At 67.8% G+C, this 57,671-nt stretch carries 49 protein-coding genes and 1 pseudogene (1 of these 50 cut by a window edge); 32 read left to right on the top strand and 18 right to left on the bottom strand.

The genetic code is table 11. The annotated features are described in order from the left end of the window. The 3 genes from BQ9890_RS01965 to BQ9890_RS01955 form a co-directional block, all read right to left on the bottom strand. Positions 1–1,099, bottom strand: the 5' portion of a protein-coding gene (locus BQ9890_RS01965; protein WP_075888932.1) for an LCP family protein. Its footprint begins 251 nt before the window's first position; the window shows 1,099 of its 1,350 coding nt (coding positions 1–1,099); it begins with the start codon at positions 1,097–1,099; its stop codon lies off the left edge, out of view. Between the two features lie 65 nt (positions 1,100–1,164). Next, the gene (locus BQ9890_RS01960) at positions 1,165–1,626 is read right to left on the bottom strand and encodes a DUF2304 domain-containing protein (RefSeq protein ID WP_075888930.1); all 462 of its coding nucleotides are present in this window, start codon (positions 1,624–1,626) and stop codon (positions 1,165–1,167) included. 1 nt (position 1,627) lies between these two features. Next, positions 1,628–2,302 (bottom strand): glycosyltransferase family 2 protein, encoded by a 675-nt coding sequence (locus BQ9890_RS01955; protein WP_078062172.1) that lies wholly within the window; start codon positions 2,300–2,302, stop codon positions 1,628–1,630. A gap of 101 nt (positions 2,303–2,403) precedes the next feature. Here BQ9890_RS01955 and BQ9890_RS01950 point away from each other — a divergent pair, with 101 nt between their 5' ends. The 4 genes from BQ9890_RS01950 (at position 2,404) to BQ9890_RS01935 (ending at position 6,455) form a co-directional block, all read left to right on the top strand. Continuing rightward, the gene (locus tag BQ9890_RS01950) at positions 2,404–3,009 is read left to right on the top strand and encodes an acyltransferase (RefSeq protein WP_075892577.1); all 606 of its coding nucleotides are present in this window, start codon (positions 2,404–2,406) and stop codon (positions 3,007–3,009) included. Continuing rightward, the gene (locus BQ9890_RS01945; RefSeq protein WP_075888926.1) at positions 3,006–4,109 is read left to right on the top strand and encodes a DegT/DnrJ/EryC1/StrS family aminotransferase; all 1,104 of its coding nucleotides are present in this window, start codon (positions 3,006–3,008) and stop codon (positions 4,107–4,109) included. The genes BQ9890_RS01950 and BQ9890_RS01945 overlap by 4 nt, the downstream gene beginning before the upstream one ends. A 1-nt stretch (position 4,110) precedes the next feature. After that, complete coding sequence (locus BQ9890_RS01940) at positions 4,111–5,097, top strand: Gfo/Idh/MocA family protein (RefSeq protein ID WP_230297774.1); 987 nt, start codon at positions 4,111–4,113, stop codon at positions 5,095–5,097. A 152-nt stretch (positions 5,098–5,249) separates the two neighbouring features. Beyond that, positions 5,250–6,455 (top strand): glycosyltransferase family 4 protein, encoded by a 1,206-nt coding sequence (locus BQ9890_RS01935; protein ID WP_075888922.1) that lies wholly within the window; start codon positions 5,250–5,252, stop codon positions 6,453–6,455. A 17-nt stretch (positions 6,456–6,472) separates the two neighbouring features. On the opposite strand, the gene wecB is transcribed toward BQ9890_RS01935, so the two are convergent. Next, positions 6,473–7,543 (bottom strand): non-hydrolyzing UDP-N-acetylglucosamine 2-epimerase, encoded by a 1,071-nt coding sequence (gene wecB / locus BQ9890_RS01930; protein ID WP_075888920.1) that lies wholly within the window; start codon positions 7,541–7,543, stop codon positions 6,473–6,475. A gap of 90 nt (positions 7,544–7,633) precedes the next feature. Here wecB and BQ9890_RS01925 point away from each other — a divergent pair, with 90 nt between their 5' ends. The 17 genes from BQ9890_RS01925 to BQ9890_RS01845 all read left to right on the top strand — a co-directional run bounded on the left by BQ9890_RS01925 (position 7,634) and on the right by BQ9890_RS01845 (position 28,589). Further along, positions 7,634–9,286: a glycosyltransferase gene (locus tag BQ9890_RS01925; protein WP_075888918.1), complete on the top strand. Its 1,653-nt coding sequence runs from the start codon at positions 7,634–7,636 to the stop codon at positions 9,284–9,286. After that, on the top strand, positions 9,283–10,386 hold the full coding sequence (locus BQ9890_RS01920; RefSeq protein ID WP_075888916.1) for a glycosyltransferase family A protein: 1,104 nt from the start codon (positions 9,283–9,285) through the stop codon (positions 10,384–10,386). Before BQ9890_RS01925 ends, BQ9890_RS01920 begins: the two co-directional genes overlap by 4 nt. Before the next feature lie 53 nt (positions 10,387–10,439). Continuing rightward, entirely contained in the window at positions 10,440–12,218 is a 1,779-nt protein-coding gene (locus BQ9890_RS01915) for an ABC transporter ATP-binding protein (RefSeq protein ID WP_075888914.1), read from the top strand. Positions 12,219–12,279: 61 nt separating this feature from the next. After that, positions 12,280–13,434, top strand: coding sequence for a glycosyltransferase family protein (locus tag BQ9890_RS01910; RefSeq protein ID WP_078062170.1), 1,155 nt, complete (start codon positions 12,280–12,282; stop codon positions 13,432–13,434). After that, a complete protein-coding gene (locus tag BQ9890_RS01905) occupies positions 13,431–14,645 on the top strand; it encodes a glycosyltransferase family 4 protein (RefSeq protein WP_075888912.1) in 1,215 nt (404 codons plus the stop codon). The genes BQ9890_RS01910 and BQ9890_RS01905 overlap by 4 nt, the downstream gene beginning before the upstream one ends. 4 nt (positions 14,646–14,649) lie before the next feature. Further along, the gene (locus BQ9890_RS01900) at positions 14,650–15,834 is read left to right on the top strand and encodes a glycosyltransferase (protein ID WP_143226206.1); all 1,185 of its coding nucleotides are present in this window, start codon (positions 14,650–14,652) and stop codon (positions 15,832–15,834) included. Further along, the gene (locus BQ9890_RS01895; RefSeq protein WP_143226205.1) at positions 15,831–16,997 is read left to right on the top strand and encodes a glycosyltransferase family protein; all 1,167 of its coding nucleotides are present in this window, start codon (positions 15,831–15,833) and stop codon (positions 16,995–16,997) included. The genes BQ9890_RS01900 and BQ9890_RS01895 overlap by 4 nt, the downstream gene beginning before the upstream one ends. Positions 16,998–17,069: 72 nt before the next feature. Then, entirely contained in the window at positions 17,070–18,389 is a 1,320-nt protein-coding gene (locus BQ9890_RS01890; protein ID WP_075888908.1) for a nucleotide sugar dehydrogenase, read from the top strand. Positions 18,390–18,794: 405 nt separating this feature from the next. Further along, positions 18,795–20,498, top strand: a complete 1,704-nt coding sequence (locus BQ9890_RS01885) for a phosphotransferase (protein WP_075888906.1) — start codon at positions 18,795–18,797, stop codon at positions 20,496–20,498. Positions 20,499–20,623: 125 nt separating this feature from the next. Next, positions 20,624–21,493 (top strand): glucose-1-phosphate thymidylyltransferase RfbA, encoded by an 870-nt coding sequence (gene rfbA / locus BQ9890_RS01880; RefSeq protein ID WP_075888904.1) that lies wholly within the window; start codon positions 20,624–20,626, stop codon positions 21,491–21,493. Then, positions 21,490–22,290, top strand: coding sequence for a glycosyltransferase family 2 protein (locus tag BQ9890_RS01875; protein WP_078062167.1), 801 nt, complete (start codon positions 21,490–21,492; stop codon positions 22,288–22,290). The genes rfbA and BQ9890_RS01875 overlap by 4 nt, the downstream gene beginning before the upstream one ends. Beyond that, positions 22,287–22,673: a DUF2304 domain-containing protein gene (locus BQ9890_RS01870; RefSeq protein ID WP_075888902.1), complete on the top strand. Its 387-nt coding sequence runs from the start codon at positions 22,287–22,289 to the stop codon at positions 22,671–22,673. The genes BQ9890_RS01875 and BQ9890_RS01870 overlap by 4 nt, the downstream gene beginning before the upstream one ends. A gap of 248 nt (positions 22,674–22,921) precedes the next feature. Beyond that, a complete protein-coding gene (locus tag BQ9890_RS01865) occupies positions 22,922–23,884 on the top strand; it encodes a DMT family transporter (protein WP_075888900.1) in 963 nt (320 codons plus the stop codon). 78 nt (positions 23,885–23,962) lie between these two features. Further along, positions 23,963–24,835, top strand: coding sequence for a LicD family protein (locus BQ9890_RS01860; RefSeq protein ID WP_075892569.1), 873 nt, complete (start codon positions 23,963–23,965; stop codon positions 24,833–24,835). Between the two features lie 90 nt (positions 24,836–24,925). After that, complete coding sequence (locus BQ9890_RS01855; protein ID WP_195907607.1) at positions 24,926–26,443, top strand: DUF2142 domain-containing protein; 1,518 nt, start codon at positions 24,926–24,928, stop codon at positions 26,441–26,443. A 93-nt stretch (positions 26,444–26,536) separates the two neighbouring features. Beyond that, positions 26,537–27,658 carry a glycosyltransferase family 4 protein gene (locus tag BQ9890_RS01850; protein ID WP_075888896.1) on the top strand — a complete coding sequence of 374 codons (1,122 nt, stop codon included), beginning with the start codon at positions 26,537–26,539 and terminating at the stop codon, positions 27,656–27,658. Positions 27,659–27,689: 31 nt separating this feature from the next. Then, a complete protein-coding gene (locus BQ9890_RS01845; RefSeq protein ID WP_230297773.1) occupies positions 27,690–28,589 on the top strand; it encodes a glycosyltransferase family 2 protein in 900 nt (299 codons plus the stop codon). Positions 28,590–28,642: 53 nt separating this feature from the next. On the opposite strand, the gene BQ9890_RS01840 is transcribed toward BQ9890_RS01845, so the two are convergent. The 6 genes from BQ9890_RS01840 to BQ9890_RS15755 form a co-directional block, all read right to left on the bottom strand. Further along, complete coding sequence (locus tag BQ9890_RS01840) at positions 28,643–30,697, bottom strand: glycoside hydrolase family 99-like domain-containing protein (RefSeq protein ID WP_078062165.1); 2,055 nt, start codon at positions 30,695–30,697, stop codon at positions 28,643–28,645. Between the two features lie 8 nt (positions 30,698–30,705). Beyond that, complete coding sequence (locus BQ9890_RS01835) at positions 30,706–31,500, bottom strand: rhamnan synthesis F family protein (RefSeq protein WP_230297772.1); 795 nt, start codon at positions 31,498–31,500, stop codon at positions 30,706–30,708. A 26-nt stretch (positions 31,501–31,526) separates the two neighbouring features. After that, on the bottom strand, positions 31,527–31,757 hold the full coding sequence (locus BQ9890_RS14655) for a methyltransferase (protein WP_230297771.1): 231 nt from the start codon (positions 31,755–31,757) through the stop codon (positions 31,527–31,529). Further along, positions 31,754–33,028 (bottom strand): ABC transporter ATP-binding protein, encoded by a 1,275-nt coding sequence (locus tag BQ9890_RS01830; RefSeq protein WP_075888892.1) that lies wholly within the window; start codon positions 33,026–33,028, stop codon positions 31,754–31,756. Before BQ9890_RS01830 ends, BQ9890_RS14655 begins: the two co-directional genes overlap by 4 nt. A gap of 5 nt (positions 33,029–33,033) precedes the next feature. Continuing rightward, positions 33,034–33,873 (bottom strand): ABC transporter permease, encoded by an 840-nt coding sequence (locus tag BQ9890_RS01825; RefSeq protein WP_075888890.1) that lies wholly within the window; start codon positions 33,871–33,873, stop codon positions 33,034–33,036. Positions 33,874–34,020: 147 nt separating this feature from the next. Continuing rightward, positions 34,021–36,126, bottom strand: coding sequence for an N-acetylmuramoyl-L-alanine amidase (locus tag BQ9890_RS15755; RefSeq protein ID WP_268258654.1), 2,106 nt, complete (start codon positions 36,124–36,126; stop codon positions 34,021–34,023). An 817-nt stretch (positions 36,127–36,943) separates the two neighbouring features. Here BQ9890_RS15755 and rfbB point away from each other — a divergent pair. From rfbB to BQ9890_RS01790, 6 genes are all read left to right on the top strand, one after another. Further along, positions 36,944–37,951: a dTDP-glucose 4,6-dehydratase gene (rfbB, locus tag BQ9890_RS01815; RefSeq protein ID WP_075888886.1), complete on the top strand. Its 1,008-nt coding sequence runs from the start codon at positions 36,944–36,946 to the stop codon at positions 37,949–37,951. Between the two features lie 55 nt (positions 37,952–38,006). Next, entirely contained in the window at positions 38,007–38,909 is a 903-nt protein-coding gene (locus BQ9890_RS01810) for a glycosyltransferase (RefSeq protein WP_230297770.1), read from the top strand. Positions 38,910–38,997: 88 nt separating this feature from the next. After that, entirely contained in the window at positions 38,998–39,867 is an 870-nt protein-coding gene (locus tag BQ9890_RS01805) for a glycosyltransferase family 2 protein (protein WP_075888882.1), read from the top strand. Positions 39,868–39,917: 50 nt separating this feature from the next. Next, positions 39,918–40,700: a LicD family protein gene (locus BQ9890_RS01800; RefSeq protein WP_195907605.1), complete on the top strand. Its 783-nt coding sequence runs from the start codon at positions 39,918–39,920 to the stop codon at positions 40,698–40,700. Beyond that, positions 40,693–41,970, top strand: a complete 1,278-nt coding sequence (locus tag BQ9890_RS01795; protein ID WP_075888878.1) for a lipopolysaccharide biosynthesis protein — start codon at positions 40,693–40,695, stop codon at positions 41,968–41,970. Before BQ9890_RS01800 ends, BQ9890_RS01795 begins: the two co-directional genes overlap by 8 nt. Before the next feature lie 53 nt (positions 41,971–42,023). After that, on the top strand, positions 42,024–44,117 hold the full coding sequence (locus BQ9890_RS01790) for an acyltransferase family protein (RefSeq protein WP_268258638.1): 2,094 nt from the start codon (positions 42,024–42,026) through the stop codon (positions 44,115–44,117). A gap of 54 nt (positions 44,118–44,171) precedes the next feature. Here BQ9890_RS01790 and BQ9890_RS01785 read toward each other — a convergent pair whose 3' ends face one another. Continuing rightward, positions 44,172–44,990, bottom strand: coding sequence for a hypothetical protein (locus BQ9890_RS01785; protein ID WP_143226202.1), 819 nt, complete (start codon positions 44,988–44,990; stop codon positions 44,172–44,174). 306 nt (positions 44,991–45,296) lie between these two features. Between BQ9890_RS01785 and BQ9890_RS01780 the strand changes: the two genes are divergently transcribed. The 3 genes from BQ9890_RS01780 to BQ9890_RS15105 are packed head-to-tail and all read left to right on the top strand — an operon-like array spanning position 45,297 to position 50,169. Next, entirely contained in the window at positions 45,297–45,566 is a 270-nt protein-coding gene (locus BQ9890_RS01780; protein WP_396142410.1) for a WhiB family transcriptional regulator, read from the top strand. After that, entirely contained in the window at positions 45,563–48,706 is a 3,144-nt protein-coding gene (locus BQ9890_RS01775; protein ID WP_075888870.1) for a glycosyltransferase, read from the top strand. The genes BQ9890_RS01780 and BQ9890_RS01775 overlap by 4 nt, the downstream gene beginning before the upstream one ends. Then, on the top strand, positions 48,703–50,169 hold the full coding sequence (locus BQ9890_RS15105; RefSeq protein WP_075888868.1) for a DUF5719 family protein: 1,467 nt from the start codon (positions 48,703–48,705) through the stop codon (positions 50,167–50,169). Before BQ9890_RS01775 ends, BQ9890_RS15105 begins: the two co-directional genes overlap by 4 nt. A gap of 64 nt (positions 50,170–50,233) precedes the next feature. On the opposite strand, the gene BQ9890_RS01765 is transcribed toward BQ9890_RS15105, so the two are convergent. Continuing rightward, positions 50,234–50,653, bottom strand: a complete 420-nt coding sequence (locus BQ9890_RS01765) for a metallopeptidase family protein (protein ID WP_075888866.1) — start codon at positions 50,651–50,653, stop codon at positions 50,234–50,236. A 65-nt stretch (positions 50,654–50,718) separates the two neighbouring features. Next, positions 50,719–51,036, bottom strand: a complete 318-nt coding sequence (locus tag BQ9890_RS01760) for a hypothetical protein (protein ID WP_075888864.1) — start codon at positions 51,034–51,036, stop codon at positions 50,719–50,721. 96 nt (positions 51,037–51,132) lie between these two features. On the opposite strand from BQ9890_RS01760, the gene BQ9890_RS01755 reads away from it, so the two are divergent. Next, a complete protein-coding gene (locus tag BQ9890_RS01755; protein WP_075892565.1) occupies positions 51,133–51,567 on the top strand; it encodes a DUF3499 domain-containing protein in 435 nt (144 codons plus the stop codon). A gap of 136 nt (positions 51,568–51,703) precedes the next feature. Here the strand turns inward: BQ9890_RS01755 and BQ9890_RS15100 are convergent, their stop codons facing one another. Next, positions 51,704–52,537 (bottom strand): RDD family protein, encoded by an 834-nt coding sequence (locus BQ9890_RS15100; protein ID WP_075888862.1) that lies wholly within the window; start codon positions 52,535–52,537, stop codon positions 51,704–51,706. Between BQ9890_RS15100 and BQ9890_RS01745 the strand changes: the two genes are divergently transcribed. Then, a complete protein-coding gene (locus BQ9890_RS01745) occupies positions 52,536–53,549 on the top strand; it encodes a stage II sporulation protein M (RefSeq protein WP_326844905.1) in 1,014 nt (337 codons plus the stop codon). The two genes, BQ9890_RS15100 and BQ9890_RS01745, sit on opposite strands and share 2 nt — an antisense overlap. Before the next feature lie 49 nt (positions 53,550–53,598). On the opposite strand, the gene BQ9890_RS01740 is transcribed toward BQ9890_RS01745, so the two are convergent. The 4 genes and pseudogenes from BQ9890_RS01740 to BQ9890_RS15750 all read right to left on the bottom strand — a co-directional run. Continuing rightward, a complete protein-coding gene (locus BQ9890_RS01740) occupies positions 53,599–54,915 on the bottom strand; it encodes a ClC family H(+)/Cl(-) exchange transporter (RefSeq protein ID WP_075888860.1) in 1,317 nt (438 codons plus the stop codon). A 56-nt stretch (positions 54,916–54,971) separates the two neighbouring features. Beyond that, positions 54,972–56,303, bottom strand: a complete 1,332-nt coding sequence (locus BQ9890_RS01735) for a DUF58 domain-containing protein (RefSeq protein ID WP_456047824.1) — start codon at positions 56,301–56,303, stop codon at positions 54,972–54,974. A gap of 493 nt (positions 56,304–56,796) precedes the next feature. Beyond that, positions 56,797–57,390: pseudogene (locus BQ9890_RS17010) on the bottom strand (DUF4350 domain-containing protein); the annotation flags it as partial. A 65-nt stretch (positions 57,391–57,455) separates the two neighbouring features. Further along, on the bottom strand, positions 57,456–57,671 hold a 216-nt coding region (locus tag BQ9890_RS15750), incomplete at its 5' end, for a hypothetical protein (protein WP_230297769.1).

The raw sequence follows: 57,671 nt of genomic DNA, 5'->3' as shown, positions 1-57,671 counted from the left end.
GGGCCCCGTCCGCTGCCAGGGCCGCCCAGAGGTCGGACGCCATCGGCTCGGTGGCGACCACACGGTTGGGGTCCCATGACGCGGCGCCCACCGGCATGGTGACGAACTGGATGTTCTCCTTGTCGATGTCGGCCACGGAGAGCAACAGGCCCGCATCGTTGTTGAGCCCGGAGAGGTTGGTCGAGGGCTGGACGGACTCCAGGGTCTGCTTGACGAAGCTGAGCAGGGCCGGCAGGTCGGTCACGAAGTTCTTCGAGAGCGCCTCCCGGAAGATCGCGGCCACTAGCTGCTGCTGGCGACCGATCCGGGAGATGTCCGACCCGTCGCCCAGCTCGTAGCGGGCGCGCGCGTAGGCGAGTGCCTGCGTCCCGTCGAGGCGTTGGCAACCGGCGGGAAGGTCGAGCTGCGCATAGGAGTCGGACACCGGCTCGTCCAGGTTGAACCAGACACCACCCAGGGCATTGATCATGCCCTGGAAGCCCTTGAAGTCGACCACGGCGAAGGCGTCGACAGTGAGCCCCGTGAGCTTCTCCGTGGTCGCCTTGGTGCAGGCGATGCCGGAGGCGACGTCGTACCCGTAGTTCGCCCCGATGGTGATCGCGGAGTTGAACTGACCGGTGGTGGCTCCCGAGACGCTGCCATCGGTCCGGGTGCAGGCGGGGATGTCGGTGATGAGGTCACGCGGGATGGACACGATCTGCACCCGTGAGCGGTCGGCGGAGACGTGCATGAGCATCGTGGTGTCGCCACGGATGCCCTCCACGTCACTGGTGGAGCCGTAGGCATCGGAGCCCTGGTCCTCACGCGAGTCGATGCCCACGATGAGGATGTTGAGGGCGTGTCCGGCGAAGGAGTCGGCCGGAGCCTCTTCCTCCTCCGTGGTGTCCTCGGAGCCGCTCTGCGCACCCAGTCCGGTGATGTCGATGGCGTTGCTGGAGATGGAGCCGGCGAGGTCCCGATAGACGAACCAGCCCGTCGAGCCGACGAAGAGCATCACGGAGAGCAGGGCAGCGAGGACGCCCCGCGCCGCGCCGAACCGGTAGGGATTCGTCGCTGCGTGGAGGACCGGGGCGAATGTGCCCCCGTTGTGTTCACTCATTGGGCTTGATCCTAGCGCCCGGTGCGGCATGTCTCCTGTCCGGTCACCCACAGCGCGCCTGTGGCTCAGCTGTGCGGGGCTCCCGGCGCGGTGGTGTCGCCCTCGTCCCCGGTGTCGAGGGGGCCGCGGGTGTCGTCCACGCCCGGGGTCCCCTCGCCCCCGAGGGACGGCGACGGCCGAGGTGGACCGGGCAGGCGCACCGTCTCCAGGGCGATGGCCCGGGCCAGGCCCGTCAGGCGTGCCTCATTGGCGGAGTCCCGCCTGTAGGCGGTCGCCACCTGTGCGAAGAAGGCCAGCACCAGGACATAGACCAACAGGTTGATCCCGCGGTCCACACCGAGCTGCCATGCGACGCGGTTGAGCAGACCCGGGAAGAGCACGGCGAACATGGCGAAGACGATCATGAGGATCATGCCGAGGCGCCGTAGCGCCAGGTGCCCCTGGGAGCGCACGGGGCGCATGAGGAACCACGCCACCACCAGCAGGCCCGCCAGGAGGACGATCTTGATCAGCCAGTAGCTGTCCATGTCAGCGCAGCACCAGCTCGACGAGGATGTTCACGGAGTTCAGGAGGGACTGCCCCTTCGATCGCGAGTAGTCGGTGTAGCGGATGTGGACGGGCATCTCCCTCCAGGTCATTCCCGTGGCCGCGAGCTGGTGGACGATCTGGGTGGCGTGCGCCATGCGGTTCTGGTCCAGGTGGATCCCGGACAGGGCATCGCGCCGGATGAGGCGCAACCCGTTGTGGGCATCCGTCAGTTTCATCCCGGTGCGCATCCGCGTCACCAGTGCCGCTGTGCGCAGGATGACGCGTCGGAGTCGGCCGACCTCGGTGGGGCCCTCGAGGAATCGCGATCCGAAGACGATGGCCAGGTCGTCGGCGCGCGCAGCGGCCACCATGGCCTCGGCATCCGTGGTGCGGTGCTGGCCGTCGGCGTCGAAGGTGAGGACGTAGCGGGCGTCGGTGTGGCGCAGGACGTAGTCGAAACCGGTCTGGAGCGCCGCGCCCTGCCCGAGGTTGAGGGGGTGGGTGGCCACGGCCGCGCCTGCGGCGAGCGCCAGGTCCCCGGACCCGTCCGCAGACCCGTCGTCCACACACAGGACGTGGGGGAAGGACCCGAGCAACTCGGTGAGGACGTCGGCGATGACGGTGGCCTCATTGTGCAGGGGCACCACCACCCACACGTCGTCACTGCTCGACATGGGCACCATTGTGGCATCACGCGCGCCGCGCACACGACCGAGACGGTGTGGGGCGGTGCCGGGATCGTAGGATTGCGGGAGCCGTGTGGATCGGAGGGCACATGCCACGGATTTCTGACTCGGCCGATGTCGCCGCCGGTGCGACCATCGGCGAGGGATCACAGGTCTGGCACCTCGCCCAGGTCCGCGAGGACGCGGTGCTGGGCCGGGGATGCGTCATCGGGCGGGGTGCCTACATCGGCACCGGGGTGAGGATGGGTGACCACTGCAAGGTGCAGAACTACGCCCTGGTCTACGAACCCGCCCGCCTGGGCGACGGCGTCTTCATCGGCCCCGCGGTGGTCCTCACCAATGACCACTCGCCCCGCGCCGTCAACCCCGACGGATCGCTCAAGTCCACCCAGGACTGGGAGCCCGTCGGTGTCACCATCGACGAGGGCGCCGCGATCGGAGCCAGGTCCGTGTGCGTGGCCCCGGTCCACGTCGGAGCTTGGGCCAGCGTCGCCGCAGGTGCCGTCGTCACCCGCGACGTCCCCGCATTCGCCCTCGTCGCCGGGGTCCCTGCGCGCCGCATCGGGTGGGTGGGGCGCGCAGGTGTCCGCCTGGAACCCGTCGAGGGGGAGCCCGACCTGCTGCGCTGTCCGCGCACCGGCGCCCTGTACCGCCTGAGCACACCCGACCACCTTGAGGAAGTCGATCCCGCATGACCCGTGAACTGATCCCCGCCGCCCACCCACTCATCGGAGAGGAGGAGGTGGCCGCGGTCTCCGCCGTTCTGCGCTCGGGCATGGTGGCCCAGGGCCCGCAGGTGGCAGCCTTCGAGGAGGAGTTCTCCGCGGCACTGGTCGACGGGGCCGAGGCAGTCGCCGTCAACTCCGGGACCTCCGCGCTGCACCTCGGGTTGCTGGCTTCGGGCATCGGGGTGGGGGACGAGGTGATCGTCCCCTCCTTCACCTTCGCCGCCACCGCGAACTCGGTGGCCATCACCGGGGCCAGCCCCGTCTTCGCCGACATCGATCCTGAGACCTTCTGCCTGGACCCGGACGCCGTCGAGGCGGCCATCACCCCGCGCACCCGCGCCGTCATGCCGGTGCACCTCTACGGGCACCCAGCTGCCATGGACCGGATCCTGGCAGTGGCCGAGCGCCACGGCCTGGCCGTCTTCGAGGACGCCGCCCAGGCACACGGCGCCGCCCTGGGGGGGACCAGGGTCGGCACCTTCGGCACCTTCGGGGCCTTCAGCCTCTACCCGACGAAGAACATGACCTCGGGTGAGGGCGGCATGGTCACCACCCGCATCCCGGAGGTGGCACGTCGGGTGCGGCTGCTGCGCAACCAGGGGATGGAGCGTCGCTACGCGAATGAACTGGTGGGACTGAACAACCGGATGACCGACATCCACGCCGCCATCGGACGGGTGCAGCTGGGCAAGGTTGCGGGGTGGACCGAGCAGCGCCGTGCCAATGCCGCCTTCCTGGACGCGCACCTGCAGGGTGTCGTGGTGCCGCCGGTGGCCGCGGGCGCCGAGCACGTCTACCACCAGTACACGATCCGCGTGCAGGGAGGCGAGCGGGACCGCTTCCAGCAGGCCCTGCGGGAGGAGTGGCAGATCGGGTCGGGCGTGTACTACCCCATCCCCAACCACCGCCTGCCCTCCCTGGAGCACTTCGCCCCCGGCCTGGACCTGCCCGAGACCGAGCGCGCCGCCCGCGAGGTCCTCTCCCTGCCCGTCCACCCTGCGCTCAGCAGCGCGGATCTGGAGCGCATCGTCGAGGGCGTCAATGCGTGTGCGAAGGCGGGTGCCTGAGATGGCGGACATCCGGGTGGGGGTCCTGGGCATCGGATCCATGGGACGCCACCACGTGCGCAACGTCCGTGCCACCGAGGGACTGGAACTGGCGGCGGTGGCGGATCCCGGGGGTGACCACTTCGGGGTGGCCGGTGACCTGGAGGTCCTGGCCGACGTGGAGGCGCTCATCGCTGCCGGGATCGATGCGGCCATCGTCGCGGTGCCCACCTCGTTCCACGAGGAGGCCGCCCTGGCGCTCGCGGGAGCGGGTGTGCACACCCTGGTGGAGAAGCCCCTGGCCATCGACGTGGCCACGGGGGAGCGCGTGGCTGCGGCCTTCGAACGGGCCGGCCTCGTGGGTGCCGTGGGATACGTGGAGCGCTGCAACCCGGCCCTGCTGGACATGCGCAGGCGGATCGCGGCCGGACAGCTCGGCGCCATCCACCAGATCGTCACCCGCCGTCAGTCACCCTTCCCGGCCCGCATCTCCGACGTGGGCGTGGTCAAGGACCTGGCGACCCACGACATCGACCTGACGGCGTGGGTGTCAGGATCCACCTACGCCTCGGTCTACGCCCAGACCGCGTACCGGTCGGGCCGCGCGCACGAGGACATGCTGGTCGCATCGGGACGCCTGGCCAACGGGGTCCTGGTCAACCACCTCGTCAACTGGCTGACCCCCTTCAAGGACCGCACGACCATCGTCACCGGTGAGCACGGCGCCCTGGTCGCGGACACCGCGATGGGGGACCTCACCTTCTTCGAGAACGGTCGCCTGCCCGTCCAGTGGGACCAGATCGCGGCATTCCGCGGAGTGTCGGAGGGGACGATGACCCGCTACGCCCTGGTCAAGCGTGAGCCGATCGCCGTGGAGCTGGAGCACTTCAGGGACGCGATCCTGGGGGTCGGGGCGGACCACGTGACCATGGCCGAGGCCGTGTCGACCCTGCGCGTGGTGGAGGCGGTGCTCGAATCGGCCCGGACGGGTGAGGTCATGCGGATGTGAGTCCCCACCCCCGCGCACGTCCGGCACGGTGCGGCGGTGCGACCGACTCCGGGAGGCCTGACAGCACAGGGGTTGGGCATCCGAGAGCTCCGGTGTTCCCGGTGCCGTCGTGGTGCACACTTGGACCACAGTCCAGCAGAACGGGAGGCAGAGTGTCCCAGCGCCCTCGTGTCGTCATCGCCACGCGGATCTACGCCCCCGAGGTCGCGGCCGCCGCCTTCCGGCTCACGGCAGTGGCGAGGTCGCTGGGGAGGGCCGGTGCCCAGGTCCGCGTGCTCACGTCACGACCTGCCGGCACCCGATCCGTCGAGGAGGAGTCAGGGCTGCGGGTCCTGCGGGCACGCACCCTGCGCGGCAGGGACGGCTACCTGCGCGGGTACGCGCAGTACCTGTCCTTCGACCTCCCCCTCTTCTTCCGGCTCCTGGAGATGCACCCGCGGCCCGATGTCATCGTCGCCGAGCCGCCGCCCACCACCGGGGCCGTGGTGCGCGTCGTCGCCGCGCTGCGGCACGTGCCCTATGTCCACTACGCCGCCGACGTCTGGTCGGACGCCGCGGTGTCCATGGATGTGCCCCGTCCGGTCGTGGCCGGTCTGCGCATGGTCGAGCGCTTCGTCCTGCGAGGTGCCTCCCGCGTCATCGCCGTCAGTGACGGGGTCGCCCAGCGGGTCCGGGAGCTCGGTGCGCGCGATGTGCGGGTGGTGCCCAACGGCATCGACACGGAGGTCTTCGCACCGCAGGGGGGCACCCACCGGGAGGACCCCGCGACCTCCCCCGACACCCCACCGCCCCCGGGATCCTCGGAGCAGATGCCCGAGCACTTCCTCGTCTACGCCGGCACCGCCTCGGAGTGGCAGGGAGCGGGGGTCTTCGTCGACGCATTCCGCGAACTTGGGGCCACCCACCCGCACCTGCACCTGGTGTTCATGGGCCAGGGGACAGCTCTTCCCTCGATCTGGGACCGTGCCGGGGGCGACCCCCGGATCCACTTCATCGGTCAGCGGCCGGCGGTGGAAGCCGCGCGGTGGCAGGCGGCGGCCGAGGTCGCCCTCGTGTCCGTCGTCCCGGGCAAGGGGTACGACTTCGCCTACCCCACCAAGGTGCTGGCCGCGCTGGCCTGCGGGACACCGGTGGTCTTCGCCGGGGTCGGACCTGTCGTGGAGGACATCACCGGTGCCGACCTCGGTGCCGTGGCCGACCATGAGCCGGGCGCGGTGGCCGAGGCGATCCGGGACGTGCTGGATCGTCCCCGGGACCGCGGGCACCTGCGCGCCTGGGTCCTGGAGCACCGCTCGTTGGACACCACCGGGCGCAGGGCGGCCGAGATCGTGCTGGGTGCCCTCACGGGGTCACGCTGACACGTGCCCCGGGGCGCTCAGAGGTCCTGCCGGAGTGCCTGCACGACGCGGTCGGCGGCGTGTCCGTCCCCGTAGGGGGTGGCCTCCGTGTCCTGTGGCCGCGGTCGTGAGGCGGCAGCGACGAGGGCGGGGCCGGGTTCCGCCAGGACGTTCCATCCCAGCCCAACGGTCTCCACCCACTCGGTGGAGGGTCGTACCGTGGTCGTGGGGATCCGCAGCAGGAAGGCCTCCTTCTGCAGTCCACCCGAGTCGGTGATGACGCCACGGGAACGCATGACGGAGGCCACCAGCTCGCGGTAGCCCACCGGGGGATGGGAGAGGACCGCCCCTCCTCCCAGTTCGAGGCCGAACTCGGAGCAGCGGGCCACCAGACGTGGATGGGCCAGGAGCACCACGGGATGGCCCACCCGGCGCAGGGACTCCAGCACGGCCGCCAGACGCCGGGGGTCGTCCGTGTTCTCCGCCCGGTGGATGGTGGCAACGGTGTAGGAGCCGTCCTCCAGGCCGAGTTCCGCAGCGATCGGGGAGGGGGTGCCCAGCTCCAGGATCCGGTCACGCACCGCCATGAGCACGTCCGTCATGACGTCGCCCACCACGACGGTCCTGCCCGACAGGCCCTCGTCGGCCAGGTGTGCGGCCGCGACCGAGGTGGGTGCCAGCAGCAGGTCGGCCGCGTGGTCGGTGAGGACACGGTTCACCTCCTCGGGCATGCGTCGCTCGAAGGAACGCAGCCCCGCCTCCAGGTGCGCGAGCGGCAGGTGGAGCTTGGCGGCACACACAGCCGCCGCCAGCGTGGAGTTGGTGTCCCCGTAGACCAGTACCCAGTCGGGTTCCAGCCCCGGAAGGACATCGTCCAGGGCCGCCATCATGGCGCCCGTCTGGTGCCCGTGGGAGCCCGAACCGACTCCCAGGTGGATGTCGGGGGAGGGGATGTCGAGTTCGTCGAAGAAGACGTCGGAGAGCATGGGGTCGTAGTGCTGTCCCGTGTGGATGATGACGTGGTCGAGGTCGGCACGGGCGAAGGCGTGGGAGATGGGGGCGAGCTTGACGAACTGCGGGCGGGCACCCACGACCGAGACGATGCGCATGACGGTAGTCTACGGACAGGCGAACGAGGCCCGGAGCGGGCGCGACGAGGGGGAACTGTGTCCTCACACGGTGTTGCGCGCAGGGTCCCCGTGACCATCCCGCTCGGTGGGAGGGCGCTGGCCCTCGTCCACGTCCTGGCCAACCGTGGGCACACGCGGGCCGCTCGTACCCTGGCGCAGATCCTCACCGGGGGCACCCGCGGGCTCACCGCGGCCCGGGCCGCCGTGCTGCGCGAGACCCTCGACCTGGGGCACCGGGGGCTCCCCCGGACGTCGACGGTTGCGGGAGGTGGCTGGGCCGCTGCGCTGGGGGCGCTCCTGTCCGAACTGGACAACGGACTCGCGGCGTCGGGTGGCGCTGCCTCCGCGCCGGACCTGGTGGGTGCGACGGTGGAGGCCCTCACCCTCGCCTTCCACCCCCGCCTCCAGCAGGGGAGACGGACCTCGCCCCTCGTCGCCGATCCGCAGGGGTTCGGAGCGCTCCTGGAGGGGCATGCGGTCCTGGACCTCCTGCGGGCACGCACCACGCCCCAGGGGACGGGCACCGACACCGACATCGACACCGACGCTGTCCGTGGGCCGTCCCGGCCCGCGGAGGTCACCACGGACGGTGTCCCGGGCCGTTCACACGCCCACTCCCGCACGCCCACCGCGGACGCACCCCTGCGCCTCCTGGTGCTCACCGACACCAACCTCACGTTCATGCCGGGGCTCCTGCGGCACTGGGAGGCCCGGGAGGACGTCGACCTGCGGGTGCGTGACCTGCGGGCGGAGGGCGCCGACGCGAGGTGGTGGTCCCTGCGGGCCACGGTCGGGGACCGGCTGACAGGCACCGTGCCCGCAGCGCCGCAGTCCCTGGGCGACGACCTCCGCCGGGCGGAGGTCGTGTGGGTCGAGTGGGGCGGGGCGCTGGCCGCACGGCTCTCCGCCGCAGACCTTCCCGACACGCGAGTCATCGTGCGACTGCACCGCTACGAGGCCTTCACCATGTACCCGCAGGTGACCCACTGGGAGGGCGTCGACGACCTGGTGGTCGTCTCGGGAGCCATCGGGCGGCTGCTCGAGTCCTCCGTGCCGGACATCGGGCGCCGCACCAGGGTCCATGTCATCGGCAATGTCGTCGACCTGCACCGCAACGTCCTCCCCAAGCGTCCCGCGGCCGCCCGCACCCTGGCCCTCATCGGCTGGGACCGGCCCATGAAGGACCCCGACTGGGCGTTGGACGTGCTGGAGTGCCTGCTGGCCCAGGACCCCTCCTGGCGGCTGCTGCTGGTGGGTGCGGCCCCCACGGGTGGGGACGGTGCCGCGGAACGCACCTGGGTGCAGGCCCTGACCATGCGGGTGGCGGGGTTCGGGGACTCAGTGGTCTCCCTGGGGCAACGTGGCGACATCCCCGAGGTCCTGCGCGACGTCTCGGTGGTCCTCTCCTCCTCGCTGGTGGAGAGCGCCCACCTGGCCCTGCAGGAGGGGGTGGCCTCCGGCTGCCTGCCGGTGGTGCGCGACTGGCCGGGGATCGCGGCCTTCGGTGGGCCCTCGGACATCTATCCCCGGGACTGGGTGGTCACGACCCCCGAGCAGGCGGCCCGGCGCATCCTCGAGGCCGCACACGCCCCGGAGGTCGGCCGGTTCGGACCGGCCGACAGCACGTGGGCACGGACCGCCTCACGGTGGGTCCTGGAGCACCTGGACGCCTCCACCACGCTGCCCCTGGTCGACGACCTCATCGGAGGTGGAGGGTCGTGACCGGTCCCCGGGCCCCCCGCTCCGGCGCAGCCGCCCCGCAGGTCGAGGTCGTCATCCCCGTCCACCGTGTGGAACGTCCCATCGAGCGCGCCGTCGCCTCCGTGCTGGATCCGGCACGCGGGGTGCATCCCATCGTCGTGTGCCACAACATGCCCGCAGCCGCCCTGGGTGAGCGACTGACCCGGTTCGGGGAGGCGGTGCGGGTCCTGGAACTCCACGACGGTGTCCCCTCCCCGGCAGGCCCGTTGAACATGGGACTCGACGCCGCCCGTGCGCCCTGGGTGACGTGCATGGGGTCCGACGACCACGAGGAGCCGGGCGCCACGGGCGCCTGGACCGAGCACCTGCGCGCCCGCCCCGTCGATGCGCTCATCCTGCCCGTGCGCCGCGCGGCAACCGGGCGCGTCGACATCCCCCCGGTGCGACCCGGGAGGCTGCGTGACCTGGACCCGGTGCGCGACCGCCTCTGTCACCGCACCGGCCCACTGGCCCTGGTGCGCACCCAGCTGCTGCGCTCCCGCGGGATCCGCATGACCGAGGGCCTGCGCACGGGGGAGGACCTGGCCTGGTCCACCCACGTGTGGATGGCTGCCCGCCGCATCGACCTGCTGGAGCCGGGCTCCCCGTGCTACGTCGAGGACCAGTCGGGTCCCCGCGTCACCGCCACACCCTTCCCCCTCGTCGAGCTCCTGGAACCCGCACGCAGGCTGGCAGGTGAGGCCTGGGTGCACGACCTCACCCCCGCCCGGCGCCACGCCCTGGCGGTGAGGGTGGTGCGCGAGTCGCTCCTGCGTGCACTCCGCACCCGTGCCACCGACATCGACGAGGGCGGGGCGCAGCGCGCCCACGAGGTCGCCACGGCCTGGCGGGCGTTGGATCCCGGTGTGGCCAGGCCCCTGTCCCTGAGCGAGACCCGCGCCCTGGGGGTGCTGCTGCGCACACCCGACGTGGTCGCCGTCTCCCGTGCCGCACAGGCCCTGGACTCCGGGAACCGCCTGGCCAGGATCCTCCCGCCCTCGCCCATGGGACTGTGTGACCCGGAGGCCCGGCTCCGGCACCTCGCCTCCCGACTGCTGCGACCGGGCCCCTGGCGTGGGTGACGGTAGATTGGTGCGGTGCGGGAGCGGACCCGCCGTGTGGGGGAGGGGACGACGTGCGCAGACTCACTGAGGCACTCAGGCGCCTGATCCCCCTCCTTCCCGAGGGCGCGTCGGGGTTCCTGCGCCTCTACATGGTCCTCACCTCCGCGCTGGCCCTCCTCGACATCGCCGCCCTGGGGCTGCTGGCCGCCATCCTCACCCCGATGATGCGCGCCGAGCCCACGAACCTGCCGGTGGTCGGCACCGTCACACCTGACACGTATCCGTGGGTGCTGGGAGCGGTGTGCCTGCTCATGGTGCTCAAGGCCGTCCTCGCGCTGGTCATCCAGTGGGTGGCCACCCGCCGCTTCGCGGCATACGAGCTGGGCGTCGGGGATGCCCTCTTCGACGCCTACATCCGCGCGCCCTGGACCGACCGGCTCTCCCGGTCCACAGCCGAGATCGTGCGCCTGGCCGACGTGGGCATCGCGAACACGGTCTCGGGTGTCCTGCTGCCGGCCATCACCCTGCCCCAACTGGCGGTGACCTTCCTGGCGGTGCTGCTGGTCCTGGTCGTCGCCCAACCCGTCACCGCGCTGATCACGCTGGTCTACCTGGGGCTGGTGGCGGCCTTCATGTACTTCGGGATCTCCCGCCAGGCCGTCGTGGCCGGGCGGGTGAACCTGCGCTACTCCCTGCGCATCACCGCACTGATGACGGAGATGGTCGCCGCCCTCAAGGAGATCACGCTGCGCGACCGCTTCGACGACGTCGCACGCGTGGTCCACGCGACGCGCGAGCGTTCCACCCGCGCCCGCGCCAACACCCAGTTCCTGGGGGCCGTGCCCCAGCGCGTGGTCGAGGCGGCGCTGATCGGTGGGTTCGTCCTGGTGGGTGGGGTCGCCTACCTGCAGGACGGGGCCGCGGCCGCCTCCGCCTCGATCGCCCTCTTCGCGGTCGCCGGGTTCCGGATGGTGCCCTCCATCGTCTCCTTCCAGGGCGTGATGACCACCACCGCCAACTCACTGCCCCACCTGGAGGCGGTGCTGCGCGACATTGCCTCGGCCCGCGGCTATGAGGAGCACGCAGAGGTCGTCGGGCACTCCCCGCTGCCCGAGGACCCCCGTGCGCTGCGCCTGGAGGGCGTCACCTTCACCTATCCGGGGGCACCCGCCCCCGCCGTCCGGGCCGTGGACCTGGAGGTCACCATGGGCAGCTCCCTGGGGATCGTGGGGGCCTCCGGATCGGGGAAGTCCACGTTGGTGGACCTGGTGCTGGGACTGTTGGTGCCCCAGTCCGGCCGGATCTCCATCGACGACCATCCCCTGACCGATGTGCTGGCCGCGTGGCGCTCGCGGGTGGGCTACGTGCCCCAGGAGGCCTCCCTCTTCGATGCGACCATCGCCCAGAACATCGCCCTGACCTGGGGCGATGACCTGGACGAGGAACGTGTGTGGCAGGCCGTGGAACAGGCGCAGTTGGCGGACCTGGTGCGGGAGCGCCCCGGGGGGATCCACGCGAGGATCGGGGAGCGGGGCATCGCCCTGTCCGGTGGGGAGCGTCAACGCCTGGGCATCGCGCGAGCCCTGTACGCCGACCCCCTGGTCCTGGTGCTCGACGAGGCGACGAGCGCCCTGGACACTGCCACGGAGGACGCCGTCACCCGGGCTATCCATGCACTCCACGGGCGCGTCACCGTCGTCTCGGTGGCCCACCGCCTGTCCACCATCCGCACCGCCGACACCGTGTGCTTCATGCGCGCCGGGCGGATGACCGCGCGAGGCTCCTTCGAGGAACTCGTGGCCAGCGAGCCCGAGTTCGCCCTCCAGGCCCACCTGGCGGGACTGGTCTGAGGCGTGCCCGCTCCGGGCTCCCGGTCCGGGGGCCTGCACCTGCACCGATAGGATGTGATCCATGGCGCGGCGCCCACGACTGCTCATCCTGTCGTTCTCACCCATCGCTCAGGACGCACGTGTCCTCAAGCAGGTCGCACTCTTCGCCGGGCACACGGAACTCACCACCTGTGGGTTCGGTCCGGCCCCGGCGGGGGCCGACCACCACCTGGAGATCACCCACCGTTCCCTGCCGGGACGCAGCTGGGATGCCCTGCTGCAGCTGCGTGCCTACCGCGCGGGCTACTGGTTGCTGCCCGACGTGCGCGCAGCACACCGCGCCCTGCGCGGGCGGGCCTTCGACGCGGTCCTGGCCGACGACATCGACACACTGCCCCTGGCCCTCTCCCTGGGGGCGGGTGGCGGTGTCCATTCCGACCTGCACGAGTACTTCCCCCGACTCCAGGAGGAGCACGGGCCCTGGAGGCGTCGGATCGGCCCCTGGTACACGTGGCTGTGCCGCACCCACCTGCCCCGAGCGGCCTCGGTGACCACCGTCGGGCGGGCGATCGCCGCGGAGTACACCCGACAGTTCGGCGTGGAGGTCGGGGTGGTCACCAATGCGACGCCCCTGGCGGACCTCCACCCCACCCCGGTGCACGACCCCGTGCGCGTGGTCCACTCCGGGACCAGTCACCGTGAACGCAACCTCATGGCCCTGGTCGAGGGGGTGCTGGCGGTTCCCGGGTACACCCTGGACCTCTTCCTCACCCCGACCGACCCCGTGCACCTGGCGGAGCTGCGAGCGCGGGCGGAGGGTGAGCCCCGACTGACGGTCCACGATCCTGTCGCCTACGAGGACCTGGTGCGCACCCTCAACCAGTTCGATCTGGGGGTGCACCTGTTGCCTCCCCGCAACTTCAACTTCGCCAACGCCCTGCCCAACAAGATCTTCGACTTCGCCCAGGCCCGCATCGGTGCAATCGTCGGCCCGAGCCCCGAGATGGCGGCCGTGGTGCGTGACAACGACTTCGGGGAGGTCGCTCCCGGCTACGGGTCACAGGACCTGGCGGAAGTCCTCGCCCGTCTCACCCCCGGACGCATCCGGGAGATGAAGCACCACGCGGACGAACACACGGTGGAGCTCTCCGCGGGCGCGCAGGTGGTCGGATGGGACCGGGCGGTCGGGGAACTCCTGGAGCGGGCACGAGGCCTGGACGGGGCGGGCCGGGCATGAGCGGCCCCCCGCGCCCCCGCGTCGTGGTGGTCACGACGTGGCTGCCGACCCGGCGCAATCCTGTCTCCGGCATCTTCGTCCAGCGTGACATCCGCGCACTGGCCACGGTGGCCGATGTCCGGGTCGTCCACCTGGTGCCGCCGGCCACCCTGGAGGGTCCGGGACGGGACCGTATCGGGGACGTGCCGGTACTGCGCATCCCCCTGGCTCCCTCACACCCACTCTCGGTGCTCAGGGCTCTGGGCCCACTGCGCGCCGCCCTGCGGGGTGCCGATCTGGTCCACTCCGTGGCCGTGTCCTCCCTGGTCCCGTTGGCGCTCCTGCGGGTGCGTGTCCCCTGGGTGCACACCGAGCACTGGTCGGCCTTCGCGCAGCGGACCGGCGGGGCCCGTGCCCTGGTCCTGCGGGGAATCGCCCGGGCCGAGCGTCTCCCGGACGTCGTCGCGACCGTCTCCCCGGACCTGGCGGGGAGGCTGGGGGAACTCGCAGGGCGCCGGGTGGAGGTGGTGCCCAACATCGTGGAGGCCCCACCTCCCACCCCGCGTCGCACACGTGCTGCGGGTGAGGAACTCCGACTGGTCGGAGTCGGAGGGTTGATCGAACGCAAACGTCCGCTGCTGGCCGTGCGCACGGCGGCGGCGCTGGCCACCCGCGGGACACCCGTGCACCTGACCTGGGTCGGTGAGGGGCCACTGGAGGACCAGGTGCGCCGGGAGGCCCGCTCCCTCGGTGTCCCCCTGACCCTGACGGGTGCGGTGGCGCCCGAACTCGTCCCGCAGTCCCTGGCCAGCGCCGACGTCTTCCTGGTGCCCAGCCGTGCGGAGACCTTCTTCCTGGGAGCGGCCGAGGCACTGGCAGCAGGGCGCCCCGTGGTCGTCGGGGACAGCGCGGGCCCGCGTTCCTTCGTCGCCCGACCCTGGGGACGGCTGGTCGACTCCGAGGACCCCCAGGACTGGGCGCGCGCGGTGGAACAGGTCTGGGAGGACACGGCAGGCATTGACGCCCGGCAGATCGCCCACTCGGTCCAGCACTTCAGCGCGCACGCCCTGGCAGGGGCCTACCTCGAGCTGTACTCCCTGGCGCGCGCCGAGCACCGCGGCGCACGGGGGGACCACCCCGGATCCTCGGATCCGGCGCGCGCGGACCACCGCGGCCGTGGCGGGACCCGCACGTGCGGGCCCCGGGCGCTCGGCACCCGGATGGAAGGATGAGTCCGTGCACGTGCTCATGCTCCCCTCGTGGTACCCCCGCTCCGCCGGGGACCTCAGTGGCTCCTTCTTCCGGGAGCAGGCGGAGGTGCTGGCGACCAGCGGGCACCGTGTGGGCGTCCTGGCCCCCCGTGTCACCTCCCTCACCGATCTGCGCCAGCGACCCCCACACCCCGGCGTGCGCTGGAGTGCCGAGGGTGGGGTCCGGGTGGGGAGACTGGACCTGGTCCAGGTGGCGCCCCGTGCGCGCACCCTGGAGGCGTGGCTGGTCGCCGGCCGGTGGGGGGCCGTCCAGCAGGCCATGTCCGACTACGTCCGCCACCGGGGACGCCCCGACGTGCTGCACGCCCACTCCCTCTACCCCGGCGGGTACGTGGCGGAGGCACTGTCACGCCGGTGGGGGATCCCCTGGGTCCTCACCGAGCACCGCAGCCTCGACCACCTGCGTGTACTCACCCCGTGGGGGGCGAGCCGTGAGGCCCGCGTCGTCTCCCACGCGGCCGTTCGCTGCGGCGTCTCCGCGGGCCACGCCCGCCACCTGGCGCGGCGCTTCGGACCTGGAGGTGGCACCTGGGAGGTCCTGCACAACCTGGTGCCGGAGACCCCGCTCGCTGCGCGGGACCGGCTTCCCGGTGACGGTCCGCGCATCGGGCACCTCTCGTCCCTGGTGCCCGTCAAGCGCCCGGACCTGGTGGTGGAGGTCTTCACCGCGCTGAGCCGCGCCGTCCCCGGCGCCCGACTGACGCTGGCCGGCCCCCTGGAGGGTGTGGACGGGGAACGCACACGCACCCTGGTCGGGGAGAGCCCGGCACGCGGCTCCATCGACCTCGTGGGAGCCCTGGCCCGCGATCGCGTGCCGAGCTTCCTGGCCGGACTGGACGCGCTGCTGGTGCCCTCCGACTCCGAGACATTCGGTGTGGTCATGGCCGAGGCGCTGGTCCAGGGGACCCCTGTGGTGGCCACACCCACCTGGGGCGCCCTGGACGTGGTGGGCGAGGGCGACGGGAAGGTCGTGGGTGGAGGGACAGCATCCCCGGTCCAGGCGCTCGCGGGCGCCCTGGTCGAGGTCCTGGGGGAGGGGGGAGACCTCCCGATGTCGCGCGGAGCCCGCCGGGAGCGCTGCCTGCGCCGCTTCGGACCCCCGGCATTCGTCGCACGCTGTGAGCAGGTCTGGGAGGAGGCGCTGCGATGACCACTCCGGGACGGAGCAGTGGGGGCGGGGAGGACGACATCGAAGCCGGTGGGGGAGGGACGAACACGGGGGGTCCCGACGTCGTCTACCACGTGCCCTACCCGCTGGACCCGACCGCGACCTCAGCCTCGGGCATCCGACCCGTGCGCATGCGCGAGGCCTTCACCCGCATCGGGTGCCGCGTGTGGGAGGTGTCGGGGGATGCACAGTCACGGCGACGCGGGGTGCGCGCGGTGCGCGACCACCTGCGTCGCGGAGGTGGGATCGACCTGGCGTACTCGGAGTCCGCAACTCTGCCGACCCTGCTGACCGGGGTCCGCCACCTGCCCACCCACCCCTTCCTGGACCTGGGGTTCCTGCACGGGCTGGGGCGCCGGGGTGTGCCTGTGGGGCTGTTCTACCGCGACGTGTACTGGCGCTTCCCCGAGTACCGGCAGCGGGTCGGGGCCCTCGTGGCGGCCGGGACCGTCCCCCTGTACGAGGTCGACCTGTGGGCCTACCGCCACAGCCTCACCCGCCTCTACCTGCCCTCGGCGCAGATGGCGGCACACGTCCCGGGCATCCCCGTCCCCCTCACCCGGGCGCTGCCACCCGGGTGCGAGATCGTCGCCAGGGATCACCATGCACGCCCCGGGGCCCTCTCACTCTTCTACGTCGGGGGCCTCAACGACCACTACCGGATGCACCGCTGCGTGGAGGCAGTGGCACGCACGGAGGGGGCGTCGATGGTGTTGTGCACGCGCAAGGACGGCTGGGAGGCCCTGAGCGGGGAGTACCAGCCGCTCCTGGGTGGGCACACTCAGGTGGCGCACCTCTCCGGGGCGGAGCTCGAGCCCCTCTACGCGGGTGCGGACGTGGCGGTGCTGGCGGTGGAACCACAGCCCTACCGGGAGTTCGCCGTCCCCTTCAAGCTCTTCGAGTACATCGGCCACGGGATCCCCGTCATCGCCAGCCTCGGCACGCTGGCCGGGGACATGGTCCAGGAACACGGGATCGGGTGGACCGTCCCCTACGAGGTCGACGCCCTCTCGGCGTTGCTGGGACGGCTGCGCGACCATCCCGAGGAGGTGGCCGACGTCGCGGCCCACGTGCGAGGCGTGGCGCCCCAGCACACCTGGGAGGCGCGGGCCCGCCAGGTGGTCTCCGACCTCATGGGCGCCTGAGCAACAGGGGTGGGGGATACTGGGAGACGCCCACCGGGGACCCGGTGGTGGAGGAACAGGGAGAGACCGGGCATGCGCATCGCCGTCGTGGCACTGGGGAAGATCGGACTGCCACTGGCCGTCCAGTACGCGCGCAGCGGACACGAGGTGATCGGCGTCGACACGAACGCCACCACGGTCGCCCTCGTCAATGAGGCGAAGGAGCCCTTCCCCGGCGAGGCCCACCTGCAGGAGTACCTGGAGGAGTTGGTCCCCACCGGGCGCCTGCGTGCGACCACGGACTACGCGGAGGCCGTTCCCGGTGCCGACGCGGTCGTGCTGGTGGTGCCGCTGTTCGTGGATGCCGAGTCCAGGCCCGACTTCGGGTGGATGGATGCGGCGACCACCTCCCTGGCCCACAACCTCACGCCCGGAACCCTCGTCTCCTACGAGACGACCCTGCCGGTGGGCACCACTCGGGGGCGTTGGAAGCCGATGATCGAGGAGATCTCCGGCCTGCGGGAAGGGGAGGACTTCCACCTGGTGTTCTCCCCGGAGAGGGTGCTCACCGGCCGCGTGTTCTCCGACCTGCAGCGTTACCCGAAGCTCGTCGGAGGACTGGACGAGGAGGGGACCCGGGCCGGCATCGACTTCTACCGAAGCGTGCTCCAGTTCGACGAGCGCCCGGACCTGGACCGGCCCAACGGTGTCTGGGACATGGGTTCAGCGGAGGCGGCCGAGATGGCGAAGCTGGCCGAGACCACCTACCGGGACGTGAACATCGGGTTGGCGAACCAGTTCGCGGTGTACGCGGACCGGGCGGGTATCGACGTGGAGCGCGTCATCCGGGCCTGCAACTCCCAGCCCTACAGCCACATCCACCAGCCCGGGATCGCCGTGGGTGGGCACTGCATCCCGGTCTACCCGAGGCTGTACCTGTCCACCGACCCTGATGCCTCCATCGTGCGCACTGCGCGCACCTTCAATGCGGGTATGCCCGCGTACGTCGTGGCCCGGGTGGCGGAGGTGCTCGGCGACCTGGGTGGGTTGCGGGTCGTCGTGCTGGGTGCGTCCTACCGCAGGGGGGTGAAGGAGACCGCGTTCTCCGGGGTCTTCGCCACGGTCGACGCGCTGCGGGAGCGGGGAGCACATGTGCTGGTGCACGACCCCATGTACACCGACGAGGAGCTGGAGGGCTTCGGTTGGGCGCCGTACCACCTGGGGGAGCCCGTGGATGCGGCGGTGGTGCAGGCGGACCACGCGCAGTACCGGGAGCTGACCCCGGGTGACCTGCCGGGTGTGCGCCTGCTCTTCGACGGACGGCGTGTGACGGATCCGGCGCTGTGGTGTGGGACTCCTCGCATGGTCGTGGGGAGTGTGCGGAACACCACGCCGATGCTCAAGGTGAACTGAGTCAACTTTCTGGGTTGACGGAGGTCTGACCAGCCGCGATGGGGAGTGGCGACCGTTCCTCGCGGCTCATCGCGCGGCTGGATCCCCGCCGCCGGGGACCGAGGGCTGGGCACCCACGTGCCGGACACCGTAGAGTCACCTGCCGTTCACCTGTGGGTGTGCTGTTATTCTCACACGTGGCTTCCGTCGAGGAAGCTGTTCCGTTTCCTCCCGAGGGGGGATGGAAGCCAACATGTGTCAACCAGTGACTTGCCTGATGTGCTCGGTCGCATTCCCGCGACCTCATCGACAGGGTGGGAGGGGTAGTTCAGGATGGTTCTCACCGCAACTCAGTTTGAGGTCCTCGCGTCAACGACTGGCCCCCACGGGGGTGCGCCATGCCTGTCGGCGGATGTGGACCGGGCGATGGCAGACCTGGAGACGATGGGCCTTCTGGCGGACGACGTGCCCACCCCGGAGGGCTGGAAGCTCCTGGAACCTCATCGGGTGCACAACGCGGTGATCATGGCTGCAGGAGTGTCCTCCCGGTTCGTCCCGTTCTCCTACGAGCTTCCCAAGGGCCTGCTCCCCGTCAGGGGCGAGGTCCAGATTGAGCGCCAGATCCGCCAGCTGCGCGAGGCCGGGATCATGGACATCACGGTGGTGGTTGGATACCTGGCAGACAGGTTCCGTTACTTGGCTGACGAGTTCGGGGTTCGGATCGTCGAGAACCCCGACTACAAGGTCCGGAACAACAACTCGACGTTGTGGCACGTGCGTGAGCTACTCGGCAACACCTACATCTGTTCGTCGGACAACTACTTCACGGACAATCCCTTCACGACCTTCGTGCGAGGCGCCTACTATGCCTCGCAGTACGTCGAGGGGCCCACCGACGAATGGTGTCTCACCATCTCGTCGGACGACATGATCGAGGGGGTGAGGGTCGGGGGATCCGACTCATGGATCATGCTCGGGCACGTTTTCTTCGACGAGGCATTCTCCGAGCACTTCAGAAGCATCCTGGAGCAGGAGTACTTCCGACCCGAGACGGCCGGGAAGCTGTGGGAGGCGATCTTTGCGGAGCATCTCCCAGAGTTGAGGATGTCGGTGCGTCGCTTCCCCTCCGGTGTCATCCACGAGTTCGACTCCGTGGATGAGGTGGAGGCCTTCGATCCCGCCTTCCTCGACACCGTCCCCTCGACGATCATCGACAACATCGTCGGTGTCCTCGGATGTGCGCGTCGAGAGGTCCATGACTTCTCGGCCCTGTCCGAGGGGTTGACGAACCTTTCCTTCCACTTCTCCGTCGGCGATCACGAGTACGTGTACCGTCATCCCGGCCTGGGAACGGACAAGATGATCGACCGGGCAAATGAGACCAAGGCCCTGCTCCTGGCTCGCGAGTTGGGCCTTGACCACACGTTCATCCACGAGGACGAGAAGACCGGATGGAAGCTCTCGCACTTCATCCCCAATGCCCACAGCGTCGACCCGTCGGATCCCTCGGAACTCCAAGGGGCCATGGAGCTGGCACGGCGCCTCCACGAGAGCGGGGCCGTCCTTGAACGTTCCTTCGACTTCTACGTCGAGGGGCAGAAGTACGAGGCACTGATGGGGCCGGGTGACTTGGAGGCTGTTCCCGGCTACACGGAGTTGAGGGAGAAGGTCCGCACCATCAAGGAATACGCGGTGGCGGATGCCTTCCCGGTCTGCCTCAACCACAATGACTTCTTCCCCTTGAACATCCTCGTGGACGAGGACGGGGGGCTGACACTCATCGACTGGGAGTACGCAGGGATGTCTGACATCACCAGTGACCTGGCCACGTTCACCGTGTGCGCACAACTGGGGGACGACACAGCTGAGGAGGCGCTGGGGCACTACTTGGGACGCACACCGTGTTCCGCGGACGTTCGGCATTTCTGGGCCTATGTCGCTCTGGCGGGGTGGTGCTGGTATGTGTGGGCACTGGCCAAGGAGGCCGAGGGCGATGACATCGGTGAGTGGAGGGAGATCTATCACCGGTACGCTGCCTCGAACGTCGACAGGGTCCTCGCTTGGTACCGGGCCACGTCCGATTCGGGGGATGACACGGCTCAACGTTCCGTGGAGCTTCGGAGCGCGTGAAGGACGCCTTCGTCCACCGTGGGGGTGGCGGCCGGGCCGGCGCCCCTGCGCGCGAACGCTTGGCATAATGGTGGGAGGCCGACGATCGTCGTCGGCGTGGTTGGTCGCTCGGAGGGTGTGTGGCAATGAAGGGGATCATTCTGGCGGGTGGATCCGGGAGTCGTCTGAACCCGATCACGCTGGGCACCTCCAAGCAGTTGGTGCCGGTCTACGACAAGCCGATGATCTACTACCCGCTGACCACCCTCATGCTGGCGGGAATTCGCGATGTCCTGGTCATCACCACACCGCAGGACGCTCCGTCCTTCCACCGGCTGCTCGGCGACGGTTCCCAGCTGGGTGTCAACATCTCTTACGCCGTCCAGCACGTACCCAACGGGTTGGCGCAGGCGTTCGTGCTGGGTGCCGATCACATCGGTGGCGACTCGGTGGGGCTGGTCCTGGGCGACAACATCTTCTATGGGCACGGCATGGGTACCAAGCTGCGCCGACACGTGGACCCGGAAGGCGGCGCGGTCTTCGCCTATCACGTGTCCAACCCCCGCGAGTACGGGGTCGTGGAGTTCGACGAGGACTTCCGCGCGCTCTCCATCGAGGAGAAGCCGACCAAGCCGAAGTCGAACTATGCGGTCCCAGGCCTCTACTTCTATGACAATGACGTCGTGGCGATCGCCAAGGATCTCAAGCCGTCGGCGCGCGGGGAGTACGAGATCACGGATGTCAATCGCGTCTATCTCAGGGCGGGTCTGTTGAACGTCGAGGTCTTGCCCCGTGGAACGGCGTGGCTGGACACAGGGACCTTCGACTCGCTGGCCGATGCCACGAGCTTCGTCCGCACGGTCGAGTCGCGTCAGGCCATGAAGATCGGGTGCCCGGAAGAAGTTGCGTGGAGGATGGGGTTCATCGACGATGACGGACTGCGCGAGCGGGCCACGCCATTGTTGAAGTCGGGCTACGGACGTTACCTGCTGGATCTCCTCGACGGGGAGAAATGAGCGGGGGTGCGGAGACCACCCGCGGGTCCCGAGCGGGGCGCGGGTATCCGGCGTGTGGGTCCCCACGCCTCCTGATCATCATCCCCGCCTGGAACGAGGCCGAGGTGCTGGGGGGCGTCCTTGTCGATGTGCTCGAGCGAAGGCCGCCGAATGCTGACGTCCTCGTGGTCTCGGACGGTTCGACGGATGCCACGGCGGACATCGCCCGGCGCGCAGGGGTCAGGGTCCTCGACCTACCGATCAACTTGGGGGTCGGTGGCGCGATGCGGGCCGGTTACCTCTACGCGCTCCGACACGGATACCGGTTTGCGGTCCAGTTGGATGCCGACGGCCAGCACGATCCCGGAGAAATCCCCTCACTGCTTGAGACCCAACGCAAGAACGGTGCCGATGTCGTCATAGGTGCCCGTTTCGCGGGGAAGGGCGATTACAGGGTCCGGGGGCCCCGACGGTGGGCGATGTCGTTGTTGTCCCACACGCTGTCGCGGGTGTGTCACACGAAGCTCACCGACACGACGTCGGGATTCAAGCTGAGTGGCCCCCGCGCTGTCGCCCTGTTCGCCCGAGACTACCCTGCGGAGTATCTGGGTGACACCGTCGAGGCGCTCGTCATCGCAGCCCGGGCCGACCTCAAGGTCGCACAGGTGGGAGTCGTCATGCGACCCCGGGCCGGGGGCACCCCCTCGCACAACCCACTGTCCTCTGGGTTCTTTCTCCTGCGCGCGTTCCTGGCTTTGGCGGTGTCCCTCAGTCGTCCGAGGCCCGCTCCCGCGAACGCTCGTGAGGTGGTCGCATGAACGCCTACAGTCTCGGACTGGTCTTCTCCCTGTTGGTCCTCGTTGTGATATTCCTTCGCCTGCGCAACTCGAGGATGCAGGAGAGGTACGCCACGTGGTGGCTCGTGATCGCTTTCTTCCTCATTCTCATCAGTGCCTTCCCCGGTGTGCTCAAGTGGCTGTCGGATCTTATCGGGATCGTCGTGCCCTTGAACCTGGCATTCTTCCTGGCAGGGGTTGTCATCCTCCTGATGTCACTGCAGTTCAGTGTCGACCTGTCCCACGCGGCCGAGAATCGGCGACGTCTCGCGGAGGAGGTGGCGATCCTGCGGGCCGATGTCGAGGAGCTCCAGGGACGCCTCCGGGCCGAGGATCCCGACGACAATGCGGGGACCGGGGACTGAAGGGGGCAGCGCTGGGGAATGGTCCGATGCCCCCGGGCGCCCCGAGCCGTCGTGGCGTCGGGGGCACGTTCCTGTCCGCTCTGTGGTCGCGCCTTGTCGGGCCCGTGGAGTGCGGCCCAACATGTGGTTGCGCGTCTGCGCCGCTACGCCCAGACCATCGCTGTACAGTTCCATGAGCAGGCGTATGGAGTCGTAGAGAGTCACGTCCCGACAGGGGTCGACGCAGACACTACCGAGGAGTTGGTCCGATGAAGTTCGGAGTTCTGAGTGGTCTCCTGTGGGGCCTCGACACGGTGGTGCTCGGCATCGCGCTGGGTATGGGCCTCTTCGCGGATTCCCCCGACTCCGCGCTGGTTGGGGCTTTGCTCCACGATGCAGCCTGCATGATCATCCTGTTCGTCTACATGGCGGCACGGGGACGGCTTCGTGACACCGCCACCGCACTGCGCACGCGCAGCGGCAAGGTGGTGATGGTCGGTGCTCTCCTCGGTGGTCCCATCGGCATGACGGGCTACCTCGTGGCCATCGACAACATTGGTCCCGGATACACGGCGATTCTCTCCTCCTTCTACCCTGCGGTGGGCACCGTGCTTGCGGTGGTCTTCCTCAAGGAACGGATGCGAATGCGTCAAGTGATCGCGCTCGCCGTTGCACTCGTTGCGATCATGGTCATGGGGTGGAGTTCCACCGGGGTTGCTGACGGTGGAAATGCGCTGGTCGGTGTTGTTGCCGCCGTCGTCTGCATGGTCGGGTGGGGATCCGAGGCCGTACTGCTCGCATGGGGAATGCGGGATGACGCAGTCGACAATGAAACCGCCCTTCAGATCCGTGAGACGACTTCGGCGTTGGTCTATGGCCTCCTCGTCGTTCCCGTGGCGGGTGCCCTGGGAACGGCGTGGGACTTCACTTTCACGGCTCCCACGGCGGTCATCGCCCTGGCTGCAGTAGCAGGCACCCTGTCCTACCTCTTCTACTACAAGGCGATCGACCAGATCGGTGCCGCACGGGGAATGGCGGTCAACATCTCGTACTCTGCTTGGGCTGTCGTGTTCGGGATCGTGTTCCTGGGAGAGATTCCGGGTGTCCTCCAGGTCGTCTGCTGCGTCGCGATCATCTGTGGGACTGTCCTCTCCGCGTCAGCCGACTGGAAGGAACTCCGGTTCTGGGGTGGACGGGCCCGAGCGGCCGACCAGGACTCCATACCTGCGTGAACGGGTCGGTGGTCTGCAGGAGCGGCAAGGTGCGGGCGGCGATTTGAGATGTACTGGGCGCAACGGAAAGAGGATGAAGTGGGCACGAGTGGAAGCGGCGACACGGACACTCTTCGGCAGGTTCAGCGGGCGCTCACTCACCTTCTGGCCGAGTTCGACAGGGTGTGTAACGAACTCGACCTCGCCTACGTCGCTTATGGGGGCACCGCGATCGGAGCCGTGCGTCATCACGGGTTCATCCCATGGGACGACGATGCAGACGTGTGCATGCCAAGGGCGGACTACGAGCGATTCCTCGCAGAGGCACCTGCAATACTGTCGGACGGCATTTCGGTGATCAATTCCAGGAACACATCTGGCTATCCGAACATGTTCTCAAAGCTCGCCCTTCCGGGAACGTTGTTCATCTCGGTCCCTATGAGGGACAACCCATTCAGGATGCCGATCGCGCTTGACATCTTCCCTCTCGACACGATGCCACAGGACCCGCGACAGTATCGACGGCAGGTCCGCGCCACATGGTTCTGGGGACGCCTGTTGTATCTCCAGGGAACGGGGCGTCCCTACCTTGAGATCGACGGAGCCAAGAAGCATGCAGTGCTCGCCGCGACCCAACTCGTCCACTTAGCCCTAGCTCTTCTCAGGGTTCGCCCCGAGATGATCCAAGGTAGGTGGGAACGCGCTGCGCGCCGTTTTGAGGGTTCCCATGGTTCTCGGATGACCGATTACACCGATCGAGACCCGATGGCTTGGGCCGTGACGCCTGACGACCTCTTTCCCCCTCTCGAGGTACCGTTCGAGGACATCACCGTGAAGATTCCCCGTGAGTACGACGCGGTGTTGACCCGTGGCTACGGTGACTACATGGAACTCCCGCCGGTTGACAAGCGCAAGACCCATGAACCTGTTCGTGTTGATCTGGGCGACTTCGGCTCCAGATCTGCCTCCTGATGTCGAACCCCCGCATCCTGCACTTCAGACCGCCCTTGGCGGCGTGCTGACGGCGTCGGAGTGGCATGCGGGTCGGCTAACATGAAGGTCATGATTTCTCACAAGGGGCGGCTCGAGACGCGCCGACTCGGTCGCTCCGGGACGATCCTTCTGACGGTCCTCGGAGCCGTGGCGGTACTCATCGGCTTCGCATCTTGGGCGGTCTCCTCGCCCGTCGCGGGTTCCCCCGACGATGACTACCACTTGGGGAGCATCTGGTGCCCCCGACCGATCGAGGACTCAGGATGTGAGTTCCGGGAGACGAACGGGACGATCACCGCGGTCAAGGTGCCTGATTCCATCCTGAACGCGCAGGACTGTTTCGCCTTCAAGCCCGAGCAGAATGCATCCTGCGCCTTGTCACGGTCGGATGACCGTTCCGGCTTCACGGAGCGATTCGATGCAGGTGCCTATCCGTGGGGCTACTACCAGTTGCACCACCTCTTCGTTGGTCCCGACGTGCACCGGTCGGTCGTCACCATGAGATTGGTCAACATCGTCCTTGGGATTGGGGGACTCATCGGAGTCGCGCTCGTGGCCCCACGAGGGATGAAGGACAAGGTCATCATGGCGGCGATGGTTGCATGGGTTCCGATGGGCGTCTACTTCATCGCATCCAACAACCCGAGTTCGTGGGCGATCAGCGGATGCCTCATCTACGCAACGGGGATGCTCTCGGCACTCGAAGCAGAAGGCCCCCGGCGGTGGGGGCTCCTCGCGTTGTCGGCGTACGGGGCCGTGCTTGCCGCCACGAGCCGGGCAGACTCCGCGTTCTTCCTGGCGGTGATCACACTGGCAGTATGGTTCTTCACTAGGTTCACGCGCGCCAGGATCCCCGCACTGGTCATCTCCCTATGCGCCGCCGCCGTCGGACTTCTGATCATGGTGAACAGCGGTCAGGCAGGCAACCTCAAGGGCGACGGCGGTTGGCCCGTCACCGAGGGATCCGTGCGATTCATCCTCTCCAAGAACTTGCAACAGGTGCCGGAGTTCATCGCCAGTATGTGGGGGCTGACCTGGGGTCCCGGCTGGTTCGATGTCCCGTTGCGCGGGTGGTCGACCCTCACGATGGTCTTCCTTGCGGGCGGACTCGTCATGGCCGGCGCCGCACACGTGGACCTGCGGAAGTTCCTCGCCAGTGGTGTGATCCTGGGCGCCCTTGTGGGGGTCCCCGTTGTGAGCCTCACATTGCGGCACGTGCAGCCCGTCATCTACTACCAGGGCCGGTATATGCTGCCCCTCCTCGCCGTTCTCTTCTTCTTCTGGCTCCAGCGCGGTCGCTGGGCCCCGATGCGCACACCCGGGCAGATGGCACTGCTGGTCGTGGTCGTCGCGGTGGCGAATGGATCAGCATTGCGCCGCATCCTGCTGCGCTACACGGTCGGACTGGATAGCTCGTTCTCCGTTGAGGGGTTGGAGGACCCGCAGTGGTGGCCCTGGTCCGTCGGGCCTTCGGTCGTGTGGATCACCGGTGCGTTTGCAATGGCAGTGGGACTGGCACTGCTGTTGTTCGTGGCGACCCGGCAGGAGGAGGACATCAGTCACGGTCGGAGCCTTGTCGACAGGTGATGGATCGTCGCCTCGCCTCTCGCCACGGATTCCTGTTGACGGTCGGGGAGCAACCCCGCGAGGGCGTCGGCGCCCGGTAGGAAGGTTTGACCCATGAAAATCGCTTTTGTCGTCAACAGCTATCCTCCCCGTCTGGGAGGACTTGAACAGCACTTGGAGAACCTCGCGCACGGGCTTGCGCAGGACGGGCACGAGGTCCTGGTGCTCACCATCTCCGAGCACACAGGTGTTCGCAGCGATGGGAAGGTCCGAGTTCTCACCGGCAGGTCCAACTTCCCCATTGCGGGTGTGATCAGTTTCCCGAGGCTGGGGAGCCGCCGACGCATCGCTCGCTTCCTCAGTGATGAACACGTGGACGTGGTGTCGACCCACACGCGGTTCTTCCCGATGAGCTTCGTCGGTCTTCAGGCGGCGCACTCCGTCGGCGTCCCTGTTGTCCACACGGAGCACGGAAGCGGTTTTGTGGCCTCGCCCTCCCCCGTGATCTCGCTGGGCAGTCGCTTCGTCGACCTGACACTCGGGCGCTACGTGCTGAGCCATGCGGACACGGTGCTGGCAGTCTCGGACGAGGCTGCCGCCTTTGCCTCCCGTCTGGGGCATGTCCCCGCGTCGGTGTTCCACAATGCGATCACTCCCGCCACTCACGCCGGGCCGGTCCGTGACCGGCCGCAGCACTTGGTCTTCGTAGGACGGCTGGTCCCTGGCAAGGGATGGGAGACCTTCCTGGACGCGGTGGCGCGTTTGCACCAAGCGGATTCCCGGGTCGACGCCGAGATCCTCGGAACGGGTGCAGACATCTCCCGGGTTCGTGAGCGCGTGTCCGAACTCGGGTTGACGGGCGTGGTCCAGGTCCGCGGCAGGGTCAGTCCTCCCAAGGTACGTGAAGCGCTGGCCGGGGCCACCCTGCTCAACCCCACGGTGCTGTCGGAGGGTTTCCAGACGACTTTGCTGGAGGCATTGGCCGAACGGGGGCGCGTCGTCACCTATCCCGTGCCAGGTGCCGATCTGCTGCGCAAGCAGGGGCAGCCTGTGTCGGTGACGTCTGAGCGCAAGGAAAGTGAACTTCAGTCGCTCCTGCAGGCGAGTCTCCGTGCTCCACTCCCGCTCGCGCCCGAAGCTTTGATCCAGCAGTGGACGTGGCCCGAACGGGTCAAGGAGTACGAGACGATCATCCAGGAGACGATCAACAACTGTGGGACCAATGGGATGGCATGACATGAACGTTCATGCACAGCAGGTCCCCCACGTGGCGGCAGTCGTCGTCACCTACCATCCGGCAGCCGCCTGCAGGGACTTGCTCATGACGCTGGCACAGCAGTGCGGACATGTCATCGTGGTGGACAACGGATCGACGCCGCAAGAGACCGCGCTCCTGAGGAACTGGTGCAGGGACTTGGGTGCCCTTCTCATTGAGCTCCGCCACAACACCGGAATCGCGGCCGCCCAGAATGCCGGAATCGAAAGGGCGCGGGAGTTGGGTGCGCGCCGGGTCCTTCTTTCGGATGACGACTCCCGGCCTTCTGAACTGATGGTGAGACAACTGGAGGATGTCCTTGCCACCTGGAAGGGGAGAGAGCCTCTGGCAGCGGTGGGTCCTTTGGTGGGGGAGGAGAAGCCTGGAGGCGATCAACTCGTCTACGTGTCGCGTACTTGGGGTCCCAGACGCGCCACCAGTGCCGAGCTGGGACACGGACCGTTGCCTGTCGCCTTCCTGATCGCCTCGGGCTGCCTGATCGACATCGAAGCCCTGGACTCCATCGGTTCCATGGATGAGCGGCTCTTCATCGACCATGTGGACCTCGAATGGGGCCTGCGGGCGCGGAGGCAAGGATTCGTGTTGCTGGTCGTGCCCGAGGCACGTATGCGACACAGCCTCGGCGATGAGACGGCGCACGTGATGGGCAGGAGACAGCCAGTCCATGTCCATCAGCCGGTTCGCAACTACTACTTGGTACGCAACACGATCCTCCTGATCGGGTCGGGAGTTCTGGGACCCAAATGGTCGATCGGCTATGTCGTCTGGTTGATCAAGTACGTGGCGTTCAACGCGCTCCTGGCAAATCAACGTTGGCGTCGGACGCGGATGATCCTCCGGGGCTTCCGGGATGGGCTGCGCGGGCGCAGTGGCCCGATTCCCCACCAGTGAGAGCCGCTTGATCGGCCCCGCCACAGCCGGGCCGATCAGACTTGGTGAACGGCTCAGGAGACAACTGCATCCCGGATGGCTTGGAGGTAGGTCCGACCGAATCGAGTGGTCGGCTCCAGGACTGCGCCTTCCGCCCACTCGTTCCAGGCGTTGACGAACAGCAACCTGGACTCAGGGGGACGGACCATCAGAGAATCGACTTGGGACCCGATCCATCGGCGGAAGGTGTACGGGTTCGCGCCGTACCAAACATCGGGTTTCCACTGGCGCCGAGCGGTGTTGTCGAAGTTGACCATGACACCCGGATAGGTCTTGTCGTCCATCTCGCGAGCTTTGGTCACAGAGGCACGCACAGTCGCTTCGTAGCTCATGAAGTTTCCCCGCCAACGGCGGTCGAAACCGGCCTTCTTCACCGGTCCGGTGATCCAGGGGAGGTTGTGTGGGGGGAACTCCAAGGTACCGTCGACTGCAGTGGCGGCAGAGGGATCGATGGCATCGAAGTCCTGTGACACTGACACCGAGAGAAGGATGAGCTCTCCCACACCCGCGGCACGTGCACGCTTGCGCCACTCCCGGGAGACAGCGGCGAAATCGTGCATCTGTCCCGGACGGTAGACGGCGAGGACCGCGCGACCACCGATCCGGATGTACCGGGGGTCGAGGAGGAATTCCATGACGTCGTCGATGAAGTCCTCGGCCGGCACCTTGTCGTAGTCCTGGCCAATGAGGACGTCCTCCGAACGCCCGTCCCAGCGGCGCGTCCAGTTCTCGTTGGCCCACATCAAGCAGAACGGCGCATCCATCTCAGACTTGTGGAGCTTCTCAACAGGGAGACTCAGGACGCGTTCTCCCGAGAACCAATAGTAGTAGTACATGAACCCGGCAATACCGTGCGCGCGCGCCAGATCCATCTGGCGTTCACGCACATCATCCAGGCGCAGGTCATAGAAACCCAACTCGGTGGGAATCTTGGGTTGGTAGTGACCGCGGTACATGGGAACTGCCGCTGCGACGTTTGTCCACTCGGTGAAACCAGTCCCCCACCACACGTCATTGTGAGCAGAGGGGTGGAATTGTGGGAGATAAAAGGGGAGAACCGTTGCGCGGGCAGTTCGCTCCCCCCCGACGTCGTAGCGCTGCAAGGAGAAAGGGGCCCGTGACGACAGCCCGACCTCGATGCGATCGCTGGTCTCGATGTTCAGGCCAGCTTCGCGGGTGAGTATTCCGATGATGCGCTCGACCGCATGTGCAGTGGTCCCGTCGATCTGTCCTGCCTCCTCGTCGAAGTCCTCGGAGAGGAGGTTCAGTGCGCGCAGGCCTTGGAGGACGAACCCCCTGCACCAGTACATCGATCCCGCAGGGAACTCCAATGCTGAAGTCTCGACGTCGAGCTCCAGTCTGCGCAACAGTTCATTCACGATCCTGCGGTCACCGCCCCAGAACTGCGGACCAGCGACATTGCCCGGAGCTGTGACGACACCGAGATGCGCGTCATTTGCAAACGACGTCAGGATGTCCGCAATGGCCTCCGGCGAGGGCAGGAGCGCCCCCAGCAGTTCAGAGCGCCACTGAGCGCCAGTCCCTGACAGCTCGGCGTGCTCTTCACGCCAAGGACTCTTCTTGGTGTGAACCTTGAGGATGAGGTCGTAGGGGTTCAGGAGGCCCGCATTGACCAGGTGGATCATCGGAAGGATGTCCCGACCATGGTTCTCGCAATCGAGGACGACGCCGTGGTGCATCTGCCCAAGTTCGGCGGGGAGGTCGATTGGGGTCCCGGACACGTTGGTGACGAAGAGATCGAAGGGGACCGGGATCAGCTTGAGATGCTCGAGGATCTCGTCGAGGAGGTCAGGATAGAAGCAGTTCAGCACGACCCCGACGCGCGCCGGGTCATCGAAGTGGAGACGCGGATCGATCCTCCACCGGTCGGGGAATCCGGAGCCCTGCCTCCCGCCCTGCCGCTCGACGAAGTTCAGGAAGTCCGCCGGGTGCTGGGCGCGGGCGCCATGGAGCGAGCCCGTGGTCAGCAGGTTTACCCCGGCCTGACGGGCACGGAACCCCAGGTGGTTGAGGCGGCGAACCGCACCTGCCTTGGTGAACTGACGCATTGCTCTTCCTACCATTCCTCAACATCTGTGTGGTACGTGGTCTTGATGAAGGAGCGCACCTCCGGTGCGGCCTCTGCCGTCGACGGATCCGTGAGCATCGTTCGCTTGACGAATGGCACGCCAGCCTCGACCAACTCCTTCCAGCCGGCGATCGTCGGATTGTCATCCGGAACACCGATGTCGGGCCCACTGATGTACTCCTGCACGGAGTAGGCCTCCTGGAAGGCGAATCGCGAGAGGCCGAGCTCGTACTTCAGCACCACCGAGGACTTGTCGGGCTGCACACGCACCGAGTTGAAGAAGTGCCTCCAGGCGTCATCGTCCAAGATTCCGCCCCGGAAGGCCAAGAAGTAACTCTGCATGTGTCTGACGAACTGGAAGGAAGAGGTCAGGGCCCTGATGTTGGGACCGGGATGCGTGGCCCAGTCGAGGATCGGACGGATGTCGGAGAAGGGCCCGACGAGTGAGTCATTGGTCAGAAGGACCACCTCACTGCGTCGGATCTGGGGGATCATGCCCAGGGCGGTAGCCCATGAACCGAAGTCGTACCCGACATTCGGACGGCGGATGATGATGGTGGACTCGGGCAAACCGTGGGGGAAGCGGAGGTGCTCACTGCTCTCACAGGCGGAGACAATCACGGGTGTGAACTCGTTGTCAGCCAGCTGGCGGGTGTACTCGGAGATGGAACGAGGCTGTGTGGGACCGGCGGAGTACTGCGCGATGAGCGCGACCTTCGTGGGGGTGTCCTGCGGAACAACACCGCGCTCGAGACGCACGCGACCCCGGCTCGCATCAGCCACCAGTGGACCGCGCTTCGGTCGACGAGTCATCGAATGGGAGCCTTGATGAGCCTGATGGGGGCCGTGATGCGCCATGAGGTCGAGTGCCTGAGTACATCCAGCTGTGCCCATGCCCCTTCCAGGACGGCGGACTTCCTCTCAAGTTCGTCCTCGAGCTCCGTCACACGATGCCCAAGGACGGAGAGCTCACGTTGGGACTGGCGCAGGGCAGCGCGCAGACGAAGGACTTCTTCTTCAGGGTCGCTCAACTTGATCACTCCTGTTCCATCTGGATGGGCGTGGGTGAGTCACTCCACTCGCCGAGAGGGAGTTGCACCAGACCGGGCTCGTCGACCACCTTGTCCCCGCGAACCAGGAGGTCAGTCCTCCTGTCCGAGTAATCGAAGGTTCTCCCCTGGGAATCGAGGAGAGCAGTCGTGAGGAGGAAATGGGCTGGGAGGAGGCGCACCGGGCGCATCGTGTAGTCGACGTAGCTGCTCCCCATCGGGAGAGAGTACAGACGATCCGCGTGGCGGGAGTTCGGCCCCGCGACGGTGGTCCCGTCATCGGTCGTGAATGCCAGTCCGAGCTCCACGTTCTCAAGAGGTCGTCGGGCAAGAATGTGGACCCTGATCGTTCCGTCCTGCCCGCTGGTGAGGAAGGGAACCGCGCGTCTCTGCTCATCGAGATACTCGACCTGTGTCATGCGGCACTCCCCGGTCCCCCGGTTCTCGGAAGAGTCGCCTTCCTCAGGAAGGTCGGCAGAACCGAGCTCGGCTGAACGTTTCGAACGCTCGAGCGCATTGACATGGGCGAGGTAGGCGGAGACGACCTCGTCAGCATCCCCGACGCTGCGGACACGCCCGTGATCGAGCCAGACGACCTCATCACACATGTCCTGGGCCAGACTCAGGGAGTGGGTGACCAGGACGATCGTAGTGCCCGACCTTCGGAGGTCTCGCATCAGGTCGAAGCACTTGCGTTGGAACTCCTCGTCTCCCACGGCGATGATCTCGTCGACGATGAGAATCTTGGGGTGGATCGCCACCGCGACGGCGAACCCGAGACGAACCGTCATGCCCGAGGAGTAGACCTTGACCGGTTCGTCGATGAAGTTGCCGATGTCGGCATAGTCGATGATCCAGTCGAGAGACTCTTCGATCTCCTTGTGGCTGCGACCGAGGATCGCTCCATTTAGGTAGATGTTCTCGCGACCGGTCAGCTCGCCGTGGAATCCGGCTCCTAGCTCGAGGAGCGCATCCACCTTCCCGGAGACGCTCACCTCCCCGGAGGTGGGGCGGTAGACCCCCGCCAGGATCTTGAGCATCGTGGACTTGCCGGAGCCGTTGTGGCCGATCAGCCCGAAGGTCGTGCCCTTGCGCACGTCGAATGAGACGTGGTCCAGAGCGCGGAAGGTGTTCTTGTGACGGGAGCGGCCCCGGACAAACCGCTCCTTCAGCGTGCTCCGCTGGTCGTTGTGGACCGTGAACGACTTGGAGACGTCTCTGACTCGGATGGCGAACTCCGTGGAGTCCTCGCTGTCTCGCACGCCGATCAGATCCTCTCTCCCAGATCGGAACCCCACCTGCGGAAGACCCATACCGCACCGAGCAAGGCGACGACGGTCCAAGCGACAGAGGCACCCCACACCTGGGGTGTTCCGGGAGTCAGGTCATAGACCAGTGAACGGAAGAGAGTGATGAACTCTGCCATCGGCATCGCCTCGATGAGTGCTCGCGCCGGTAGCCCGAAGAGCTGCTCTGGGACCAAGTTCGCCTGGTAGATGATTGGGGTCGCGTAGAACATCAGCTGGAGGAACACCCCGATCAGGTGGGCGAGATCGCGTACGTAGACATTCCAGACGGCGAGCATCACGGACATCGCACCCGTGAACACGGTCAGCAGCAAGAGGAAGAAGGGGAGGAGCAGCCAGGTCCACGAGATGTTTGTGAGGAGAGCCATGACCATCAGGAGGAGGCCGACCTCGATCAAGGACTGAACACCCACGGCGAGGCTGGCGCCGAGTATTGGTGCATACGCGGGGAAGTAGACCTTCTGGAGAATCCCGCCTGAACTCAACAGGCCGTTGATGCCGGCGTTGATCGAGTTCTGGAAGAAACCCCAGACGGTGAGTCCAGCGAACAGCCAGACGGCGAAAATCCCGATGCCTTGGTGCCGGGAGGCGATGCCGGGAGGCGCCATCGAGAAAAGACCACCGAAGATGAGTGTGTAGATTCCCAGCGTGGCCAAAGGGACGACCAAGGACCACAACCATCCCAACGCCGTGCCGTTGAACTTGGCTTTGAGGTCTCGCTGCCCGAAGGCATTGATCAAATTCCACTCCTGCCAGAAAGCCCTGACAGGGCGGACACCGCTGTTGGCGGGTCCGGTCATGAAACCACTTACCTCTCGTTGCGGTGACGCGGTGGCTGTTCGATGTCGTGCGGGGCTGGCGAGGGTCCGCACGTCGAGGTTCAGTTCCTCGTCTTCATTGTGGGTGGCTGCACGCCATGCTAACGCATCGGGGACTGGGGCCCGGGCTCAGCCTGCGGACGGGAACCAGTCCTTGAAGTACCGCCAGAAGTTGCGGTTTCCGTAGGTCGAGCAGGTGTCACCCTCCCCATACATGTTCGCCAGTGCGGCGGCGTTGGGTTGGTAGGGCGTGTAGTTGTACAGAGCTGCAGTGGCGCGGTTCTGGATCGTCACCTCTGAGGAACCGCATGAGGCAGTGGTGAAGTACGGGATGTTCGTCGTCTGCCCGGCCCTGTACCGGAATGACGCTGGTTCCTCACCGTACTGTCGAAGACGCGCCGCTGCCTGGTAGACCTGTGCGGGGAAGCTCGCGTAGGACGCGTTCGCAAGTTGGAAGCCCATGGCCTGGGCATATCGCTTCGATGTCAGTGACGAACCGGTCGCAGTGACGAGACCCTGTTCCTTCTGGAGCATGACGAGCAGGGTTTGGGGGTTCACGTCGCACAGCGTTGCCGATCTCCAGATCACGGACGCCCCCGACTCCTGGGAGGCAGCCTCGTAGGGGCTGCAGTACTTGGCGGTCATCCGGGTCGTCGACACCGTGAAGTCCTTGAGGCAACGGATCCCGGAAGGCGCAGAAGCGCAATGCGGGTTCTTCATGTCGAGGAAGGCCTGGACCTCAGCCTGGGTCATGGAGCTCGAGTCGAACATCACCTCGTCCGAGATGATGTTGCCAGGGTCAAAGGACGCGGGAGTCGTGGTGTTGGTCTTGAGGGTGGTGGTGGTGCACCCCATGGAAGTGTCGGTCCCACCCTTCTGGTTCAGTGCTGTGGCGCAGATGGTGTGGGTGCCGGGGGTGGTGGTGAGTTTGGTGCTGAATCCGGCCTTGTCGTGGGAGAGGTTGAAGGCGGCCTTGACGTCGGGTCGGGCGAGGTCGGTGGTGATGGTGGTGGGTGTGCCGTCAAGGGTGATGCGGACCTTGATGGGGGAGGTGACGTCGGTGTCGTAGGCCCATCCGGAGACGTAGATGGCCTGTTCACCCGTATCGGGTGTGGAGGCTTCGATACGCCCCACCGGGTTGGCTTTGGTCGTGGTGTTGGTCTTGAGGGTGGTGGTGGTGCACCCCATGGAAGTGTCGGTCCCACCCTTCTGGTTCAGTGCTGTGGCGCAGATGGTGTGGGTGCCGGGGGTGGTGGTGAGTTTGGTGCTGAATCCGGCCTTGTCGTGGGAGAGGTTGAAGGCGGCCTTGACGTCGGGTCGGGCGAGGTCGGTGGTGATGGTGGTGGGTGTGCCGTCAAGGGTGATGCGGACCTTGATGGGGGAGGTGACGTCGGTGTCGTAGGCCCATCCGGAGACGTAGATGGCCTGTTCACCCGTATCGGGTGTGGAGGCTTCGATACGCCCCACCGGGTTGGCTCCTGCCGGAGCGGCCGTCGCGGTGGCGATTCCTCTGATCGTAGGCAGCTGTGCATAGCCCGAGTTGCCCGGGCAGGATGTCGGGAATGTGTCACGGTGGCCTGAGATCCGATTGACCGTGACGGTTCGCCCGGCTACGAGGGTGCCGTTGGAGAGGGTCGGTGTGAAGCGGCCAGTTCCGTCGGGTGAGACGCCCGCTCTGCCCAGGAACCAACCTGCGAGCTTCCCGACGGTGTCGATCGTTGCACTCGAAGGAGTGACGGAGGAGTAGTCGCCCATCATGGAGATGCCCATGGTGCCGGTGTTGAAGCCCCGGTCGTGTGCGCCGATCACCATCTGCGCCGCTGGTGCGGACAAGGAGCCGGAACGGCCTTCGAAGGCTCGTCCCCACTTGTCGACCAAGAAGTTGTAGCCGATGTCGCCCCAGCCGTTCGTGACAGCGTGGTAGTAGTAGATTCCGCGTACCACAGATGCGGACTGGTCCATCGAGTAGTTGTTGGTTCCGGCTGTGTGGTGCACCACGACGAATGACGCCGAAGCGAGTTCAGGATCCCAGTTCCTCAGTGACTCATTGGCCCCCCAGTCGGACCGGGACGAAACAGAGACTGGGAGTCCATTGCCGGTCGTCGAGGAGGGGAAGACAGAACTCAGTGGAGTGGTGCCAAGGGAGCTCCCTGCCTCACCGCCTGTCCCGGAGGCAGGAACGCCCCCTGATTGCGGCGTCACAGCAGCCCCTGATTGGGGCGTCACAGTAGACATGTCCACCGTGGGAGTCGTGGAATCAGGTTCGTTGTCACTGAGGGCGCTGGCGGGGGCTGGCACCTCGCTGATGGTCGACGGGTCGAGGTCCTCGGTCCTGTCCGGGGAATCCGGGATCATCGTGACGGCGAGGTTCGAAGGCAGGTCCGAGACCTCTCCGGTCACTCTCACCTGAATGCCGTCCGAACCGCCGGTGACGAAGGGTTCAGTTCCCACCACTCCCTTCCCGTCGTCCCGGGCAGACGCCTCGGCCTCGGCTTCGAACCACTCGGACCACTCCCCATCCTCACGCACGCGGAGGAAGATGGACGTGCCCTCGGGCAGGTCCTCAGGGGAGTCCCAGGTGAAGCCTGTGACGAAGAATGCTGGTACCTCAAGTGGCTCTGTGAGCACGGCTGCGTCCGCCGAGGGATCGAGCGCCTCCGGGGATGCCCCCAACATGGAAACGGCAGCCCTGGTCGTCCTCCGTACGGAGCTTCCTCCGTCGCCGACCGTTGTCCCTGTCAGTGCTGAGGTCGCCACGGGGGTCGGTTCTTGTTCCTCCGTGGTCAGCTGGAGCACTTGGGCCGGTGCATGGCCTGCGGGCTCCGGCGAGGCGACATCGGTGTCCAGGGATGCGAGACCGGACAGAACCAGCGTCAGGACGGTTCCGGCTGCGATTGGAGAGAATGCGGACATGTGTTGCTCCAGTGATGTGCGGGGAGATTGGGGTGCGATCGGAAGGACTTGCACGGACTGAGATGGTCGCTTCGGCTTCGACGATACAGGAATGCGGCATAATGGCACAGACCGACAACGAGATGATTGGGGTTCAGTGATGAAGGTTGCCGTCACGGGAGGTGCCGGTTTCATTGGTGCGAACTTTGTCCACATGCTGCTCGAAGAGCACCCCGATGTGAGCGTCGTCGTCCTCGACAAGTTCACATACGCTGGCAACCGTGGCTCCTTGTCGGACTTGCCCCAGGACCGGGCTGAACGACTGGAGATCGTTGAGGGAGATGTGGCTGACGGGGACATCGTGGACGCCGTCGTTGCTTCTGTCGATGCTGTGGTGCACTTCGCAGCCGAGTCGCACAATGACAACTCGCTGACCAATCCCTTCCCCTTCATCCACTCGAACCTCGTCGGTACCTTCACCCTGCTCGAAGCCGTGAGGCGTCATCACACCCGGTACCACCACATCTCCACCGATGAGGTCTACGGCGATCTCGCCTTGGATGATCCCTCGAAGTTCGAACCTGAGACGCCATACAACCCGTCCTCGCCCTACTCGGCCTCGAAGGCGGGATCGGACCTCCTCGTGCGCGCATGGGTGCGTTCCTTCGGCATTGAAGCGACCATCTCGAACTGCTCGAACAACTACGGTCCCTACCAGCACATCGAGAAGTTCATCCCGCGGATGATCACCAATCGTTTCCGGGGGATCCGGCCGCGGCTCTACGGTGACGGGCTCAATGTCCGCGACTGGATCCATGTGCGTGACCACAACTCGGCGGTGTGGGACATCCTCACGAAGGGGAGAATCGGGGAGACTTACCTGATCGGTGCTGACGGTGAGACCTCCAACCTTGCGGTCGTGGAGGCACTCAACGAACTGATGGGATACCCCGCGGACGACTTCGATCACGTCACCGACCGTGCGGGCCATGATCGGCGCTATGCCATCGATGCCTCGAAGCTCCGTGCGGAGCTCGGATGGGAGCCTCACTTCACTGACTTCCGTTCCGGTCTGCAACACACCATTGACTGGTACCGGGACCACGAATCATGGTGGGCCCCGTTGAAGGCGCAGGTCGAGGCCAAGTATGCAGCGAAGGGGCAGTAGCGGGACTCCACCTGTCGGCGCGTTGGTGAGTGCTCCTCCCAAGGTGGACGTCCTCATGGCCACCTACAACGGAAGGCGCTGGATCGAGCAGCAGGTGGATTCGATCCTGTGTCAGCAGGGCATCGACGTGACTCTTGTCGTCTCCGACGATGGTTCCCACGACGGTACACGCGAATACCTGGAGCGACGTTCGGCAGTGGAGCCCCGACTCGTGGTGTTACCCCCTCGAGCAGGAGCATCGGGCGTCACTGCCAACTTCATGTACCTGCTGATGTCACATCCCCAGACCGATGACCGCTTCGTCGCACTCAGCGACCAGGACGATGTCTGGTTCCCCGGCAAGCTGCGGACCCAGCTTGAGTTGATGCGCTCAACCGGCGCAGTGGCCACCTCCTCCGATGTGGTCAGCTTCGCTGCATCGGGTGCTCGACGCCTGATCGTCAAGAGCGGACCGCAACGCCGTTGGGACTACATCTTTGAGGCTGCCGGCCCAGGTTCCACATACGTCTTTTCACCGGAGATGCACGCCAGGTTGCTCCCAGCCCTGTCGATGTTGGATCTGAGCGAGATCGGTGTCCATGACTGGTTCCTCTATGCGTTGGTTCGCGCCCTGGGCGGTCAGTGGACCATCGGGAGTGAGCCCACAGTCGCCTACCGCCAACACCAGGGCAACGTTCAGGGCGAGAATCACGGGCTCCATGCCCTCACTTCTCGACTGAAGCGTCTACGGTCCGGCTTCTACCGCAATCAGTTCATCCTGGTTGCGCAGGCGTGCCTGCTGGTGGGAAGTGGTTCACACGATCACTCCTGGACAGTTGATCTCGAAGATCTGATTAGTGACCTGGAGCACAAGAACATGTGGTCCCGGATTCGAATTGCCAAGCGGTACCGGGAGATCAGGCGGAATCGGCGGGAGGGGCTTGAGCTCGCCCTGGCCTGCCTCCTGCACCTGTGGTGAGTGTCCTCCCGTTTCTGCAGAGGAGTTTGCCATCACATCGGAGCGGGAGGTCGACTTCCTCAGAAGCGGTGCGAGTAACATTCCATCGATGGAACAACTGTGCGTCTTCACGCCGACCTACAACCGCGCACACACGCTTAGGGCTCTCTTCGAGAGTCTGAAGGCTCAGTCCTCTGGTGACTTCTACTGGTTGGTCGTGGATGACGGATCAACGGACGCAACCGCCGACTTGGTACGGACCATGCAGTCCGAGAGCCCGTTCCGCATCGAGTATGCGAAGCAGCCGAATGGTGGCAAGCAGCGCGCTCACAACAGGGGAGTCGAGCTTTGCGAGTCCGAGCTCTTTGTCTGCGTTGACTCGGACGACACCTTGGTGCCTGATGCCGTCGCCCAGATCCTCTCCACCTGGTTGGACTGTCGGGACGATGCGCGCGTGGCGGGAGTCGTGGGCCTGTGCGGGAGAACTGCCGAGACCCCACTGGGAAGCGTCATGCCGCCTCACGTCTCTTACTCCACCTTGTGGGACCTCTACTATGTCCACGGTCACAAGGGGGACACCGTTTGTGCACACCGCGTTGACGTCCTGAGGCGATTCCCCTTCAAGGTGGCATCGGGGGAGAAGTTCATGGCCGAGCCGTACGTCTACCACCAGATCGATCAGGAGTACGTGCTCCGTCTGATCAATCGTGTGCTGTTGGTCCGTGAGTATCTTCCTGACGGGTACACCCAGAACGTCCGCAAGGTGACGAAGGCCAATCCATTGGGGTACATGATGCTCAAGCGCATGTACATCGGGTACTCCAAGACGTTCCGATTGAAGTTCGTGAACTCGGTGCTCTACCTCGTGGGGTGTCGGCTGAGTGGTACTCCTCATGGCGTCCGGTCCGCTCCGTGTCCACTCATTGCGGCACTGGCTTTGCTGCCCGCGTTCGTCCTGACGAAGACCGTCTACCGCTGAGGCGGGACAAGGAATAGGAGCACGACATGCAACGTATACAACTCGCAGAGATGAAGGCTCTGGAACTCGACATCCTCAGGGAAATCGATTCATTCTGTCGCGACAGGGGACTGACTTACTACCTGACGGCCGGGACCCTCTTGGGAGCTGTGCGGCACAAGGGTTTCATCCCGTGGGACGATGACATCGACCTCACGATGCCACGTGCGGACTACGAAGAGCTGTTCCGCACCTTCAATGCCTCGCACGAAGACTCGAACTTCAGGCTCGTGTCCTACCGGGACCGCTCCTCGATCTATCCGTTCTTCAAGATCGTCGACAGCCGCACCCTCGTCGTTGAGAAGTACGTCGATCCCCGCTTCAGCAGTGGGGTCTGGGTCGACATCTTCCCTCTGGAGGGGCTCCCCGACACCGATGAGGTCTTCCGGAAGGCCGAAAGGGTCAAGCGAATGTATGACGTGATCGTCGCCAATCCTGACGTCGCGACATCGCCTACCAGAAAGGCGATCAAGAAGGTGGTCACGCCGATCGCCCGTCGTCGCGACATCTTCGCGGTGGCAGCGAAGCTCGACCGGCGCGCTTCAGCCCTACCCATCCGGCCAGGCCGGGACGTGGGGTACATCATCTGGAGTTATGGACCGTGCGAGCGAATGCCATACTCCTTCCTTGAGTCGACAGAGCTGGAGTTTGAAGGATCGACGTTCACGGCGCCGCGAGACTACGACGCATATCTGACGTCGATCTACGGCGACTACATGACTCCGCCTCCGGAGAGGGACAGGCTTCCCCACTACTGTGAGGCCTATTGGAGGGACGGGGTGATGCATGGCTGACGCGTTGCCGGACCCCGCAGATTCCGGGAAGCCGGTGCCCGAAGGCCTGTCGATTCGGGCGAACATGCTCTGGAACTCCGCCGGTTCCATGACCTACCTGGTGTTCCAGTGGCTGATGACCGTTCTGGTGGTCAAGCTCTCCGATGACTATGAGGCAGCGGGCGTTCTGGCTCTTGCAATGGCTGTTTTCAACATCTTCCAGCCCTTGGCCATCTACCGGATGTATACCTACCAGGTCTCCGACATTCGAAGGGAGAACTCGGTCGGGGAGTACGTGGCTTTTCGGTTGGCAACTGCTGGTGCCGCACTGGTGGGATGTGTGGTCTATGCCGCAATCACTGCCCCACAGGCCATCTTGGCGATCACGCTTTATGCGATCGTCAAGATACTCTCGCTCGTGATCGACGTGCTCCACGGTTGCGACCAGCTGAACGGTCGAATGGACTACATCGGTCAGTCGCTGATGATCCAGGGTGTCTTCACTTTCGCTGCCTTCGTGGGGATCTTCGGTACGACATCGAGTCTGGAACTTGCATTCGTGGGGATGGCCGTGGTCACAGTTGCGATCGGGTTCCTCTTCGACCTGCCGAGGACGCGTCAGTTCGGTCCGATCAGAGTGCGCATCACGAGGGTGAAGATGCTGCACCTTCTCGCGTACTGCTTGCCCATCGTCATTGCGGCGATTGCAGTCGCGACGGCCCCCTCGGTCCCACGCCAGTATCTGGCCCACCTCGAGGGCGCGAGCGCTCTCGGGATCTACGCTTCTGTCGCGGCTCCGATCGCTGTCATCCAGATGGGCGCCAGCTACATCTACAACCCCCTCCTGAGCGTGTTCTCCGCAGCTTTTCTTGAGCGCCGGATCTCTGATCTGGTGCGAGCCTTCAGGAAGGTCGTTCTCGGAATAATGGCAATCGGGGTGCTCGCGGCAGCGTTCTTCCAGCTTGCCGGTCCAACCCTCCTCCCCCTCATCTTCGACGAGAGCATTCGGGAGTACACGTACCTCCTCCTCCCCATCATCGTGAACACCGTGGTGTCCGCCTACGTATGGTTCTTCAGCGATCTTCTGGTCGCACTGCGCGAGTTCAAGGCAAGTTTCATTGGGAACGTTGTGTCGGTCCTCGTCGCGTTGCCGGCCAGCTACTTCTTTGTCCGTGAGTGGACGATGAACGGGGTCAGTTTCACTGGCATCCTTGCTTCCGGGGTTGGCGCTGCGATCATGCTTGGGCACCTGATGATCTTGTTCAGGAGGCTCGGCACCGAGCAAGAGTGAGGAGCGGAGCTCACGAGGACAGGTCCGGCCCACTGAGGTAGCATCTTTCACCGATGCCTGCCTCAGACATCTCCACGACTTCAGTCGTGCACTCTTCTCCGGCTCTGCCCCGCCCCAAGGCTGGGGTGCGGGGTGCTGGTTCGAACCACAGGGCAGACATTCAGGGACTACGAGCCCTGTGCATGGTGCAGGTCCTCCTGTTCCATGCGTGGAACGTCGGTTCGCCCATCGGGGTGGACGCCTTCATCATGATCTCCGCTTTCCTGATGACCTCGTCCTTCGTCCGACGCTCGGAGGCCGGGGCCATGCCCTTCTTCGTTGAGCGGTGGGCCACGACGTTCAAGCGACTCCTTCCGCCTCTTGCGATCGTCGTACTGTCGACGGTGGGGGCGAGTCTCGTGGTCCTTCCGGCCTCACGGTGGCGGGAGATTCTGGTTCAGGCGTTCGCGTCGATGACCTACTGGCAGAATTGGCGGCTCGTCACGGTGTCCGCCGACTACTTTGCAGGTGACCACGCGGCAGCTAGTCCCCTCCAACATCTGTGGTGGTCGATGTCGATGCAGGGGCAGGTGTTCCTGGTGTGGCCAGTTCTCCTGACCCTGTGCGTGATGGGGGCTCGTGCACTTCACACGAAGGTTCGACCGGTCGCGTTCTTCGCGTTCACTAGCCTCACTGTTGCCTCGCTCCTGTGGTTGCTGGGGGCGGCCCCCACTGATGGATCTGCCTATTTCGACACCCGGGCGCGGATTTGGGAGTTCTCCCTCGGATCGGCCCTTGCAGTCGCAGCACCCTGGATCCGGGTGGCGCCGAGGTACGCGCGTCTGCTGAGCTGGACGGGACTGGCTGTTCTCCTCCTCTTCGGCCTGGTGTCGATCGGGACCTATCCCGGTCCGATGGCCGCGATACCGATCCTGGCGACGAGCGCGATCCTCCTTTTCCCATCCGAACAGAGTGAGACGGGAGTGGGGCGCATCCTCTCCCTCCGCCCATTGACGGGGCTGGGAGGCATTTCATATGCGGTGTACCTCAGCCACTGGCCGCTGTTCGTCATCTATCTGGGAGCAACCGGTCAGTCACGGTTGGGGGTGTGGGAAGGGGCGCTTCTGATCGTGGCGTCGGTCGGGGCAGCTTGGCTCTTCACAAGACTGGTCGAGGACCCAATCCGCACCTCGCCCCGGATCAATGCGACCATCTGGACAAAGGGTGTGACAGTCCTCGTGAGTCTGGCGCTCGGCACGGCACCAGTAGGCGTGGGGTTGGTCCTGCTGGACCGGGCGTCCGCACAGCAGTCAGAGGACCAGCTTGCCGTGGAAGACGCAGAACATCCCGGAGCGTCCGTACTCCTCGGAGAGGCTCGGGCTGACTTCACTGAGCCTGCTGTCCCCGGTCCCTTGGCGCTGGATGCGGAATGGGCTGGCTTCACCGAGCGCTGTGAGGGGACGGGTGGCGACCGCTTTGATGACGTCGACCACAACTACTACTGCCGTCAGTTCGGAGACGATGCAGATGCTGCAGCCCGTGTACTCATCGGAGGAGACTCTCACACCTTTCAGCTGATTGTCGGCCAGATCGAGCCGTTGCTCGAAGATCAGAACTGGATGGCGCAGTCTGTGTTCGGAGCCGCCTGCTCATGGGGTCTTCCTGAGGCCTACGAGGGGCGGTGCGCAGAACGCAACGAGTCTCTCCTTGGCTATGTGGACGAGTTTGATCCCGACTATGTCGCGCTGATGGTCACCTCCGCGGCGGCAGACTCCCCCGATGAGACACTTCGGCCTGGAGTTCGTGGTCTGATCGAGGAACTCACCTCCAGGGGGATCACGGTCCTCGGCGTCCGTGACAATCCTCGCTCACAGGAGGATCTCTATGAATGCTCGTCGGAGAGGCCCAGTGATTCGCCCTATGGCGGTTGTCTGTTGCTGCAGTCGCAGTACCTCCCCAGCTCGGGGCCAGCTGCGGAGTTGGAGGGCATCGAGGGGTTCAAGCTCATCGACATGAGTGACGCCTACTGCGTCGACGGAGTGTGTCCGACCATCATCGGCAACGTCCATGTCTACCTCGACAACAGCCACGTTGGGGCGACCTATTCGGCGACTGTCGCACCGTACTTCTCTTCGAGGGTCTTGGCAGCCCTGGAACTGCCGCAATAGCCTTCGAAGGCTCCGCCGCGCCGCTCGGATCGCTTCTCGATCGGAAGGCGCGCGTCACACGCGCATAGCCCTTTCGCGCGCTGCGATCCTGTTGAGGTCCCTAGCTGTGGCACTGCCGCCGTCCACCAGCACCACGGAGTGACCCGCTGCCCAATGGGCGAGGACGGTGAGAGTGTCCTCGATGGGGTCGAGCGAGGTCAGCAGGACCCGCCGGGGGCCACGATCGACGTTGCCCGCGATGAGTTGGGCGACACGGCGGTCGAGGTCCCGCCGGAGGAGCGGTGTCTCGGACCCCCTGGTTGCCGCCCGCTCGCACACGACGGTCCGGGGGGAGACCATCGGGGAGACCTCCAATGCATCGGACTGTGCCGCCAACTCCGCCAGTGCGTCCAGGGCCCCCTCCGGCAACGTCCCCGTCCAGGACACGGCCAGGGGTCCCATCGCCTGGACCAGCACCCACGGGGTTCCCTGTGCCAGCGCATCGCCAGCTTCCTCGGCAGAGTCCACCACCCACACGTCGGGGTCGACCTGGTCGGTGCCGGGGAGGGCAGGGCCCAGGGTGCGCCAACCCGACAGCCATGCCGCGCAGGTCCAGATGACCCCCTGCCAACTGGATCCCAGGTCCATGCGCAGCAGACCGACAGGTTCCTCGACTGGCTCAGCCCGCTCGCCGCCCGCAACGGGTGGGGCGGAGGGGGCAGCGGGGACGCCCCCGAAGAGGTCACCCGCCAGGTCCCCGGCCAAGAGGTTGGCGGTCTTGGCCAGCCAACGTGCGGCCACCCCGCCCCCCAACTCCGTGCGGGACTCCCCGTACCAGGTGAGGACGGGACCCGGTCGGGCAGCGAGCGAGGCGATCAACTCCGGTAGTTCCATGACGTCACGCTAGACCACGTGCGCCCGTCCGAGAACCCGCGCAGGTGATGCGAATCACCAGTGTCACCGACCCGTGTCCGGGCCCAACGTCCCACGTTGCAGCCGGTTCCCCATGCCATCGGGGGGCAACCTGATTGGAACAGGTTTCCGGGCGTGGCGTGCGGGGGTGTCCTCGCAGGGGCCCTGCACGGGCGTCCAATTACATCCATCCGGCTTGACTCAGGCGTATGACACGCGTGTAATTCACATACCGTGTTGTAGAGGCGAGGAGACGGCACCGTGTGGAACATCTTGGGCGACGGGCCCTTGACGTGGTCCGAGGCGTCGGACGCCGACAGCTTCGCCCGAACCGACGGTCCGCTGGCCTGGCAGCAGCACGCCCTGTGCGCCCAGACCGACCCGGAGGCGTTCTTCCCGGAGAAGGGCGGGTCCACCCGCGAGGCCAAGGCCGTGTGCGAGTCCTGCACCGTGCGTGCCGAATGTCTGGAGTACGCCCTCGCCAATGACGAGCGTTTCGGCATCTGGGGTGGGCTGTCGGAGCGTGAGCGTCGACGTTACAAGCGCCTGGCGGTGTGAGCACGGCACGCAGCGGGGTCGTCGCGCTGGTCGTCACCCGCGGGGACACCCAGTTCCTCGGCACCACCCTGGGCGCGCTGTCCTCCCAGACCCTGGCCCCGGATCGTGTTCTCGTCATCGACGTGGGTGGGACCACACCCGTGCGTGCGGTGCTCCCGGAGTCCGCTCCCCCCACGGCACTGGTCGTGCGTGCTCCGGGTGCCCGGACCCTGGGCGAGGCCGTGCGTCGCGCCGCGAGGACCCCTGACTCGGGTCCGGCCCTGGAGGCGGCGCGCTGGTGGTGGATCCTCCATGACGACTCGGCTCCCGAGCCCACCTGCCTGCGGGAGCTCTGGGAGGTCGCGGACGAGGGACGCACCACTGCCGTCATCGGCCCCAAACAGGTCTCCTGGGACGGCGACCAGGTCCTTGAGGTCGGCATCGACGCCACGCGCGCGGGGCGCCGCTTGGAGGCCATCGCCCCGGGTGAGATCGACCAGGGGCAGTACGACGACCGCTCCGACGTCCTGGCGGTGGGGACGGCAGGGATGCTGGTCGACCGTGAGGTCTGGGAGGACCTGGGGGGAACCGATCCCCTCCTCGGCCCCTTCGGGGACGGGTTGGAGTTCGGTCGTCGCGTACGCCGGGCCGGCTACCGGGTCGTCCTGGCACCCAGGGCGCGCATCCGCCACGCCCGCCGCTCCCTGGAGCCCTGTCCACCCACCGGCCGTCCACACGCCCGGGACGCCTCCTTCCGTGCACGCCGCGCAGCACAGCTGGTCAACTGGTTCCTGGCCGTTCCCTGGTGGCAGGTACCGCTCTTGGTGGCGGCCCTGACCCTGTGGAGCCCCCTGCGGTCGGTCGGCAGACTGCTCACCGGAGCCTCCCAGTTGGCTCCTGCCGAGGTCGGGGCCTGGTGGGACCTGGTGCGCCACACCCCGCGACTGGTGCGCTCCCGTCTCCGCAATGCCCGCCAGGCGACCCTGCCGCGGTCCGTGCTGCGCCCCCTGGAGGCGACACCGCGCGCCCTGGCCGAGGAGCGTCGGCTGGTGCACCGCATCCGGCGCGCGGGCCTGGCGGCAGCACCGGTGGACCCCCTGGTCGTGTCCTCCCTGCGTCGGCACGGTCGGCGCACTCGAGGCGCCGTGACGGCCCTGCTCCTGTGCACCACACTCGCATCGCTCATCGTGGGGGCGCGGTACCTGTCGGGTGTGCGGGGAGCAGCATGGGCCGGGGCTCCCACCCGGTGGGGTGACCTCTGGAGTGCCACCTGGTCCGCCTGGATCCCCGGAGGGGACGGGACACCCGGGCCCGCGGATCCCCTCCTGATCCCCCTGTCCCTGCTCAGTGCCCCCTTCACCCTCCTCGGCGTCAGTGCGGGCACGACCTGGACCTGGCTGCTGGTACTGGCCCTCCCCCTCGCCGCCTGGTCGGCCTGGCTGCTGGGTGGTGCCCTGACCACGTCGGTGCCCGCGCGAGTGGCGGGAGCCCTGGCGTGGGCGGCGCTGCCGGCGCTGACGGTCTCCGCCTCCCAGGGCCGACTCGGTGCGGTGCTGGTCCACGTGCTGCTCCCGGTGCTCGCCTGGAGCTGGTTGCGTCTGCTGGTGCCCGTGCCCCTCCTGGTGGCAGCCGGGGCGGAAGGAGACGTGACGGCATCGACGGCGCGTCATCGCTCGGGCGCGATCGGCGTCGGTGCCCTGGCACTGGCGGGCGCCGCATGCGCGGCACCGTGGCTGCTGCTGCCTGCGGTGCTCCTCGCAGCGCTCGCGCTGGCACTCCGGCGCCGACGTGCGCTGGGCGTGGCCATGGCCGTGGTACCCGCTCTGGTGCTGGTGGCGCCGACGGTGGTCCACCAACTGCGCCAGGCCGGAGGCTGGGCAGCGCTGCTGACCACGGGTGGTCCTGCCCTGGCCGTGGACCCGGCCGCGTCCTGGCAGGTCCTGCTCGGCATCCCCTCGGCCGTGACCTGGCACCCCTGGGTGTGGCTGCTCGGCCTCCCCGGCGCCCTGCTGCTGGTCATCGCGGTGGCGGGCGGCCTGCGTGACGTCCCGGGGGTCTGGATGGTGCGTGGCGCCCTCGCCGTGGCCGTGGGTGCCATGGTCGTCGCCCTGGCCCTGGGGCACGTCGACGTCGCCTTCACGCCCTCCTCGGAGGCGGCCGTGGTCGGCGCGACGGGGACCACCTCAGGTGTCGCCCACGCCTGGGCCGCACCGGCACTGTCACTGGCCGGACTCGCCCTGCTCATCGCCTGTCTGCGTGCCTCGGCCTCCCCCCTGCCCTGGGACGACCCGCGCCACCGACCCACACGGGTCCTCGCCACGGTCGTGGGCATCTGCGCGGTTGCGACCCTGGGGGCCTGGGCGCTGCCCGGCCCACTGCAGGCGGACACGTGGGACCACGTGAGCCCGTCGGACGGCCCGGACGTGCCCGCGGTGAGCCTGCAGGCGCAGCTCTCGCCCAGGGCGGGCCGTGTCCTCGTCCTCACCCGCGACCAGCTCGGCGTCCACGCCGAGGTCCTGCGCGGCCCCGGGGTGTCGGTCACGGACGCCTCGGCGGGCTCGCGCCTGTCGGAGCTGCACGCGCTGCGCGCGGGTGGGCAGGACCCCGCGGACGAGGACCTCGCCCGGGCCGCGGTCACCCTGGTCGAGTACCCGGACGACTCCTCCGTGCGCGTGCTGGCCGAACACGCCATCGACACCGTCCTCCTGCCCGATGTCTCCTCCGAGGACGGCAAGCGCATGGCCGACGCCCTGGGCCGGGCTCCCGGTGTCGAGAAGGTCGGCACCACCGACGTCGGGGACCTGTGGAGGGTGCGCCCCGACGACATCGTCCCCGCACGCCTCACCGTGGAGGGAACCGACTCGGAGACGCTCGTCGACACCGGGTGGTTGCGCACCGACGTCACCCTGGACGAGGGCGTCTCGGGCACCCTGGTCCTGGCGGAACGCGCGGACCCCGGCTGGCGTGCCACCCTCGACGGTGTGCCACTGCAGGCAGCCCAGCCGGCATCGGGGACCTGGCGACAGGCATTCGCACTTCCTGCGAGCGGTCACCTGGTCGTGGAGTTCAGCCCCTGGTGGCTGCTCGGCTGGCGCATCGCATCAGGAGTGGTGCTGGTCGGCGCGGCCGCTGCCGCACTCCCACTGAGGAGACACCGATGACGCGTCCCTCGCGTTCACGGCTCCTCGGGGTCCTGGTGTCCGTGGCGATGGTGGCCTCCCTGGCGGCCGTCGGCACCGCCGACCTGTGGATCCCGGGCACCGGCGACCAGGACCCCGACCTGCCTTCGTACTCGGTCGCGCCCTCGTCCATGACACTGGCCTGCGCTCCCGGCACGGAGGACCCCTACGACGCGGGTGCCACCGTTGCCGCGGGGGCGGGGTGGTCCTCACGCGGCAGCGTCACCACGGGCGCAACGCCCTCCCTCACCGTGTCGACCAGGGGAGCCTCGACAGCGGTGCCTTCCGGCGTGATGGTGGTCGGGCAGGGGGGTGGCGAGTTGAGGGGTCTGTCGCTGCTGCCCTGCACCGCCCCCACCAGCGACCAGTGGATCGCCTCGGGCTCCACGGTGGTGGGTGAGGACCTGCTCCTGCTCCTCTCCAATCCGTCCACGGTGGCCTCCCAGGTCAGCATCACCTCCTACGGGGCTTCCGGGAAGTCGCCGGACGCCCCCCAGTCCGTCAATGTCCCCGCCGGTCAGGTCGTCGTCCTGGCCCCGGCCACGTGGTTCCCCGATGAGGAACGCCCGGCTTTCCACGTCGTGGCCGACGGGCCCGGCGTCTCCGCATGGGTCCAGACCTCGGGCCTGGACGGTGAGGTGCCCACCGGTGTGGGTGCTGCACCCGCGACCACTGCGGGAACGGACCTCGTGCTGCCCGGTGTGAGCGCCGGGAGTGGCGCATCCGTGCGCCTGGTCGCACCGGGGGACAAGGCTGCGACGGTGTCCCTGGGCGTTTCCGACGACTCGGGTGTCACGCCCCTGGCGGGGGCCGAGGACCTCGAGGTCGACCCCGGCGTGCCCCTGGACGTGGACCTCAGTGGTGTCGCCGCCGATCCGGTCTCCCTTGTGGTCAGTTCCGACGTGCCTGTCGTGGCGACGGCCGATGTGCGTGGGACGGGCTCCCGGTGGCCCGACTCCGACCAGCAGTGGGGTTCCCGGACCCTGGTGGTTCCGAGCACTGTCACCACGGGAGTGGACCTGCCCGGTGCGGGGGATCTCTCGGGTCTGGTCGAGGAACAGCTCGGGGCCGACGTGCTGCGAGCCACCTCGGTCGGGACACCCAGCGGGGGAGGAGACGTCAAGGCACAGCTGGTGCTGAGCGCGCCCGCCGACCAGGGGGCCACCGTCCGGATCGGCGGGGCAGGGGGCGACCCCGCCCAGTCCGGTGGCGGTGCCCAGTCGGGTGGGTCCGGTGGCCCGGGCGGCACCAGCGTGGAGGTTCCCGCAGGCGGAAGCGTCACGGTCGACCTGCCCGGGGCAGCGGGCGCGCTGAGCGCCGACCACCCGGTGCACGTCGCACTCGTCGTCACGGCCGGGACGCCGACCGGGGACCAGGTGGCCGTGTGGCCGCTGGGCACCACCGGCATCGACTCGCTGGACGTGGCGGTGGACGTCGGCCCGTAGGGGGTCCGTGCTCCGTGCCCGGGTGGTGCCCGGACACCCACAGGTGGGTGCCTCCCGACGTGCCTCAGGCAGCCCCGTGGTCGAGGTCCTCGGGGGAGACCGCCACCACCCGGGAGATGCGGTCGATGAGGAGCGCGCGCACCAGGTCCTCCAACTCACTGCCGCGGGCGGCGCGCTGTTCGACGGGGAGACGGTAGACGACGATCCGGTCGGCGAGCCCGCGCCGACGGTCCGAGGGGAACAGGCGCGCCAGGACCGTGGAGTGGTCCTCCCAGTCCGCCGGGTCCGAGGGGGGCACGTCCTCGATGGCGAACTCGATGGTGGAGACGATGGGCCAGCGGCGGATGAAGTCCTCCACCATGTCGGCCACGAGCTCGTCGAACCTCTCCCGGCGCGTGCGCCATGCGGGTGTGCCGGGGAAGAGCATGGGTCCGCGCGGACCACGACCGTGGCGGTCGCGTCGGGGTCGGGCGTGGAATGACACGGATCCAGCCTACCCGTGTCGGATGCCTCTGCCTCCGAGAGGTGTGTGGCCCACCGGAGAGTCCGTCAGGCCCGCAGTGCCCGGATGACGCCGACGAGGGCACGCCCGGTCGCGTAGGCGAAGGGCACTCCCACGGCGAGGGCGACGACCGGGTTCGGTGCGAAGTGCAGGCGGTCACCACGGCGCACGTATGCCCCTACGGGAACGCAGACCCCGCCGGCCCCTGCGCCAATGCGTCCCTCGTCATCGCCGGAACCGAAGCCGCCGGTGACGAGCGCGACCGGGACGAGCTCCTGACCGTCGACCGTGCGTGCCTCCCCGTAGGCGGCGTTGACGCCGATGGAGGCGGAGAGCTCGCGAAGGTGCAATGTGATGTCGGGCATGTGCACAGCGTACAGAGCTCGAACGCACGCAGTGGGCGATGCGGGGCTTCTGCGTGCCTGCGGCCGTTGCGTGGCGATGAGCCGTATGGTGTGACCGTGATAGCGGCACGGCATTGCTCGAAACCGGGATGCGGCAGACCCGCGGTGGCCACCCTGACCTATGACTACGCGGACTCGACCGCGGTCCTGGGTCCCCTGGCGACCGCTGCCGAGCCCCATGCCTACGATCTCTGCGACATCCATGCCGAGCACCTCACAGCCCCCGTGGGATGGCAGGTGGTGCGCCTGCAGACCAGTTTCGATCCGGCCCCGCCCTCGCCTGATGATCTCCTGGCACTGGTGGACGCCGTGCGCGAGGCCGCCCGCAACGAACCTCCCCGCTCCACCCACAGCGCCCCGCGCCGGACACCCGACCGCGGCCCCTTCGCGACTGCCGTGGCCGAGGCCTCGGAGGAGTCCCCGCTGGACCCGGAGTCGCCGTACGCGCGCAGGCGCGCCCAGTTCCGGGTCATCGCCGACCCCGAGGACTGAGCCGGTCCCCCGGACCGGCTCTGCGGCCCCCTCCGACCACGGCATGCGGCCGCGCGCACGAGCACGGCGCCCACCCCGCGACACGGATCCAGGCGGCCGGCGCGAGTCCTCGGGCCGTGTCCGGACCCTGCCCGACTCAGATCCCGAACGGGGGCCGGTCCGCGATGCGGCGACGCTCCTCCGCCAGCGCGTCGCGGGTGAGGGCGCGCCGGTACTCGCGGTCCCGCAGCACCACGAGGACGGCCGCGATGAAGCGCTCGGGGTTCGTCCCCGGCGGCGGTGGCGGGGCGACGCGCATGGCCAGACGCTGGGCGAGGGCGGCGCCGGCCCGGTCCCGTACCTGCGGCCGCACCTGTGAGGTCCCGCGCAGGAGACCGAGCGCCTCGGCCTGGAGGCCCGCCGGCAGGGGGAGGACCTGGGCCGAGGACGCCCACCCACCCAGCTCCGGGGGCATGAGGAGCGGCGCGTTCCAGGCGGGTTCGGGCAGGCGCACCACCATCGTTCCCGCAGCCAGGTCCCCCAGACGCTTGGAGCGTGGCGTGATCGTCGCCGAGAGGACCGCGATGGCTCCCAGGGTGAGCCACAGCTCCAGGATGCCCGCCAGTGCGCGGACCAGGCTGTGACGGGCCGTGACCACCCCGCCGTCGTCGCGCACCACCTGCAGGCCCCAGGCCCACTTGCCGAGCGAGCGCCCCCGTGTGGCGACCTCAACGGACATGGGCAGGATGACCGTGACCAGGACGATCGAGCCGATGAGCAGGACCCTCACGGTCGAGCCCGAGGGGTTCTGCACGATGCGGGAGGCCACGAGGACCGCCACCGCGTAGCCCAGCAGCATGCAGGCACCGTCGACGAGGCCGGCAGCGACGCGGAGCAGGGGAGAGGCGGGGCGGACCTCCAGCTCGACGGCCTCCCCGGTGACGATCGACTCCTCGCGGATGCGCCGGACGGGGACGACCTGGGTGCTCATGTGTGACACGCTAGCCGACGTGGACATCGATGCGCTGAGGGCTGCACGGGCCGGATCCTGGGACCGGCTGCACGAGCTCGCCCGCAGACGCCGCATGGCGGGCGCCGAGATCGACGAGCTGTCCGTGCTCTACCGACAGGGAGCAGCGGACCTCGCATCCGTGCGGGCGCAGAACCCGGACCCGGACCTCATCCGGGCACTCTCTCGCGATCTCGCGGCCGCGCGCGCCCGGTTGACCGGAGCCCCGGGGGCCTCCACCGCATCGCTGTCCCGCTGGTTCAGGGTCTCCCTGCCGGCAGCACTCTTCGTGACCCGCTGGTGGATCATCGGCGTCACCGCAGCCTTCCTGCTGGTGGCCTCCCTGCAGGCCTGGTGGTTGCTGCGTGACCCCACGCTGTTCGCGGCACTCGGGTCGCCCTCGGAACTGGAGACCTACGCCCAGCGGGACTTCGTCGCCTACTACAGCCAGGACACGGCCTCGGAGTTCGGGGCCTCCGTGTGGTTCAACAACGCCTTCATCGCCCTGCAGTGCATCGGCGGGGGGATCACCGGCGTGTTCCCCGTCTACGTCCTCTTCCAGAATGCCCAGAGCCTGGGGACCTCGGCGGCCGTCGTCATCGAGTACGCGGGACCGGGCCAGTTCTTCGGGTTCATCCTGCCCCACGGGATCCCCGAGCTCACCGCCATCTTCATCGCGGGGGCGGCTGGCTTGAGGGTTTTCTGGTCGATGCTGGTGCCCGGGGCGAGGACACGGCTGCAGGCGGTGGCAGCGACCGGGCGGGCAATGGTCACGATCGCGCTGGGTCTGGTGATCCTGCTCTTCGTCTCGGGTGTCCTGGAGGGCTTCGTGACGCCCTCGGGCCTGCCGGTGTGGCTGAAGATCGCACTGGGCGCGTCGGTGACTGCTGCGGTGTGGGTCTACGTCCTGGTCGTCGGGGGCCGCGCCGCGCGGGCCGGGTACTCCGGGGACCTGGAGTCCGACGCCGGGTACGCCGTGCCCGTGGCCGACTGAGGTCACCACGTCCACCGTGGCGCGCCCGGGGCCACCGCGCTGCGCCCGGTCAGGCTCCGTGTCCCGGGCGCGCCGCGCGCGTGGCGGTGACGCCGTGGTGGGCGGCGGCGATCCGGCGGCGCAGCAGTGCCCCGTAGATGTCGGGTGAACCGACCAGGTCCGCGACGCCCAGGGCTGTGAAGGCGCACAGTGCCACGGGGAGGATGTGCTGGACGTTGCCGACCATCTCCACGGTGAGCATGATCGTCGTCACGGGGCTCTTCACGCTGCCCGCCAGCGCTCCGGCCATTGCGGCCACCGCGGCGACCGGGACGGCTCCTGCCGGCAGGAGATCGGCCCGGGCCAACAGACCCGCACCCACTGCGCCGGAGAGGGCGCCGACAGTGAGGATCGGCATGAAGATGCCCCCGGGTACCCCCGAGGAGAAACTCGTCATGGTGAACAGCGCCTTGCCGACCCACAGCAGTGCGAGGACCCCCAGGCCGGTACCGGCCCGCTGTGCCAGGGCGATGAGGTTCTCCCCACCTCCCAGCAGGTCCGGGACGGTCATCTGGACCACGATGGCGATCCCCAGCGCCACGCCGAGACGTGCCGGCACCGGGACGCGGGCGTAGAGGTCCTGGAAGCCGAGGAGACCCCGGGTCATCGCGACACCGGTGAGGCCGGAGACCACTCCGATGGCCACCATCCATGGGTAGTCGCCGATGGGCAGGGGCTGCAGGGTGGAGAACGCGAGGATCGGCGTCAGTCCGAACACGGCGCTGGCCAGCCCCCCGGCCAGGAAGGCCCCTGCCGCGGCCGCCAGCATGACGGGCCGGGAGAAGGACCGGTGCAGGCCCTCCAGGGCGAAGAACAGACCCGACAGCGGTGCGGAGAAGGCCGCCGCCAGTCCCGCCGCACCGCCCGCGGTGACCAGGTAGTCGGTCGTCACCTCGTCCGCCCGCATGGAGGAGGCCACGAGCTTGCCGCCGGAGGCACCGATGTGGATGCTGGGGCCCTCGCGTCCCAGGGACAGGCCGAAGACCCCCGCCAGTGCCCCGGCCAGGAAGCGCACGACCAGGACGCGCAGGGGACGCAGCCCCAGACGCCCCTGGATCACGCCCTTGACCTGCGGGATCCCGGACCCGCCGGCGTCCGGTTCCCACCTCAGCAGGACCGTGAGGGCCGCGACGGCCAGGCCCGCCGCGACCACCCACGCCGCGGTGACGCGCCAGTCCTCACGCAGGATTGGGGCGATTCTGCGCGCCAGGTCCAGGCACGCCTCCAAGAGCGCCCGGAAGAGGATCGCGAGGACGCCGGAGACGAGGCCGACCAGCAGGGCCCTGGCCGCGATCCGCCACGGGTGAATTCCGAGCACTTCGTTCACCCGTCCACTATGGACCACCCCGTCCACCGGGCGCGATCAGCGCCCGGAGGCGCCGATCACAGTCGCCCCTGCTTCTTGAGGGCGATGTAGGTGTCAGACAGGCGTGCGGCCAGGAGACCCGCATCCACGTCCAGCACCAGGGCGCCGGCGCGCTCCGCGTCGCGTGCCCCCACCCGTGACTCGTTCAGGGTCGAACCGGCGGCGGCCGAGGCGTACACCGCCTCCGCGTCCCCGCGCCCGGCGGCCAGGCGTGCCAGCTCGGGGTCGGTGGCCGACGCGACGACCACGAGGTGCGAGGAGGACAGTTCCGAGACCGCCTGGAGGAAGTCGGGATCAGCACCCACAGGTGGCACCTCGGTGACCAGGACGACGAGCGCTCGGTGGTGGACCGTGCGACGCACCTCTGCCGTCACCAGCTCCCAGTCGACGGGCTGGAGATCGGGGACCACATCGGTCAGGGAGTCCGCGATCTGGCGCATCAGTCCCGCCCCGCGCACACCCGAGATCCGGGCCCGGACCTGACGGTCGATCGCCACGAGGTGCACGTTGTCGCCGGCCCGGTCCGCCAGGGCGGCCAGCAGCAATGCCGCCTCGATGCCCGCGTCCAACCGGGGTGCGACGCCCAGGTCCAGCAGGTCCACCGGCGCGGCTGAAGGGTCGTGGCCGCCCTCGTCGATGTCGGAAGCGAGCGGGAGGCGGAGGGCGGGGGAGGAACCCGCCGGGATGGGTGGCAGCGCCGAAGCGCTGACGTGGGCGCCGGGCGCACCCAGCAGCAGGGCCGAGGCGCGGCCGGTGTCCAGGACGAGGACCACGTGCCGGTCACGTTCCGGGCGCCACGTGCGCACCACCAGGTCGCGGGAGCGTGCGGAGGCCCGCCAGTCGATGTCGCGGGGATCGTCGCCGCGCACGTACTCGCGCAGGGAGTCGAACTCGGTGCCCGGGCCACGCAGGATCGTCGCGGTGGAGCCCTCCAGTTCGTGCAGGCGCGCCAGTCGCGAGGGCAGGAGGCGCCGGGAGCGGAACTCCGGCAGCACCGCCAGGGTCGCGGGCACGGCCACGGACACCTGGCGTGCGGCCAGCCCGAGTGGCCCCCACACGCGGATCGTCACGTAGTCCGCCCGGCGCTTGCCGCGACGCTCCGGGGAGAGGCGCGTCACGACACCCACCGAGCCGCCACCGGGCAGGGCCACGCGGTGGCGCGAGGGCGTGGGGTGCAGCGAGGGGACCCAGGCGTCACGCACCTCGACGTGGGCGCCGCGCCGGGTCGGGTTGGACACGGTGACCTCGGACTGAGTGGTCTCGTCGGCGCGGATGGGGCCCGACACGCGACGCTCGATGCGGAACTCGCGCGGGGAGAGCGCCACGATCGCGTCGATGAGGCACACCACGGCGACCAGCCCCACCCAGCCCCACACCATGGAGCGGGTGGGGACCAGCNTCCACCAGGGCCTGGTCGGATGCCGGGGGTGGTCCCCACAGCAGCGTCTGGGCCCGTCCGGGCGTGATCCCGGCCCGGACCAGGGCGGTGTGCAGTTCCTCGGGTGGGCCTGTGGGCGGGACCCCGAGCCTGCGGGCGAGTCGCCGGGCCGACTCCGCCCTGAGTGCCCGGGCCGCGTGGGCACGGTCCCCGTTGCGTCGCAACAGACGGCCCCGTCCCACCACGGTCTCGGCGGCCGGGACGTGACTGGGGAGTTCCTCGGGTACCAGGCGACCGAGGCGGCGCCCTCGTCCCAGGGCTGCTGCCAGGCCCGCGGCACACAGCACGAGCAAGGCCGGGACCATCCACGCCGGGGCCACCGGGGGCGAGTCCTCCATGGTGTCGGAGAAGTCGGCCAAGTACCACACGACCCGGGGCGTGCGGGCGATGGCGTTGATGGCCAGGGCGGCATTGCCGAACTCCGCGACCGTGCCGTTGCGCACCAGGCGGGAGTCGGGGATGACGGCCTGGAAGCCACTCGCAGTGCTCCGCTCGGCGTAGCCCACCATGCCGTCGCCCAGGTCGTAGCAGCCCTGCCAGTCCTGTCCGGGGAGCACCCCGTAGGCCCCGCGGGTGATGCCGCCCGCCCGCAGCGGGGCGTCCAGCGCGCAGGAGGCACCAGCCGCCACCTGGGTGCCCGGGGCCGGCTGGGCACCCGAGACCTCTGGTTCCAGACCCGGCAGGACGTCCCCGTAGGACTGCTCGGTGCCGATGTAGACCAGACGGTCGGCCCCGGCCAGGGCCTGGGCGACCTCGTCACTGGCGCGACCGGGGAAGGCGACCACCAGGGTGGTGTCCGGGTCCTCGGCGAGACGCGCGGCCTCGCGCGCCCCGGAGGCCGCGACCACGTCGATGCCGTTGGCGCGCATCACCTGGACCAGCGCGCGCGCCCCGGAGTCGGTGGTGTTCGTGGTGGACAGGGCGCGGGGGTCCTCCTCGGTGCCCGGAAGCAGGGTCCCCGCCAGCAGGCAGGCCAGGAGCACCACGGCGATGACCATGAGGGGGCGCGCCGCGCGCAGGCGGTGGCGTGAGGTGGGGGTGACGACTCCCGCGACTGCCGTGCTCATCGCCGGGACCCGCCCGCCGGTCGGGGGAGTTGGGGGGAGCGCCGGGGTCGGGAGGGCGTCCCGGGATCGTCGGAGGGTGCCGGATGCCCGAGGGAGTCGGCCAGGACGAGGACACGGGCGTGGTCCCCACCGGTGGCATGGGCGGTCCCGTAGCGCACCGCATCGAAGAGGTCGGACGCCCAGGAGAGCTCACCGGAGACCTGCGGGTATCG

Source organism: Actinomyces provencensis (assembly GCF_900155435.1).
Taxonomy (GTDB): domain Bacteria; phylum Actinomycetota; class Actinomycetes; order Actinomycetales; family Actinomycetaceae; genus Pauljensenia; species Pauljensenia provencensis.
The sequence above is the reverse complement of the archived record's forward strand: the minus strand, read 5'-3'. Positions and strand labels throughout refer to the sequence as shown.

Bases quoted from the DNA above. Each gene is read 5' to 3' on its own strand.
- BQ9890_RS01960 (WP_075888930.1), bottom strand. From the start codon at position 1,626: ATGGACAGCTACTGGCTGATCAAGATCGTCCTCCTGGCGGGCCTGCTG.
- BQ9890_RS01955 (WP_078062172.1), bottom strand. From the start codon at position 2,302: ATGTCGAGCAGTGACGACGTGTGGGTGGTGGTGCCCCTGCACAATGAG.
- BQ9890_RS01950 (WP_075892577.1), top strand. From the start codon at position 2,404: ATGCCACGGATTTCTGACTCGGCCGATGTCGCCGCCGGTGCGACCATC.
- BQ9890_RS01945 (WP_075888926.1), top strand. From the start codon at position 3,006: ATGACCCGTGAACTGATCCCCGCCGCCCACCCACTCATCGGAGAGGAG.
- BQ9890_RS01940 (WP_230297774.1), top strand. From the start codon at position 4,111: ATGGCGGACATCCGGGTGGGGGTCCTGGGCATCGGATCCATGGGACGC.
- wecB (WP_075888920.1), bottom strand. From the start codon at position 7,543: ATGCGCATCGTCTCGGTCGTGGGTGCCCGCCCGCAGTTCGTCAAGCTC.
- BQ9890_RS01910 (WP_078062170.1), top strand. From the start codon at position 12,280: ATGGCGCGGCGCCCACGACTGCTCATCCTGTCGTTCTCACCCATCGCT.
- BQ9890_RS01905 (WP_075888912.1), top strand. From the start codon at position 13,431: ATGAGCGGCCCCCCGCGCCCCCGCGTCGTGGTGGTCACGACGTGGCTG.
- BQ9890_RS01895 (WP_143226205.1), top strand. From the start codon at position 15,831: ATGACCACTCCGGGACGGAGCAGTGGGGGCGGGGAGGACGACATCGAA.
- BQ9890_RS01890 (WP_075888908.1), top strand. From the start codon at position 17,070: ATGCGCATCGCCGTCGTGGCACTGGGGAAGATCGGACTGCCACTGGCC.
- BQ9890_RS01885 (WP_075888906.1), top strand. From the start codon at position 18,795: ATGGCAGACCTGGAGACGATGGGCCTTCTGGCGGACGACGTGCCCACC.
- rfbA (WP_075888904.1), top strand. From the start codon at position 20,624: ATGAAGGGGATCATTCTGGCGGGTGGATCCGGGAGTCGTCTGAACCCG.
- BQ9890_RS01875 (WP_078062167.1), top strand. From the start codon at position 21,490: ATGAGCGGGGGTGCGGAGACCACCCGCGGGTCCCGAGCGGGGCGCGGG.
- BQ9890_RS01870 (WP_075888902.1), top strand. From the start codon at position 22,287: ATGAACGCCTACAGTCTCGGACTGGTCTTCTCCCTGTTGGTCCTCGTT.
- BQ9890_RS01865 (WP_075888900.1), top strand. From the start codon at position 22,922: ATGAAGTTCGGAGTTCTGAGTGGTCTCCTGTGGGGCCTCGACACGGTG.
- BQ9890_RS01855 (WP_195907607.1), top strand. From the start codon at position 24,926: ATGATTTCTCACAAGGGGCGGCTCGAGACGCGCCGACTCGGTCGCTCC.
- BQ9890_RS01850 (WP_075888896.1), top strand. From the start codon at position 26,537: ATGAAAATCGCTTTTGTCGTCAACAGCTATCCTCCCCGTCTGGGAGGA.
- BQ9890_RS01840 (WP_078062165.1), bottom strand. From the start codon at position 30,697: ATGCGTCAGTTCACCAAGGCAGGTGCGGTTCGCCGCCTCAACCACCTG.
- BQ9890_RS01825 (WP_075888890.1), bottom strand. From the start codon at position 33,873: ATGACCGGACCCGCCAACAGCGGTGTCCGCCCTGTCAGGGCTTTCTGG.
- BQ9890_RS15755 (WP_268258654.1), bottom strand. From the start codon at position 36,126: ATGTCTACTGTGACGCCCCAATCAGGGGCTGCTGTGACGCCGCAATCA.
- rfbB (WP_075888886.1), top strand. From the start codon at position 36,944: ATGAAGGTTGCCGTCACGGGAGGTGCCGGTTTCATTGGTGCGAACTTT.
- BQ9890_RS01810 (WP_230297770.1), top strand. From the start codon at position 38,007: ATGGCCACCTACAACGGAAGGCGCTGGATCGAGCAGCAGGTGGATTCG.
- BQ9890_RS01805 (WP_075888882.1), top strand. From the start codon at position 38,998: ATGGAACAACTGTGCGTCTTCACGCCGACCTACAACCGCGCACACACG.
- BQ9890_RS01800 (WP_195907605.1), top strand. From the start codon at position 39,918: ATGAAGGCTCTGGAACTCGACATCCTCAGGGAAATCGATTCATTCTGT.
- BQ9890_RS01795 (WP_075888878.1), top strand. From the start codon at position 40,693: ATGGCTGACGCGTTGCCGGACCCCGCAGATTCCGGGAAGCCGGTGCCC.
- BQ9890_RS01790 (WP_268258638.1), top strand. From the start codon at position 42,024: ATGCCTGCCTCAGACATCTCCACGACTTCAGTCGTGCACTCTTCTCCG.
- BQ9890_RS01785 (WP_143226202.1), bottom strand. From the start codon at position 44,990: ATGGAACTACCGGAGTTGATCGCCTCGCTCGCTGCCCGACCGGGTCCC.
- BQ9890_RS15105 (WP_075888868.1), top strand. From the start codon at position 48,703: ATGACGCGTCCCTCGCGTTCACGGCTCCTCGGGGTCCTGGTGTCCGTG.
- BQ9890_RS01760 (WP_075888864.1), bottom strand. From the start codon at position 51,036: ATGCCCGACATCACATTGCACCTTCGCGAGCTCTCCGCCTCCATCGGC.
- BQ9890_RS01745 (WP_326844905.1), top strand. From the start codon at position 52,536: ATGTGTGACACGCTAGCCGACGTGGACATCGATGCGCTGAGGGCTGCA.
- BQ9890_RS15100 (WP_075888862.1), bottom strand. From the start codon at position 52,537: ATGAGCACCCAGGTCGTCCCCGTCCGGCGCATCCGCGAGGAGTCGATC.